The 57,671-nt window shown below is 33.1% G+C and carries 48 protein-coding genes and 4 tRNA genes; 9 read left to right on the forward strand and 43 right to left on the reverse strand.

The genetic code is table 11. The features are described from left to right. The first annotated feature begins 250 nt into the window (after nucleotides 1–250). Complete coding sequence (locus HNP99_RS00005) at nucleotides 251–1,222, forward strand: tetratricopeptide repeat protein (RefSeq protein WP_173850127.1); 972 nt, start codon at nucleotides 251–253, stop codon at nucleotides 1,220–1,222. Nucleotides 1,223–1,302: 80 nt separating this feature from the next. On the opposite strand, the gene HNP99_RS00010 is transcribed toward HNP99_RS00005, so the two are convergent. From HNP99_RS00010 to HNP99_RS00020, 3 genes are all read right to left on the reverse strand, one after another. Then, on the reverse strand, nucleotides 1,303–1,530 hold the full coding sequence (locus HNP99_RS00010) for a CDGSH iron-sulfur domain-containing protein (protein WP_173850128.1): 228 nt from the start codon (nucleotides 1,528–1,530) through the stop codon (nucleotides 1,303–1,305). A 127-nt stretch (nucleotides 1,531–1,657) separates the two neighbouring features. Continuing rightward, nucleotides 1,658–2,071, reverse strand: coding sequence for a hypothetical protein (locus tag HNP99_RS00015; RefSeq protein WP_173850129.1), 414 nt, complete (start codon nucleotides 2,069–2,071; stop codon nucleotides 1,658–1,660). Beyond that, on the reverse strand, nucleotides 2,052–2,642 hold the full coding sequence (locus HNP99_RS00020; protein ID WP_173850130.1) for an RNA polymerase sigma factor: 591 nt from the start codon (nucleotides 2,640–2,642) through the stop codon (nucleotides 2,052–2,054). Before HNP99_RS00020 ends, HNP99_RS00015 begins: the two co-directional genes overlap by 20 nt. A 146-nt stretch (nucleotides 2,643–2,788) precedes the next feature. On the opposite strand from HNP99_RS00020, the gene HNP99_RS00025 reads away from it, so the two are divergent. The 4 genes from HNP99_RS00025 (at nucleotide 2,789) to HNP99_RS00040 (ending at nucleotide 5,471) form a co-directional block, all read left to right on the forward strand. After that, a complete protein-coding gene (locus HNP99_RS00025; RefSeq protein ID WP_173850131.1) occupies nucleotides 2,789–3,136 on the forward strand; it encodes a DUF6249 domain-containing protein in 348 nt (115 codons plus the stop codon). 373 nt (nucleotides 3,137–3,509) lie between these two features. Continuing rightward, complete coding sequence (locus HNP99_RS00030) at nucleotides 3,510–4,370, forward strand: NAD(P)-dependent oxidoreductase (protein ID WP_173850132.1); 861 nt, start codon at nucleotides 3,510–3,512, stop codon at nucleotides 4,368–4,370. Nucleotides 4,371–4,393: 23 nt separating this feature from the next. Beyond that, nucleotides 4,394–4,774 (forward strand): PH domain-containing protein, encoded by a 381-nt coding sequence (locus tag HNP99_RS00035; protein WP_173850133.1) that lies wholly within the window; start codon nucleotides 4,394–4,396, stop codon nucleotides 4,772–4,774. A 241-nt stretch (nucleotides 4,775–5,015) separates the two neighbouring features. Further along, the gene (locus HNP99_RS00040; RefSeq protein WP_173850134.1) at nucleotides 5,016–5,471 is read left to right on the forward strand and encodes a ferritin-like domain-containing protein; all 456 of its coding nucleotides are present in this window, start codon (nucleotides 5,016–5,018) and stop codon (nucleotides 5,469–5,471) included. Between the two features lie 178 nt (nucleotides 5,472–5,649). Here HNP99_RS00040 and HNP99_RS00045 read toward each other — a convergent pair whose 3' ends face one another. The 6 genes from HNP99_RS00045 to HNP99_RS00070 all read right to left on the reverse strand — a co-directional run bounded on the left by HNP99_RS00045 (nucleotide 5,650) and on the right by HNP99_RS00070 (nucleotide 16,290). Then, nucleotides 5,650–7,005 (reverse strand): C40 family peptidase, encoded by a 1,356-nt coding sequence (locus HNP99_RS00045; protein ID WP_173850135.1) that lies wholly within the window; start codon nucleotides 7,003–7,005, stop codon nucleotides 5,650–5,652. A 364-nt stretch (nucleotides 7,006–7,369) separates the two neighbouring features. Then, nucleotides 7,370–8,002 (reverse strand): PAQR family membrane homeostasis protein TrhA, encoded by a 633-nt coding sequence (gene trhA / locus HNP99_RS00050; protein ID WP_173850136.1) that lies wholly within the window; start codon nucleotides 8,000–8,002, stop codon nucleotides 7,370–7,372. Between the two features lie 276 nt (nucleotides 8,003–8,278). Further along, complete coding sequence (locus tag HNP99_RS00055) at nucleotides 8,279–10,540, reverse strand: aconitate hydratase (RefSeq protein WP_173850137.1); 2,262 nt, start codon at nucleotides 10,538–10,540, stop codon at nucleotides 8,279–8,281. A 108-nt stretch (nucleotides 10,541–10,648) separates the two neighbouring features. Next, nucleotides 10,649–13,420: a bifunctional aconitate hydratase 2/2-methylisocitrate dehydratase gene (locus HNP99_RS00060; RefSeq protein ID WP_173850138.1), complete on the reverse strand. Its 2,772-nt coding sequence runs from the start codon at nucleotides 13,418–13,420 to the stop codon at nucleotides 10,649–10,651. A 404-nt stretch (nucleotides 13,421–13,824) separates the two neighbouring features. Next, nucleotides 13,825–14,778 carry an AAA family ATPase gene (locus tag HNP99_RS00065; RefSeq protein ID WP_173850139.1) on the reverse strand — a complete coding sequence of 318 codons (954 nt, stop codon included), beginning with the start codon at nucleotides 14,776–14,778 and terminating at the stop codon, nucleotides 13,825–13,827. Nucleotides 14,779–14,856: 78 nt separating this feature from the next. Further along, a complete protein-coding gene (locus HNP99_RS00070; protein ID WP_173850140.1) occupies nucleotides 14,857–16,290 on the reverse strand; it encodes a peptidylprolyl isomerase in 1,434 nt (477 codons plus the stop codon). A gap of 373 nt (nucleotides 16,291–16,663) precedes the next feature. On the opposite strand from HNP99_RS00070, the gene HNP99_RS00075 reads away from it, so the two are divergent. Further along, entirely contained in the window at nucleotides 16,664–18,253 is a 1,590-nt protein-coding gene (locus HNP99_RS00075) for a peptide chain release factor 3 (protein WP_173850141.1), read from the forward strand. Between the two features lie 72 nt (nucleotides 18,254–18,325). Here HNP99_RS00075 and HNP99_RS00080 read toward each other — a convergent pair whose 3' ends face one another. From HNP99_RS00080 to HNP99_RS00175, 20 genes are all read right to left on the reverse strand, one after another. Further along, nucleotides 18,326–18,682, reverse strand: coding sequence for a hypothetical protein (locus HNP99_RS00080; protein WP_173850142.1), 357 nt, complete (start codon nucleotides 18,680–18,682; stop codon nucleotides 18,326–18,328). A 352-nt stretch (nucleotides 18,683–19,034) separates the two neighbouring features. Continuing rightward, complete coding sequence (locus tag HNP99_RS00085) at nucleotides 19,035–19,337, reverse strand: DUF3467 domain-containing protein (RefSeq protein WP_173850143.1); 303 nt, start codon at nucleotides 19,335–19,337, stop codon at nucleotides 19,035–19,037. 179 nt (nucleotides 19,338–19,516) lie between these two features. Further along, the gene (gene rpoC / locus HNP99_RS00090) at nucleotides 19,517–23,833 is read right to left on the reverse strand and encodes a DNA-directed RNA polymerase subunit beta' (protein WP_173850144.1); all 4,317 of its coding nucleotides are present in this window, start codon (nucleotides 23,831–23,833) and stop codon (nucleotides 19,517–19,519) included. A gap of 240 nt (nucleotides 23,834–24,073) precedes the next feature. Then, the gene (gene rpoB / locus HNP99_RS00095) at nucleotides 24,074–27,886 is read right to left on the reverse strand and encodes a DNA-directed RNA polymerase subunit beta (protein ID WP_173850145.1); all 3,813 of its coding nucleotides are present in this window, start codon (nucleotides 27,884–27,886) and stop codon (nucleotides 24,074–24,076) included. 277 nt (nucleotides 27,887–28,163) lie between these two features. Beyond that, nucleotides 28,164–28,532 (reverse strand): 50S ribosomal protein L7/L12, encoded by a 369-nt coding sequence (gene rplL / locus HNP99_RS00100; protein ID WP_026708579.1) that lies wholly within the window; start codon nucleotides 28,530–28,532, stop codon nucleotides 28,164–28,166. Nucleotides 28,533–28,621: 89 nt separating this feature from the next. After that, nucleotides 28,622–29,131 carry a 50S ribosomal protein L10 gene (rplJ, locus tag HNP99_RS00105; RefSeq protein ID WP_173850146.1) on the reverse strand — a complete coding sequence of 170 codons (510 nt, stop codon included), beginning with the start codon at nucleotides 29,129–29,131 and terminating at the stop codon, nucleotides 28,622–28,624. Nucleotides 29,132–29,153: 22 nt separating this feature from the next. Next, nucleotides 29,154–29,843 (reverse strand): 50S ribosomal protein L1, encoded by a 690-nt coding sequence (rplA, locus tag HNP99_RS00110; protein WP_173850147.1) that lies wholly within the window; start codon nucleotides 29,841–29,843, stop codon nucleotides 29,154–29,156. A gap of 13 nt (nucleotides 29,844–29,856) precedes the next feature. Next, complete coding sequence (rplK, locus tag HNP99_RS00115; RefSeq protein WP_173850148.1) at nucleotides 29,857–30,294, reverse strand: 50S ribosomal protein L11; 438 nt, start codon at nucleotides 30,292–30,294, stop codon at nucleotides 29,857–29,859. 68 nt (nucleotides 30,295–30,362) lie between these two features. Beyond that, on the reverse strand, nucleotides 30,363–30,914 hold the full coding sequence (nusG, locus tag HNP99_RS00120) for a transcription termination/antitermination protein NusG (protein WP_173850994.1): 552 nt from the start codon (nucleotides 30,912–30,914) through the stop codon (nucleotides 30,363–30,365). 8 nt (nucleotides 30,915–30,922) lie between these two features. Further along, nucleotides 30,923–31,120 (reverse strand): preprotein translocase subunit SecE, encoded by a 198-nt coding sequence (gene secE, locus HNP99_RS00125; protein WP_173850149.1) that lies wholly within the window; start codon nucleotides 31,118–31,120, stop codon nucleotides 30,923–30,925. Between the two features lie 20 nt (nucleotides 31,121–31,140). After that, nucleotides 31,141–31,211 (reverse strand) — tRNA-Trp (locus tag HNP99_RS00130). A gap of 57 nt (nucleotides 31,212–31,268) precedes the next feature. Continuing rightward, complete coding sequence (gene tuf / locus HNP99_RS00135; protein ID WP_173850150.1) at nucleotides 31,269–32,453, reverse strand: elongation factor Tu; 1,185 nt, start codon at nucleotides 32,451–32,453, stop codon at nucleotides 31,269–31,271. Nucleotides 32,454–32,512: 59 nt separating this feature from the next. Then, nucleotides 32,513–32,584: transfer RNA gene (locus HNP99_RS00140), tRNA-Thr, on the reverse strand. Nucleotides 32,585–32,618: 34 nt separating this feature from the next. Then, nucleotides 32,619–32,699: transfer RNA gene (locus HNP99_RS00145), tRNA-Tyr, on the reverse strand. Nucleotides 32,700–32,755: 56 nt separating this feature from the next. Continuing rightward, nucleotides 32,756–32,829 (reverse strand) — tRNA-Thr (locus tag HNP99_RS00150). A 91-nt stretch (nucleotides 32,830–32,920) separates the two neighbouring features. Further along, entirely contained in the window at nucleotides 32,921–33,223 is a 303-nt protein-coding gene (hpf, locus tag HNP99_RS00155; RefSeq protein ID WP_173850151.1) for a ribosome hibernation-promoting factor, HPF/YfiA family, read from the reverse strand. A gap of 42 nt (nucleotides 33,224–33,265) precedes the next feature. Then, complete coding sequence (locus HNP99_RS00160; protein WP_173850152.1) at nucleotides 33,266–34,159, reverse strand: tyrosine-type recombinase/integrase; 894 nt, start codon at nucleotides 34,157–34,159, stop codon at nucleotides 33,266–33,268. 77 nt (nucleotides 34,160–34,236) lie between these two features. Further along, the gene (gene rpsU, locus HNP99_RS00165) at nucleotides 34,237–34,431 is read right to left on the reverse strand and encodes a 30S ribosomal protein S21 (protein WP_007137807.1); all 195 of its coding nucleotides are present in this window, start codon (nucleotides 34,429–34,431) and stop codon (nucleotides 34,237–34,239) included. Nucleotides 34,432–34,684: 253 nt separating this feature from the next. Next, complete coding sequence (locus tag HNP99_RS00170) at nucleotides 34,685–35,854, reverse strand: acyl-CoA dehydrogenase family protein (protein WP_173850153.1); 1,170 nt, start codon at nucleotides 35,852–35,854, stop codon at nucleotides 34,685–34,687. A gap of 177 nt (nucleotides 35,855–36,031) precedes the next feature. Beyond that, on the reverse strand, nucleotides 36,032–36,916 hold the full coding sequence (locus HNP99_RS00175; protein WP_173850154.1) for a ComEA family DNA-binding protein: 885 nt from the start codon (nucleotides 36,914–36,916) through the stop codon (nucleotides 36,032–36,034). A gap of 307 nt (nucleotides 36,917–37,223) precedes the next feature. Here HNP99_RS00175 and HNP99_RS00180 point away from each other — a divergent pair, with 307 nt between their 5' ends. Beyond that, nucleotides 37,224–38,705 carry an amino acid permease gene (locus HNP99_RS00180; RefSeq protein WP_173850155.1) on the forward strand — a complete coding sequence of 494 codons (1,482 nt, stop codon included), beginning with the start codon at nucleotides 37,224–37,226 and terminating at the stop codon, nucleotides 38,703–38,705. Nucleotides 38,706–38,777: 72 nt separating this feature from the next. Here HNP99_RS00180 and HNP99_RS00185 read toward each other — a convergent pair whose 3' ends face one another. The 7 genes from HNP99_RS00185 to HNP99_RS00215 all read right to left on the reverse strand — a co-directional run bounded on the left by HNP99_RS00185 (nucleotide 38,778) and on the right by HNP99_RS00215 (nucleotide 49,513). Continuing rightward, a complete protein-coding gene (locus tag HNP99_RS00185; protein ID WP_217424373.1) occupies nucleotides 38,778–39,017 on the reverse strand; it encodes a PspC domain-containing protein in 240 nt (79 codons plus the stop codon). A 64-nt stretch (nucleotides 39,018–39,081) separates the two neighbouring features. Continuing rightward, nucleotides 39,082–40,359: a DUF2851 family protein gene (locus tag HNP99_RS00190; RefSeq protein WP_173850156.1), complete on the reverse strand. Its 1,278-nt coding sequence runs from the start codon at nucleotides 40,357–40,359 to the stop codon at nucleotides 39,082–39,084. Nucleotides 40,360–40,420: 61 nt separating this feature from the next. Beyond that, complete coding sequence (locus HNP99_RS00195; protein ID WP_173850157.1) at nucleotides 40,421–40,903, reverse strand: 3'-5' exonuclease; 483 nt, start codon at nucleotides 40,901–40,903, stop codon at nucleotides 40,421–40,423. 123 nt (nucleotides 40,904–41,026) lie between these two features. After that, a complete protein-coding gene (locus tag HNP99_RS00200; RefSeq protein WP_173850158.1) occupies nucleotides 41,027–42,388 on the reverse strand; it encodes a pyridoxal-phosphate dependent enzyme in 1,362 nt (453 codons plus the stop codon). A 338-nt stretch (nucleotides 42,389–42,726) separates the two neighbouring features. Further along, a complete protein-coding gene (locus HNP99_RS00205) occupies nucleotides 42,727–44,676 on the reverse strand; it encodes a putative porin (protein ID WP_173850159.1) in 1,950 nt (649 codons plus the stop codon). A gap of 191 nt (nucleotides 44,677–44,867) precedes the next feature. Next, a complete protein-coding gene (locus HNP99_RS00210; RefSeq protein WP_173850160.1) occupies nucleotides 44,868–46,310 on the reverse strand; it encodes a SusD/RagB family nutrient-binding outer membrane lipoprotein in 1,443 nt (480 codons plus the stop codon). Nucleotides 46,311–46,327: 17 nt separating this feature from the next. Continuing rightward, the gene (locus tag HNP99_RS00215) at nucleotides 46,328–49,513 is read right to left on the reverse strand and encodes a SusC/RagA family TonB-linked outer membrane protein (RefSeq protein ID WP_173850161.1); all 3,186 of its coding nucleotides are present in this window, start codon (nucleotides 49,511–49,513) and stop codon (nucleotides 46,328–46,330) included. Nucleotides 49,514–49,689: 176 nt separating this feature from the next. On the opposite strand from HNP99_RS00215, the gene HNP99_RS00220 reads away from it, so the two are divergent. Next, the gene (locus HNP99_RS00220; protein ID WP_173850162.1) at nucleotides 49,690–50,361 is read left to right on the forward strand and encodes a ribonuclease HII; all 672 of its coding nucleotides are present in this window, start codon (nucleotides 49,690–49,692) and stop codon (nucleotides 50,359–50,361) included. A 57-nt stretch (nucleotides 50,362–50,418) separates the two neighbouring features. Here the strand turns inward: HNP99_RS00220 and HNP99_RS00225 are convergent, their stop codons facing one another. The 4 genes from HNP99_RS00225 to HNP99_RS00240 all read right to left on the reverse strand — a co-directional run bounded on the left by HNP99_RS00225 (nucleotide 50,419) and on the right by HNP99_RS00240 (nucleotide 53,821). Next, nucleotides 50,419–51,390: a transporter gene (locus HNP99_RS00225; protein WP_173850163.1), complete on the reverse strand. Its 972-nt coding sequence runs from the start codon at nucleotides 51,388–51,390 to the stop codon at nucleotides 50,419–50,421. A gap of 5 nt (nucleotides 51,391–51,395) precedes the next feature. Next, nucleotides 51,396–52,433 (reverse strand): cytochrome-c peroxidase, encoded by a 1,038-nt coding sequence (locus tag HNP99_RS00230; RefSeq protein ID WP_173850164.1) that lies wholly within the window; start codon nucleotides 52,431–52,433, stop codon nucleotides 51,396–51,398. Between the two features lie 143 nt (nucleotides 52,434–52,576). Beyond that, on the reverse strand, nucleotides 52,577–53,377 hold the full coding sequence (locus HNP99_RS00235) for an MbnP family protein (protein WP_173850165.1): 801 nt from the start codon (nucleotides 53,375–53,377) through the stop codon (nucleotides 52,577–52,579). 102 nt (nucleotides 53,378–53,479) lie between these two features. Continuing rightward, complete coding sequence (locus HNP99_RS00240) at nucleotides 53,480–53,821, reverse strand: hypothetical protein (RefSeq protein WP_173850166.1); 342 nt, start codon at nucleotides 53,819–53,821, stop codon at nucleotides 53,480–53,482. A gap of 159 nt (nucleotides 53,822–53,980) precedes the next feature. Between HNP99_RS00240 and HNP99_RS00245 the strand changes: the two genes are divergently transcribed. Beyond that, nucleotides 53,981–54,445, forward strand: coding sequence for a hypothetical protein (locus HNP99_RS00245; protein WP_173850167.1), 465 nt, complete (start codon nucleotides 53,981–53,983; stop codon nucleotides 54,443–54,445). A gap of 40 nt (nucleotides 54,446–54,485) precedes the next feature. Here HNP99_RS00245 and hemL read toward each other — a convergent pair whose 3' ends face one another. Genes hemL through HNP99_RS00260 form a run of 3 tightly spaced genes read right to left on the reverse strand, consistent with a single transcriptional unit; the run spans nucleotide 54,486 to nucleotide 57,605 of the window. Then, nucleotides 54,486–55,772 (reverse strand): glutamate-1-semialdehyde 2,1-aminomutase, encoded by a 1,287-nt coding sequence (gene hemL, locus HNP99_RS00250; RefSeq protein WP_173850168.1) that lies wholly within the window; start codon nucleotides 55,770–55,772, stop codon nucleotides 54,486–54,488. A 47-nt stretch (nucleotides 55,773–55,819) separates the two neighbouring features. Continuing rightward, nucleotides 55,820–56,716, reverse strand: coding sequence for a glucosaminidase domain-containing protein (locus HNP99_RS00255; protein WP_173850169.1), 897 nt, complete (start codon nucleotides 56,714–56,716; stop codon nucleotides 55,820–55,822). After that, nucleotides 56,709–57,605: a 1-aminocyclopropane-1-carboxylate deaminase/D-cysteine desulfhydrase gene (locus tag HNP99_RS00260; RefSeq protein WP_173850170.1), complete on the reverse strand. Its 897-nt coding sequence runs from the start codon at nucleotides 57,603–57,605 to the stop codon at nucleotides 56,709–56,711. The genes HNP99_RS00255 and HNP99_RS00260 overlap by 8 nt, the downstream gene beginning before the upstream one ends. Nucleotides 57,606–57,671: the final 66 nt, after the last annotated feature.

The raw sequence follows: 57,671 nt of genomic DNA on the forward strand, positions 1-57,671 counted from the left end.
ATGAACGTAGAAAATCGAAAATAAGACAATCAGGAAAATATAAATCCGTAAATAACTATAAAAGAGTGATCTAATCCTTAACTTAATGACATTGGCTACTATCCCTTACGCAATTAAAACATTTAGACAACCTCAACTTTAAGATTTAATAAATCATTTAAAATAACAAGAAATAAGCCATTACTTTACTACATAACAAAACTCTTTATTATTATATTTGGATAACTAACTCTTGAAAAAGTTCAAACCAATGAAAAAAATAATAACCCTATTTGCAATCTTTTCTTTTTTCACACAAGGAAACGCACAAGAAAACAACACTAAAAACCCAGACAACCTTTTAAAAGAATTAGCCGAAAACGGCTGCAAGTGCATCGACTCAATCAATGCATACAATAAAAACAATAAGGAAGTTTCGCTAGAAATTAGTGCGTGCCTAAACAAGCAAGCAGGAGACTTACAAATAAGAAGAAAGCTTTTGAACATTCCTGATTTAGACAAAATATCAAAACAAACTGATGAAAAAAAGCAAATTGACATCGCGATCAATTTAGATGAGAATTCTAAAGAATACAAAACATCCTATTACGAATTAGAAAGATACCTCATGAGCAATTGTCCATCCATGAAAGACAAGGCTTCTAGCAATGAAAAAGTAAATGAAAATTCGGTTTCAAATAACAAAAAAGCACGTGAATATTATTCATTAGGACAAAAAGAGTCCGAAAAAGAAAACTTCAAAAAAGCAGTTGATTATTTTGAAAAAGCAGTAAAAGAAGATCCTAAATTTGCTTTTGCTTGGGATAACTTGGGAATTAATTATCGCTATTTAAATGAATTTGACAAAGCTATCGAAGCGTATAAAAAATCAATTGAAATTGACCCAAACGGCTTAATGCCATTACAAAACATTGCCGTTGCTTACTTGCATAAAAAGGATTACGATAATGTAATTAAATCCTATGAAAAGTTAGCTAAAGTTGACAGTAACAACCCTGAAGTATATTACGGTTTAGGTAATGTTTACGCAACAAATTTAAAAGATTATGAAAAAGGATTAAACAATATGTGCAAAGCATACAATTTATATGTTGAACACAAATCTCCATATCGCACTGATGCCGAAACATTAATCAGCATGATTTATACTGAAATGAAAAAAGAAGGGAAAGAAGAACAGTTCGACCAAATATTAAAAGACAATCATATTTCTCAAGACTAATAAAATATAAAGTATAAAACCAAAAAAACTACATTTAAAAAATGCAGCTTTTTTTATGATTCAACTAGAAAAAAGATGAATTACTTTGTTTTCATAGGTGGCAAATCAAATGCCGTTGATTCATGTTCAAAACCATTGCGGTGTGAACCATCACAAAAAGGTTTATTAGCAGATAATCCGCATCTACAAAGACCCAAAGCCGTTCTACCTTCAAGTCCGTAAACTTGACCTTGACTGTCTGTTATTTCAAAATCTCCTTCTATTTTTATAGAACCGTTCTTGTTGATTGTTAATTTTGTCTTGCTCATAATGCACTTTGTTATTTTGACTTCAAAGATTGTAAAATATATTTTGAACGTTATTAACTCTAGTACTTTTTTTATGATTTAAAACCCTATTTACATTAATTCTATTTTAAAAAAGCTAATGAATTAATTAATTCTCAAATCTCTTATTGAAGAACATACTTAAAAAAAACACTTGCACGAGCACCATTACCGACAAAAAAGCTAAAGAATACAGCATAACATTCGAAAATAAGAAACGATGCAATGCAATGGAAAAAGCATCATTTATAAAAATGTTTAAATCTAAAAAATGATCCCAGCTAGTGGGTTGTTGTTGTGTTCCTAATAAAACATATCCCATCAAAGCTACTAAGCCCGTGCAAATAAAAAACCAAGCTTTTCTTGAAATCAAAGGTTCATAAATGGTTACTTTGGATTGTTGCAATGAATTAACTTGTTCCATTATTTGAGCAGTAAAATCAAATGAAGGCGACTCTAAAGTAGCTTTCTTCATCATTTTATTCACTAAGTTGTCTATTTCCTTATTTTCTTTCGCGTTCATAATGCTCAATTATTTCTGGTTCTAAGCTATCCTTTAATAGATAAGCCAACTTTTTTCTACTTCTAAACAGCTTGACTTTAACGTTATTCGTCGTTAAACCTACAATTTTAGCAATTTCATCTATGGATTGCTCTTCAAAATAATACAAAGTCAATAAAAAACCATCTTCTTCAGGCAATTTTTGCAAACACGTTTCAATGGTCTGTCGTTGTTCTTTATCGGCCAATGCGTCAAAAGCATTTTCAAAAGTAACTAACTGCCGTTCGGTATATTCGTCAATAGGATCTAGTTTATATTCTTGCTTGTATTTTTTTAAAACATCTAAACAACTGTTATATGTTATCCTGTAGATCCAGGTAGAAAACTTAGAATCACCTTTGAACTTATTTATTGATTTGAATACCTTTATAAAGGTGTCTTGTGCAACCTCCTCTGCTTCTTCCCTATTTTTAAGCATTCGCAATGCTAATGTAAACACCAAATCTTTGTACCGATCGACCAAAACAGCAAATGCTTTTGTGTCGCCAGTTATTATTTTGGTAATATAATATGTATCTTCGATTTGAGTCATGTACATGGTAAGACTGCTACTATTGAATTTTGGTTACAACTAATTTTAAAAAAATAAAAAAATGACAAAACTTGTAACCAAAGTAAAACTTCTATCGTCCTAAGCTAGGAACACATTAAAAGTAATCAATTAAAAAACAAACAATCATGGGACCAGAAGTTTTTATTGTAATGACCATTTTCGGAGCAGTCTTTGGCGTATTTTATTTATTTTTTTCAACGAGAAACAAAGAGCGCTTAGCACTTATTGAAAAAGGAGCTGACGCTAGTATTTTTATGTCCAAAAGACAAAAAAACGCACCAATGTGGAGAATGTTTATCTTAAATCTAGCCGTATTATTAATGGGTATTGGAGCGGGAATATTACTCGCTATAATTATTCAAACCATTTTTAACGTTACCAGCGAAGCATTATTTCCAGGAATCATCTTCCTGACTGCGGGTACTGGATTACTAATTGGATTTAAAATGACTAAGAATTTAGAAAATAACTAAATACCGTTTCAAACATCAATCAACTTAAACTGCTATTTCATCAATAGCAGTTTTTTTGTGCAAAAAAAAATAAATTTCAAAACCACATGTATTAGCCCTGATGGGAGTGAAATTCTTGTGAAATTAATTTTTATTTTTTATTGAACTAAAAGAGCGACTAAAAGAAGCTCCTTTTAGGGCATTATAAAAAAGGAAATTAATGAAATAAGAATGTAACGACAGCAGGAAATAGCTCTATAAAAACTCAAGATGAAATTAAAAATATCCTAACAATTCTTTATTCTTTTTTTATAAAATAAACGGTAATTTAGTACTCGCTTTCTGAGGTAGCTCAATCTCAACATTTCTAATAAAACAACAATACATTATAAAAATGAATAGATTAAAAATAGGATGGATAGGCCTTGGAAATATGGGAAATCCAATGGCGAAAAATTTATTAAAAGCAGGTTTAGAGGTAACTATTTTTAATAGAACCAAGGACAAAGAACAAGATTTAATATCAGCCGGAGCAACATCAGCTGCTACTCCAGAAGCTTTATTACAAGCTTGTGATGTTGTTATCACGATGTTATCTAATGATGAGGCGGTAAAAGAAGTTTTTGAAAGTGAGCAAGGTTTACTCTCGAAAGATAACCACGGAAAAATCATCATTAACATGAGTACCGTTTCTCCTGAAACGTCTCGTTATCTTGCCACTATTTGTAGCAAAAAACAGGTTCATTTTATAGATGCTCCAGTTTCTGGAAGTGTAAAACCAGCACAAGAAGGCTCACTTGTAATTCTTGTAGGCGCTAACAATGCCGATTACGAAATAGTAAAACCTATTTTTGAAATTTTAGGAAAAGTGGCTATTCACGTAGGTGAAGCTGGTGTAGCAAGTGCCGCCAAATTAGCAATTAATTATCTTCTAGGTCTTAATTTACAAGGTTTAGCTGAAACTGTTTTATTTGCCGATAAAAATGGTGTTAGCAAGGAAGACATGTTGAATATTATTAACCAAGGTGCCTGTGGTAACGGAATCACCGCTATTAAAGCTCCTGCAATTTTAAACGACTCCTATCCCGCTGCTTTTGCACTAAAACATCTTGTTAAAGACTTAAGATTAGCCAAAGAGGCTGGACTAGACTCTCCTTTAATTCACCCCCTTTATGATACCTTTGTACTTGCTCAGGAAGAAGGATTAGGAGATCAAGACGTTATGGCTATTATAAGTAGTTTAAAAAACAAATAATATTTAATAAAAAACAGCGAATTATGGGATTATTTTCAGCACTATTAGGCAATGCCGGAGCAGTGAGTCAAGAACAATTAACTAAGGATTATGGCCAACTTTTAACTGAAGGAGAAGAAATTGAAATGGGGTTTAAGTTAATTCGTGACACCTTTATTTTCACTACTAAACGATTGATATTAGTTGACAAACAAGGACTAACCGGTAGTAAAACCGAATACAAATCGATTTCTTACAAAAGTATTTCGAGATTTAGTATTGAAACTGCGGGTACATTTGACCTTGATGCCGAATTAAAAATTTGGGTTTCTAGCGAATTACAACCTAGCATTAGAAAACAGTTTAACAAATCAGTGAATGTCTATGAAGTACAGAAAGTTCTTGCTCACCATGTACTAAAATAGTCCTGATACAATTTTCATAACATTTACTAATACAATCAAACTGCTATTGAATCTATAGCAGTTTTTTTTATGCTTTTGCAAAAAATACACTGTTTTACTAAGTCTATTTATTCATAAATCATATCGAAAAGTTAAAGTGAAAATGGCATAAACTTTAGAAAAAATTCTGTAAATAGTTTTTCGTGTGTTTGTTGGATATTTGTTCTATAACGAAACAATGATACAACTAAAAAACATATTCATGGACGATATAAAAACTATAGGATTATTAAATAATCTGATTCAAATAAACAATGACCGAATAGAAGGTTACGAGACAGCTAGTAACGAAACGGAAGAGAATGATTTAAAAATTTTATTCGCACAATTTATAACAACGAGTAAAAAATGCAAAGAAGCACTTTTATCAGAAGTGTTAAAACTAGGTGGAGAACCAGTAAAAAGTACTCGCTTTACTGGCAAGTTTTTTAGAATATGGATGGATGTTAAAGCCGCACTTACAAATAAAGACCGAAAATTTATTTTAGAATCTTGTGAATACGGTGAAGATGTAGTTAAAAAAAACTATGAAGATGCTATAAGAGAACATGGGACTGATTTGTCATTTGAAGTGCTTGACATTCTAAAATTTCAATATTTAGACCTCAAAACTGACCACGATAGAGTTCAAGCTATGTGTCATTCTCATTTTATATAAATCAGCGGGTAATGATAACAAAAAGCGATTCACGTTGCTTTGACAACACTAAAACATAATGCTTTTATAGAAAATATTAAAAAAAAACACTTGCAAAAACTTTTACAAGTGTTTAATTAAATATTTTACCTAATGATCTGTATTAGTTATCTATGACGTGACTGATTTTTATTTTCAGTTATAGCACACGGTTGATTTGCGTTACTCTTTTACTATAGTATTTTTCTTTTACTGAGGAAATAATTACGCCTTCACTAACAGATGCGTGAATGAATTTTATATCTCCATCATTTACATCTACAACCATCCCTACATGGTTTATACGATTTCTTCTGCTTGTTTTAAAGAAAATCAAATCTCCTTTTTTAGCTTCTTCATTGTTAACTACAACACCGTATTGCGATTGTTCGATTGAAGTTCGTGGCAACTGAATGTCAAATGCACTAAAAGTATTACACATTAAAGCAGAGCAATCAATACCGTTTTTAGTTGTACCACCATAGCGATAACGAGTCCCTAAATTTTCAGAAGCTGTAGACACTAATTGGTCTAAAAAATCATCATCCTTAGTACTTTTAAAACCTTTAGAACCTTCATGCTCTTTAGAATCATTAGCAACTATTGCCTCATTAGATATAGTAGAAGCAATTTCATTTTTACTAGTTATATTTAATTTATATCCTACTGGAAGTCCGTTTACAATATTAGGATTTTGATTTTCCAATTCCTTTACTGTGATTCCGTATTCTTTAGCGATTCCGTATTTAGTTTCTTTAGGAAGTACCTCGCGAGTTATAGTAGTTTCAGCAATTGCGGTTACTGTTTCAATTTTTGGAGTTACTTTGGCTATAGCCAAAACATTACTACTATTATCATCTTTTATTGGAATAATAATTTTTTGCCCAATTTTTAGTGCTTCAGTTTCAAGAATAGGATTTGCACTATCAATGTCCGCTACTGAAATTCCGTATTCCTTTGCAATGGCGTACTTAGTTTCATTAGGTAAAATTTCACGAACAATAGTTCCTGTAGTGTTATGAGTTGGAGTAATTTCTTGGGGAACCGAATTTTCAACAGAAACCAGTTCTGGTGCTTGTTGTGTTTTCTCGTTTGAGATTAAAGCTGTATTTGAAGTAGTAACTGGAATTTGTATTTTTTGACCGTTCTTTAATCCTGATTTTTTTAAACTTGGATTAACGGCGTATAATTCATCAACGGTAATGCTATATTTTTTTGCAATACTATACAACGTTTCTTTAGGATAAGCAGTATGTATTTTAGTATTAGAAACAGTTGCAACAGTACTTTTTGATTTTCCAGCCTTAATAGGAATTAGCAAAATACCTTTGTACTTTATTCCTTTTCTCGACTCAGGATTAAGCGCATAGATAGCACTAGATTTGACTTTATACTGCTGCGCAATTTTACTGATTGTCTCTCCTTTTGCAACGGTGTGTTCAGTATATTTCTCTTGAGAAAATGCACTAAAACCACTTAAAAAAACCATTCCTAAAATCCAACTAGTATACTTCATAAACACTTTTTTAATTCTATATGCTATTAAACTTAAAAGATCTAAGCTTATCGATTTTCTTTGGTACTGTAACGTAAATATTCACGATAAAGTATTAAAAAAAGCTAATTTAACCTATAAAAGGAAATATCGCAATTTTTAACATCCATTTATATTCTTTTTAACAAAACTATGTAAAACATAAAAACATTCTGTTAACACAGAATGCTTTACTATATATTGAATTTTAAGTTAAAAGGTTCATTCTAATTAATTTGTTATTCATTATAATTGAGAAATAGAAAACCCTTTCAAAATATAATATATTGAAAAGCAAGTATCTTACAAATTACAAATCTCATCTATGAACTATTTAATAAATGTTTTACAAACTTTTTAATACTGCAACATAATGGAAAACCGTACCTAATAGGACCCAAACATGCCAAATTGTGTGATAATAACTTTTTAGTCCCTTTACATAAAAATAAACCCCAATAGTATAGCTTAATCCTCCGGCAAGAATCCACAAAAAAACTGAAAGAGGCACAACTCCCCACAGTGGTTTAACTACAAATATTATCATCCAACCCATTAATAAATACAATACTGTAGAAAGTATTTTGAAACGGTTAGTATAAAAAATCTTAAAAAAAGTCCCTAACAAAACTATTGACCACATTATGCTTAGAAAAATTATTGCGTTTTTTTTATCTAAATAAACAACCATTAACGGCGTATAAGTTCCTGCAATGAGATAATAGATACTAATATGATCTGCAATATTAAGCACATGCTTTATTTTCTCTTTTACCACTAAATGATACAGAGTCGAAAAAGAATATACTAATAACATCCCTATTCCAAACGCTAGAACAGACAAAACTGTAACCAAATCATGTTCTTGATAAGCTATTACAACTAGAAACGGTATTGCAATTAAGCAAAAAATCACTCCTAAAAAATGTGAAATTCCGTTAGCCAATTCTTCTTTTCTAGTTTGATCTCTTTCTTCCATATTGTATGTATTCTATTGAGGATTATGAATAATTGCACAATTAAAACCTACATTAAAGATACAAATATAACGTCGGATTTAACTTATTGATTGAGAGAAAAATTCAATTTTAATTCAAAATACCATCTTTAGAATATTAAAGCAACCTAACTACTTTGTTATCAAATAAAAAAAGGGAATCACTTTCTTTCCATAAATTCCTAGCTAGAAAAAAACTTTAAACAAAAAAAACGCTCTGTTTACACAGAGCGTTTAAATATATAATAAATGATAATATTAAGCTTCGGCAGCAATTAAATTTAATGCTGAACCAGCTACATACCAGCCTATTTGTCCTTCGTTGTACGTATGATTTGCTAAGATTAAATCTTTACTTCCATCAGCGTGAACAAACTCTACCGTTAATTGTTTTCCTGGTGCAAAATCAACTAAATCTATAAAATTAATTGTATCATCCTCTTGGATCTTATCATAATCCGCTTCATTAGCGAATGTCAACCCAAGAAGTCCTTGTTTTTTAAGATTCGTTTCGTGTATACGAGCAAAAGATTTCACTAATACCGCCTTAACACCTAAGAAACGAGGCTCCATTGCAGCATGCTCACGAGAAGAACCTTCCCCGTAATTGTGATCTCCAACAACAACAGAAGGAACACCAGCTGCTTTGTACGCTCGCGCTACAGCAGGAACCGCACCATATTCACCAGTTAATTGATTTTTAACCGAATTTGTTTTTTGAGTGTAAGCATTTACAGCACCAATCAACATATTGTTTGAAATATTATCTAGATGTCCACGGAAACGCAACCACGGTCCAGCCATAGAAATATGATCCGTAGTACATTTACCAAATGCTTTAATTAGCAATTTAGCTCCTGTAATATTTTTACCATCCCAAGCGTCAAATGGTGCTAATAGTTGTAATCTATCTGAAGTTTCACTAACCACAATTTGAACAGCTGATCCATCAGCTGCAGGAGCTTGAAAACCATTATCATCTACTTCAAATCCTTTTTTAGGTAATTCATCACCATAAGGCGCGGTCAATTTAACTTCTTCTCCTTTGTCATTTAACAATGTATCCGTAAGTGGGTTAAAATCTAATCTTCCTGCAATTGCTAATGCCGCAACCATTTCTGGAGAAGTTACAAAAGCATGCGTATTTGGATTACCATCTGCTCTTTTAGAAAAGTTACGGTTGAACGAATGAACGATTGTATTTTTCTCTTGTTTATCTGCACCAGCTCTATCCCATTGACCAATACATGGTCCACAAGCATTTGTAAATACTTTAGTCCCCATTTTTTCAAATGCAGCAATCATACCGTCTCTTTCAATAGTGTAACGAATTTGCTCAGAACCTGGATTAACACCAAACTCGGCTTTAGGAGTAATACCATGTTCTACGGCTTGGTTCACAATTGATACCGCACGAGCCATATCTTCATAAGAAGAGTTCGTACAAGAACCAATTAATCCCCATTCCACTTTTATTGGCCATCCATTAGCTTTCGCTTCCGCTTTCATTTCAGAAACAGGAGTACCTCTATCTGGAGTAAATGGTCCATTGATATGTGGCTCTAATTCTGAAAGGTTAATTTCAATAACTTGATCAAAATACTTGTCTGGGTTTGCATAAACCTCAGGGTCACCAGTTAAATAATCAGCTACCTTATCTGCAGCATCAACTACGTCTTGACGACCAGTAGCAGTTAAATACCTGCGCATAGAATCATCGTAACCAAATGTAGAAGTTGTAGCACCAATTTCGGCACCCATATTACAAATTGTACCTTTACCAGTACAAGACATATTAGTCGCCCCTTCACCAAAATATTCAACAATTGCTCCAGTTCCTCCTTTTACAGTAAGAATGTCAGCAACTTTTAAAATCACATCTTTTGGAGCAGTCCAACCCGATAATTTTCCGGTCAACTTCACTCCTATTAATTTAGGAAATTTCAATTCCCATCCCATTCCTGACATTACATCTACAGCATCAGCTCCACCAACACCAATAGCAAGCATTCCTAAACCACCTGCATTTACAGTATGTGAATCGGTACCAATCATCATCCCACCTGGAAAAGCATAATTTTCCAAAACAATTTGATGAATAATTCCCGATCCTGGTTTCCAGAAACCAATACCGTATTTATCTGAAACTGATGATAAAAAATCAAAAACTTCGCTTGATTGTTCTTTTGCAACAGCTAAATCCTTCTCTGCTCCTACTTTTGCTAAAATCAAGTGGTCACAATGAACTGTTGTTGGAACAGCAACTGTTTTCTTACCTGCATGCATAAATTGCAACAAAGCCATTTGTGCAGTTGCATCTTGACACGCTACTCTATCTGGAGCAAAATCAACATAATCAACACCTCGTCCATAGGCCTGCTTCGCTTTTCCATCCCATAAGTGGCTATATAAAATTTTCTCGGTTAAAGTAAGTGGACGATCAACTACTTTTCGTGCAGCATCAACACGACTTGTCATGTTGTCATACACTTTTTTAATCATTTCAATATCAAATGCCATATATAATTGTTTTAAGTATTGTATTTTAGATACCACAAGGTACGAAAAATAAAAAAAGCCTGAGTCATTGACTCAGGCTTTTTGATATAATTAACAAATCTTAATTTATTATTGAACTAATAACTTATGAGATGGTGCAAATTGCGTTAGATTAATTCCTTTCACTGCTGCTTTATATTCCTCCATAGTAGGCGTTCTACCTAAGATTGTAGACAACACAACAACTGGCGTTGAAGAAAGTAATGACTCTCCTTTTTTACCTTCAGCATCCTCAACAACTCTTCCTTGAAAAAGGCGTGTAGAAGTTGCCATTACAGTATCTCCTTTTGCTGCTTTTTCTTGGTTACCCATACAAAGATTACAACCTGGACGTTCTAAGTAAAGAATATTTTCATATCCTGTACGTGCTACTCCTTTTGGCGCATTATCATCAAATTCGAAACCAGAGTATTTTTGCAACACTTCCCAGTCACCTTCTGCTTTCAACTCATCAACAATGTTGTACGTTGGCGGCGCAACAACAAGTGGTGCCTTAAATTCTACTTTACCAAATTGTGCATCAATATTTTTAAGCATTTGCGAAAGGATTTTTAAGTCTCCTTTGTGAACCATACATGATCCAACAAATCCTAAATCAACTTTTTTAGTTCCACCATAAAATGATAATGGTCTAATAGTGTCGTGTGTATATCTTTTAGAAACATCTGCATTATTAACGTCTGGATCTGCAATCATTGGCTCTTGTACAATGTCAAGATCAATAACAACTTCTGCATAATATTTTGCATTTGCATCGGGAGTCAAAGCTGGTTTTGCACCAGATCTGATGTCAGCGATTCTTTGATCAGCGATAGCGATCAAACCTTTAAGAACTTGTTTCGCATTATCCATTCCTTTATCAATCATGATCTGGATTCTTTTCTTAGCGATCAACAATGATTCAATCAAAGTTTCATCCTCAGAAATACAGATAGAAGCTTTCGCTTTCATCTCTGCAGTCCAGTCTGTAAAAGTAAAGGCCTGATCTGCGGTAAGTGTACCTAAGTGTACTTCGATAATTCTACCTTGGAATACATTTTCTCCTCCAAATTGTTTCAACATTTGAGATTGAGTAGCGTGAACCACATCACGGAAATCCATGTACGTTTTCATATTTCCTTTGAAAGTCACTTTTACCGATTCTGGAATTGGCATAGAAGCTTCACCCGTAGCCAATGCAAGCGCAACTGTACCTGAATCGGCACCAAAAGCAACACCTTTTGACATTCTTGTATGAGAGTCACCACCGATAATGATAGCCCACTCATCAACAGTAATATCATTCAATACTTTATGAATAACATCTGTCATTGCAAGGTATTTATCTTTAGGATCACGAGCAGTAATCAAACCAAAGTCATTCATGAATTTCATCAATCTAGGAATATTTGCTTTCGACTTATTATCCCAAACCGATGCAGTATGACAACCTGATTGGTAAGCACCATCAACAATAGGAGAAATAACAGTAGCAGCCATAGACTCTAATTCTTGAGAGGTCATCAAACCTGTAGTATCTTGAGATCCCACAATGTTCACCTCTACACGTACATCTGATCCTGCGTGTAACACTTTACCAGGTGTAGTTCCAACTGCATTTTTATTGAAAATTTTCTCTACAGCAGTAAGTCCTTGTCCTTCAACAGAAACTTCTTTTGATGCAGCAAAAACTGGAACGATATCAATACCTAAAGTTTTTGAAGCAAAAGTTTGTAACTTTTTACCAAAAACAATAGCGTAAGAACCACCCGCTTTTATGAATTCCATTTTTTGAGGTGTAAAAGCTTTAGAAATATCTTTTAGCTCTTTGTCCCCATTGTATAATTTTTTCGTTTTAGTATTGATAGTAAGCACAGTACCTGTAGCGACAGAATATGCCTCTTCTAGAACAACATCTCCGTTTTCATTACGTACAGCATTCCCTTTCTCATCAACTACTTTTACCCAGTTTTGAAGGTCTAACCCAATTCCACCAGTAACATCAACCGTAGTTAAGAAAATTGGCGAAATTCCGTTTGTACCCGCTACAATTGGAGCAATGTTTATAAAAGGAACATAAGGACTTGCTTTTCTACCTGTCCATAATGCTACGTTATTCACACCTGACATTCTTGATGATCCAACACCCATTGTTCCTTTTTCAGCAATCAACATCACACTTTTGTCCGGATGTTGCGCTTGCAAAGCTTGAATTTCATCTTGTGCTTCAGGAGAAATTAAACATTTCCCATGCAATTCACGATCTGAACGAGAGTGAGCTTGGTTTCCTGGAGAAAGTAAATCAGTTGAGATATCTCCTTCACCAGCAACATAAGTAACTACTTTAATTTCTTCTGCAACCTCAGGAAGTTTTGTAAAAAATTCTGCATTAGCATAACTTACTAAAATCTCCTTAGCAATTTCACTGCCACTTTTAAATGCAGCCTCTAGACGTGCTGTATCAGCTTCGTAAAGAAAAAATTGTGTTTTTAATACTTTTGCAGCTTCTTTTGCAATAGCAACATTATTACCTAAAGCTAAATCTAGTAATACTTCAATCGAAGGACCACCTTTCATGTGTGATAATAATTCAAAAGCAAAAGCAGGAGTAATTTCATTCACAACAGATTGCCCTAGAATAATTTCCTTTAGAAATACCGCTTTGACCGCTGCAGCTGGAGTAGTTCCAGGAACAACATTGTACGTGAAAAATTTAAGCGATTCGTCGCGATCTGCGTTATCTGAATCTTTTATTTGTGTAATGATTGTACTTAATAAGTCAGCACCATCAATAGGTTTTGGGTTAAGCCCTTGCCCTTTTCGTTCTTCGATTTCTTGTAGATAATCGTTATAAATGTTCATAGTAGAATTCTTTTCAATGTTAAAGGCTATTTGTCTTGATTATATCAAAAATAAACAACCAAACTATCTTGGTATTTTTTTGTTTTTTCGTGATGCAAATTAACGAATTTAAGGTGAGATTTAAAAAAAATTTAATAAAAGTGGCCTTTTAGAAAATTATTATTGCTAAAAACGTCGTTATTTTACTTTTTATTAAACAATTGACAAAATACCGTAACAATATTAAACAATTAGCAAAATAACATTTATTTTTTATCAATATCGAAATCAATAGAATTAAAAAAAGGCTCTTTATTCTGATTTGAATAAAGAACCTTTCTAAATTAAACTTATCAGGCATTACTAAACTATAGTTAAACACAGCCCACAATGATTATAATTTAAATCTATTAAAAAACAACTAATTAAATCAACTTAGAAATAATCATTTCCTCAGTAATTCCTTCAGCATCTGCTTTGTAATTTTTAATAATACGATGTCTCAAAATACCAACCGCCACTGCTTTTACATCTTCAATATCTGGAGAAAACTTTCCTTTGAAAGCAGCATGGGCCTTAGCAGCCAAAATTAAATTTTGAGAAGCTCTAGGTCCTGCTCCCCAATCTAAATAATTCTTTACAAAGTCATTTGTCAAAACACTATCAGGACGTGTTTTACTTACAAGTGTAACTGCATATTCAATTACATTATCAGCCACAGGAATGCGGCGAATTAATTGTTGAAAGTCTATAATTTGTTGTGCTGTAAATAAAGCGTTAACCGTTTCTTTAACATCCGAAGTTGTTCTTTTCACCACTTGCACTTCTTCTTCATAGGAAGGATACTCTAATTTAATAGCAAACATAAAACGGTCCAATTGTGCTTCAGGCAAAGGATAAGTTCCCTCTTGTTCAATTGGGTTTTGCGTAGCCAAAACAAAATAAGGTAATGACAGCTTGTAGTTTTCCCCAGCTATAGTCACAGACCTTTCTTGCATAGCTTCCAATAAAGCAGCTTGTGTTTTAGGTGGCGTTCTATTGATTTCGTCAGCTAAAATAATATTTGAAAAAACAGGCCCTTTTATAAATTTAAACTGACGATTTTCATCTAATATCTCACTTCCTAAAATATCCGAAGGCATTAAGTCAGGTGTAAACTGAATTCTTTTAAAATCTAATCCTAAAGCTTGCGCCAAAGTATTAACTAATAATGTTTTTGCCAATCCTGGGACACCAACTAATAAAGCATGCCCACCAGAAAAAATACAGAGTAAGATTTGATCAACTACAGCATCTTGACCTACAATTATTTTGGCGATTTCATTTTTAAGTTCATTTCGTTTTTGAACTAAATCGTGTATTGCTGCAACATCAGACATTTTGAAAAGTATTTAAATTAAAAAAGAGCTAGCTTATGATTTCATAAAACTAACTCTTTTTATTTATTATAAAAAATATTATTTTTTCAACCAGTTATTGGTAAACTCGCAGTCTCTATATTCACCAAGAACCTTAATATATGTTTCTTTTATTTTTTCATCAAACCATTTTCCAATTGCTTTGATTTGCTTTTCTTTTAAAGCTAAATCTTTAATCTTAATATAATCCGTAGCATAGTTAGCAATATGCTCGTTAATTCTATTTGTTACCGTAATTAACTTAAAGCTTTTCTTTCCATTCTCATCAGTATCTAAAATAGGTTGCGAGATCGCATCATCCTTTAAATTAGAAACTTGGCTATAAAGACTTGGGTCCATTTTAGTTAATTCAAAACGCGTATCTTGAGTTTTTGGATTAATTAAAACACCACCATTAGCTCTAGTTTCTTTTTGATCAGATTCTGTTCTGGCAGCATCTGCAAAAGAAAGTTTTTTATCAATAATCTTATTTCTAATAAGTGTAATTTTATCTTTTGCAGACTGAATCTCATCCTCAGAAACAGAAGGAGTCAATAATATGTGTCTCAATTCAACTTCTTGTCCCTTAATTTTATCAATCATAATAATATGAAATCCAAAAGTTGTTTCAAATGGTGCTGAAATCTCCCCTTCTTGCAAACTAAATGCAACATCTTTAAACTCTTTTACAAAAGGAGTTTTTCTATTCATTTTATAAAAACCACCATTACTAGCTGATCCTGGATCTTTAGAATATAAAACTGCTTTAGTTGCAAAACTAGAACCGGCTAGAATATCTTTTTTAAATTCATTCAACTTATCAATTACTTTTTGCTTTTCAGCATCAGAAATCTTGGGTTCAATAACAATTTGAGCTACTTCCATTTCGGCTCCAAACTGCGGCAATTCATCTTTAGGGATAGATTTAAAAAAATTACGAACTTCCTCTGGAGTGATCTCAACTTCTTCAACAATTTTCTTTTGCATTTCAGAACTAAGCTTTTGCTCCTTTAAAAGGTCAAAGAAATAACTCTTAAAATCTTCTTCTGAATCTTTTTTATAGTATTGTACTACCTTATCAATACTTCCTATTTGGCTAACCATATAGCTCAAACGTTCTTCCATCATGCTCTTCACTTCAGCGTCAGTAACTTTAACACTATCTTGAACTGCCTGGTGTGCATATAATTTATCTTCCATTAGTTTTCCTAACATCTGACATCTTGTAATATCTTTTATAGAACCACCTTGACTTGAAATTTCTAAATAAGATTTATCAATATCGGAATCCAAAATAATATAATCCCCAACCGTTGCAATAATTCCGTCAATTTTTTGTCTTTGATTCGTTTGAACTTTCTTTACAGGAGCAACTGCAACTGCAACACTGTCCGTAATAATTTCTTGAGCCTTTGTTATCGTTGTAGAAAACAGAAAAAGCACAAGTGCAACTGTAATAGTAATGGACTTCATTTGTATTGTTTTTAATAGCATTATTTGAAATTTATATTTTTATAGTTAGAAACTTATTAATCAAAAGAAATCTAGGTACTCGGCACCAAATATACGCCATTACAGTTAAGAAAGAAAAATGTTCCTACAAACAATTCTCTAAAATAAAGGCGAACAAAAATAACAATTCGATTACATAATACAAGTTTACACCTTACTATTAACAAAATTTTATACAGCCATGAGTTAAACAAAACAATCTCGATACCAATCTACTAAATATCAATACTTAAAATCCATAATACTAATTGTATCCCTTATTAGCTTTCTATCTTCAATATTAAGTTAATGCAATTCTTATTTATTTTTAATTAGCATTTATAAATAGTACTTTTGCAAACTATTTACAGTAAATATGAGCTTTTTAAAAGAAATACAAAGAAGAAGAACTTTCGGAATTATATCGCATCCTGATGCCGGTAAAACAACACTTACAGAAAAACTCCTACTTTTTGGAGGAGCTATTCAAGAGGCTGGTGCGGTTAAGAATAATAAAATTAAAAAAGGAGCAACGAGTGATTTTATGGAAATCGAACGTCAAAGAGGAATTTCGGTTTCTACTTCGGTTTTAGCATTTAATTACCAAGACAAAAAAATCAACATTCTCGATACTCCTGGACATAAGGATTTTGCTGAAGACACTTTTAGAACCTTAACTGCTGTAGACAGCGTTATTGTTGTAATTGATGTTGCAAAAGGAGTTGAGGAACAAACAGAGAAATTAGTATCTGTATGTAGAATGAGAAAAATACCTATAATTGTTTTCATCAATAAGATGGACCGTGAAGGAAAAGACGCTTTTGATCTTATGGACGAAGTGGAGCAAAAATTAGGTTTAACTGTTACTCCACTTAGTTTCCCTATTGGAATGGGTTATGATTTTCAAGGAATCTATAATTTATGGGAGCAAAACATTAATTTATTTAGTGGAGACAATCGTAAAAACATAGAAGAAACTATTGCTTTTTCGGATGTTCAAAATCCCGAATTAGAAAAAATAATTGGACAAAAACCTGCTGATACTTTACGCGAAGAATTAGAGTTGATTGATGAAGTTTATCCAAAATTTGATCGTCAAGACTATTTAGACGGAAAATTACAACCTGTATTCTTTGGTTCAGCACTGAATAATTTTGGAGTAAGAGAGCTTTTAGATTGTTTTGTCACCATCGCTCCATCACCTAGACCTAAAGAATCAGAAACAAGGTTAGTGGATCCAACTGAAGAAAAAATGTCTGGATTTGTTTTTAAAATTCATGCGAACATGGATCCTAAACATAGAGACAGATTGGCTTTTATCAAAATTGTATCTGGAACATTTGAAAGAAACAAACCTTACTATCACGTTAGACTTAAAAAGAATTTAAAATTCTCTAGTCCAAACGCTTTTTTTGCTGAAAAGAAAGAAATTGTAGATATTTCCTACCCTGGAGATATTGTAGGATTACACGATACTGGAAATTTTAAAATTGGAGATACTTTAACCGAAGGTGAAATAATGAGTTTCAAAGGAATTCCTAGCTTCTCTCCAGAACACTTTAGATACATAAACAATGCTGACCCTCTTAAAGCAAAACAACTTGATAAAGGTGTCGATCAATTAATGGATGAAGGTGTTGCTCAATTATTTACTCTTGAAATGAACAACAGAAAAATTATTGGAACTGTAGGAGCATTGCAATATGAAGTAATTCAGTACCGTTTAGAGCATGAATATGGTGCTAAATGTACTTATGAAAACTTTCCTGTACATAAGGCTTGCTGGGTTAAACCCAATGACCCAAAGAATGAAGAGTTCAAGGAATTCAAACGTATCAAACAAAAGTTTTTAGCAAAAGACAAATACGGTCAATTAGTATTTCTCGCCGATTCAGACTTTACAATTCAAATGACACAGAATAAATACCCGAGTGTTAAACTATTTTTCACTTCGGAGTTTGAATAGAAAATTATCATAAAAAAAGCGCTAATTTTAAATTAGCGCTTTTTTATATCTGTAAAAAATTAAGTCATTTCTTTATGCTAAAGACGTTTCATAATTGACTGCTTTTTTTAAGAAAGCTTTTAATAATGTACGATTTGGAGCAATTCCTGAAGTCATTATTTGTTTTTTAGTATTAATACCTTCAGTTGAAATTGTGGTGTTGGGTTTTTGTTTCGAACCCATGAACCACAAAACAAATTCCATATTTGTGTTTGCTTTATTATTTTCTGCTTTTATCTCATTTATAACAGTGATTTCATTTTCACTAGAAAAATTTTCATTTTTTACTGATGATTGACTAAAAACTGAGAAACTTGATAAAAAAATCAAAACAAAAGTTAAAATAGTAAGAGTACTTTTAGCTTTGTTTTGTTTAGAAAAATTGGTCATATTAAAATTTGTTTTTTGATAGAGATAAATTCATAACTCTAATTCTAGTACAAAAGTACAGCAGGAATATCCTTCTCAAAAATATTTCCGATGAACAACATTAATACTCGTTTAGCTACCAAAGAAAACTGTAACAATGCACATTTATAAGCTTTTAAGTCTAAAAACCCCCTTTTAACAAGACAGTAATAGACTTACCAATACTATATAATATCCAAAAAATCACATTACAACTAAATCCATTTTTTGTTATGTTAATGATTATTGGTGCTCTACTCCGCTTGAACATACAGTAGAATTGTTTGTATTGATATAAAAAAAGGCTCCAAAAAAATGGAGCCTTTAATATAAACTATGCTTGTCCAGCAGGACCAAAGTTAAGAGGAATTGGAGGTTGTTCAGTATCTTTAATTTCGCCATGAGCGATTTCAAAACGGTGAATATTTTCTCCTATTGCCTTCAACAATCTTTTAGCATGTTGTGGCGTCAAGACAATTCTTGATTTTACTTTAGCCTTTGGAATACCAGGCATGATACTTACAAAATCTAGAACAAATTCTGACGAAGAATGATTTATAATTGCCAAATTAGAGTAAATCCCTTCAGCAGTTTTCTCATCTAATTCTATATTAATTTGATCTTGTTGGTCTTTCATATGTTGAATTTCATTGTTATTTATCGGTGGTATGCAATTTGCGGATTTTCATTAGTTTTAACAACCAAATCCCATTTTGCTCTTGCTTACCTTCAATTAAAAGTAAATCTATTTTAAACTAAAATAGAAAGACTACACGAGGTAATCTTTCTATCTTTTAGCTTAAAACATATTATTTATTAATAAATATATTCTTCTTTGTTTGCCATCATGTCATTGTAATCTTCTTTAGAACCTACAATAGCATTATCATATTCTCTCATACCAGTTCCTGCAGGAATTCTATGTCCTACAATTACATTTTCTTTCAATCCTTCTAAGTAGTCAATCTTACCTGCAACAGCAGCCTCGTTTAACACTTTAGTAGTCTCTTGGAAAGAAGCCGCAGAGATAAATGATTTTGTTTGTAGCGATGCTCTAGTAATACCTTGTAAAACAGGAGTACCAGTTGCAGTGATTACATCACGAGCTACAACAATATTTTGATCGTTACGTTTCAATAATGAATTTTCATCACGTAATTCACGTGGAGAAACAATTTGACCTTCTTTAAGGTTGCTTGAATCACCAGCATCTTCAATTACTTTCATACCATATAATTTATCATTTTGAACGATAAAATCTTTAGTATGAATCAATTGATCTTCTAAGAACAATGTATCTCCTGGATCTTGAACTCTAACTTTACGCATCATTTGACGTATAACTACCTCAAAGTGCTTGTCGTTAATTTTCACCCCTTGAAGACGGTATACTTCTTGAATTTCATTAACCAAGTACTGTTGAACAGCAGCTGGTCCTTTAATTCTTAAAATGTCCTCAGGAGTAATAGCTCCATCTGATAAAGGCACACCAGCTCTTACAAAGTCATTTTCTTGAACAAGAATTTGACTTGAAAGTTTAACTAGGTACTTTCTGATATCTCCAAATTTAGATTCAATTACAATCTCACGGTTACCTCTTTTGATTTTTCCAAAAGAAACAACACCATCAATTTCTGAAACTACAGCTGGATTAGAAGGATTACGCGCTTCTAAAAGCTCAGTAATTCTAGGTAAACCTCCAGTAATATCTCCTGATTTAGAAGAACGACGAGGAATTTTTACTAATACTTTACCTGCTTTAATTTTCTCACCATTTTCAACCATTAAGTGGGCTCCAACTGGTAAGTTGTAAGAACGAATCAACTCATCATCTTTACCATAAACTAATAAAGTTGGAATTAATTTTTTAGCTCTTGCTTCAGAGATTACTTTTTCCTGGAAACCTGTTTGCTCATCAATTTCTACCATGAACGATTGTCCTTGCTCTAAATCTTCGTAAGCAATTTTTCCTGTAAACTCAGAAACAATAACTCCATTATATGGATCCCATTTACAAATCACGTCACCTTTTGCAGCTGACTGACCGTCTTTTACAAAAATACTTGATCCGTAAGGAATGTTATGCGTATTTAATACAATACCAGTTTTTTCATCAACTAATTTTAATTCAGTTGAACGTGAAACAACAATATCTACTGCATTACCATCATTATCTTCTCCTTTAACAGTTTTTAAATCTTCGATTTCTAGTTTACCATTAAATTTAGTAACAATACTAGACTCTTCAGAAATACCACCCGCAACCCCTCCAACGTGGAAAGTACGTAATGTTAACTGTGTACCAGGTTCTCCAATAGATTGTGCTGCAATTACACCAACTGCTTCACCTCTTTGTGTCATTTTACCTGTAGCTAAGTTACGACCGTAACATTTAGCACAAATACCTTTTGGCGCTTCACAAACAAGAGGAGAACGAACTTCCACTTTCTCGATAGGAGAAGCTTCAATAATTTTCATTATCGCCTCAGTAATTTGTTGTCCAGATTGGATTAACACTTCATTAGTTAAAGGATTAATTACGTCTTGTAATGCAACACGTCCTAAAATTCTTTCTCCTAATGACTCAACAATTTCTTCATTCTTTTTCAATGCTGATACTTCAACACCTCTTAATGTTCCACAGTCTTCAATGTTAACAATAACATCTTGAGAAACATCATGCAATCTTCTTGTTAAATATCCTGCATCCGCCGTTTTCAAGGCAGTATCCGCAAGACCTTTACGCGCACCGTGAGTAGAAATGAAATACTCAAGAATTGAAAGACCTTCCTTAAAGTTAGAAAGAATTGGATTCTCAATAATCTCTCCACCACCAGCAGTCGATTTCTTAGGCTTAGCCATCAATCCACGCATACCAGTTAACTGACGAATTTGCTCCTTAGAACCCCTCGCCCCAGAGTCAAGCATCATATACACCGAGTTGAAACCTTGTTGGTCTTCTCTAATGTTTTTCATTGCTAACTCAGTTAATTGCGCATTTGCAGAAGTCCATACATCAATAACTTGGTTATAACGTTCGTTATTTGTAATAAGACCCATGTTGTAATTTGCAGAGATACCTTCAACTTGCTCTCTAGCATCTGCAATTAATTTTGGTTTTTGATCTGGAATTCTAATATCACCTAATGAGAATGACAATCCACCTCTAAAGGCAAATTTGTACCCCATATCTTTCATATTATCCAAGAAGGCAGCCGTTTCCGGTACACTTGTTGAATTCAATACGTGACCGATAATATCTCTAAGGTTTTTCTTAGTTAATACATCATTGATATATCCAGCTGCTTCTGGTACTACTTCATTAAATAATACACGTCCAGCAGTAGTTTCAATAATTTTGTACACTAATTCTCCAGCATCATTAAAATCTTTTGCTCTAATTTTCACTCTAGCATTCAATTCTAATCTTCCTTCGTTTAATGCAATATTTGTTTCTTCTGCAGAATAAAAAACTAGATCTTGACCTAAAATTTTCTTTTCTGGAGTAGACAATCTCTCTTTGGTCATATAATATAGACCCAAAACCATATCCTGAGATGGTACCGTAATTGGAGCTCCATTTGCAGGGTTTAAGATATTGTGTGAAGCCAACATTAATAATTGTGCTTCAAGAATAGCTTCTGGTCCTAATGGTAAGTGAACTGCCATTTGATCCCCATCAAAATCCGCATTAAATGCCGTACAAACTAAAGGGTGCAATTGGATTGCTTTTCCTTCAATTAATTTTGGTTGGAATGCTTGAATACCAAGTCTGTGCAAAGTAGGGGCTCTATTCAGTAATATAGGGTGACCTTTAATTACGTTTTCAAGTATATCCCAAACTACAGGTTCTTTCTTGTCTATTATTTTCTTAGCTGATTTTACCGTTTTTACAATTCCTCTTTCGATCAATTTACGGATCACAAAAGGCTTGTATAATTCGGCTGCCATATCTTTAGGGATACCACATTCGAACAATTTCAATTCAGGTCCAACAACAATTACCGAACGAGCAGAGTAATCCACACGTTTTCCAAGTAAGTTTTGACGGAAACGTCCTTGCTTACCTTTAAGGGAATCAGATAATGATTTTAATGGTCTGTTTGATTCTGTTTTAACAGCAGATGCTTTTCTTGTATTATCAAATAATGAATCTACAGATTCTTGCAACATACGTTTCTCGTTTCTTAAGATAACTTCTGGAGCTTTGATCTCCATTAATCTTTTCAAACGGTTGTTACGGATGATTACTCGACGGTATAAATCATTTAAATCTGAAGTTGCAAAACGACCTCCATCAAGTGGCACAAGCGGACGTAATTCTGGTGGGATAACAGGAACCACTTTCATAATCATCCATTCCGGACGGTTTTCACGGTTCAAGTTAGATTCACGGAAAGATTCAACTACTTGTAATCTTTTTAAAGCTTCCGTTTTACGTTGTTTAGACGTTTCGTTATTAGCACTATGTCTTAATTGGTAAGATAACTCATCAAGATCAATACGTGCTAATAAGTCCATAATACATTCTGCTCCCATTTTGGCAACAAATTTATTTGGATCAAAATCATCAAGATATTGATTATCTGCTGGAAGAGTATCTAAAATATTCAAGTACTCTTCTTCAGTTAAGAAATCAAGTCTTTTAACAGATTCACCTTCAGCATTTTTAGCGATACCTGCTTGAATTACTACATATCTCTCGTAGTAAATGATCATATCTAATTTCTTAGATGGAAGACCAAGGATATAACCAATTTTATTAGGAAGAGAACGGAAATACCAGATGTGAGCAATTGGCACAACAAGGTTGATGTGACCTACTCTATCTCTACGTACTTTTTTCTCAGTAACTTCTACACCACAACGGTCACAGATGATCCCTTTGTAACGTATTCTTTTATATTTCCCACAAGCACATTCGAAATCCTTTACAGGTCCAAATATTCTTTCACAAAAAAGACCGTCACGCTCTGGCTTGTGCGTACGGTAGTTAATTGTTTCTGGTTTTAAAACCTCACCTCTTGACTCTTTCAAGATAGATTCAGGAGAAGCAAGTCCTATTGAGATTTTACTAAATCTTTTTATAGGATTCTTATCTTTATTATTGTTGTTATTTCTATTATTCATCATAGTTTTTACTACTGATTTAATTGCAATTAAAAAATTGATTTTGGCACATATATAGATTACTATACTTCTACCTCCCTCGGATTACTTCTCTAAACTTTAAACTTTTATTAAAGTGCTAATTATAAAAAATTAAATTTTATATAAAAAATCGGAACGGTTTACGGGTCTAAATCTAAAAAACTCTTATAAATGAGTAATCAGCCCCGAAAAAAATCGGGACTGACAACTACAAACTTTTATTTATTCTTCTAATCTAATATCTAATCCAAGACCTTTCAATTCATGCATCAATACATTGAATGATTCAGGTAATCCTGGTTCTGGCATAGATTCTCCTTTTACGATAGCTTCGTAAGTTTTAGCTCTACCAATAACATCATCAGACTTCACAGTCAAGATTTCTCTAAGTGTACTTGATGCTCCATAAGCCTCAAGTGCCCAAACTTCCATCTCTCCAAAACGTTGTCCACCAAATTGCGCTTTACCACCAAGTGGTTGTTGCGTAATTAATGAGTATGGCCCTATTGAACGTGCGTGCATCTTATCATCAACCATGTGTCCTAATTTTAACATATAGATCACACCAACAGTTGCCGCTTGATGGAAACGCTCTCCAGTACCACCATCATAAAGGTGTGTATGTCCAAAACGTGGTATTCCAGCTTCATCAGTTAATTCATTGATTTGATCAAGAGAAGCACCATCAAAAATTGGAGTAGCAAATTTTCTACCCAAGTTCATTCCAGCCCATCCTAATACCGTCTCATAAATTTGACCAATGTTCATACGTGAAGGTACCCCAAGTGGGTTCAACACAATATCAACTGGTGTTCCGTCTTCAAGGAAAGGCATATCTTCATGACGAACAATACGAGCAACAATACCTTTGTTACCGTGACGTCCCGCCATTTTATCCCCTACTTTTAACTTACGTTTCTTAGCGATATAAACTTTTGCTAATTTTAAAATCCCTGCTGGTAATTCGTCTCCAACAGTAATTGTAAATTTCTCTCTACGTAAAGAACCTTGTAGGTCATTCAACTTAATTTTATAGTTATGAATTAATTCATTCACCATTTTATTAGTTGCATCATCAGCTACCCATTGTCCTTTGCTTAAGTGAGCAAAATCCTCTACAGCATAAAGCATTTTTTGAGTGTATTTTTTACCTTTTGGTAAAACCTCTTCACCCAAATCATTCATTACCCCTTGAGATGTTTTTCCGTTAACGATCAAGAAAAGTTTTTCTACTAATTTGTCTTTTAATTCAACAAATTTAGTTTCAAACTCCATTTCTAAAGCACCTAAAGCATCTTTATCTTGTGTACGTTTGCGTTTATCTTTTACCGCTCTCGCGAATAATTTTTTGTCAAGAACTACACCATGTAAAGAAGGAGAAGCTTTTAATGAAGCATCTTTCACATCACCTGCTTTATCCCCGAAGATTGCACGAAGCAATTTCTCTTCAGGAGTAGGATCTGATTCTCCTTTAGGAGTAATTTTTCCGATAAGAATGTCACCAGGTTTAACCTCGGCACCAATTCTAATCATTCCGTTTTCATCTAAGTCTTTAGTAGCCTCTTCAGAAACGTTAGGAATATCATTCGTTAACTCTTCATTACCTAATTTCGTATCTCTTACTTCTAATGAGTAATCATCTACGTGAATTGAAGTAAAGATGTCATCACGAACCACTTTTTCAGAAATCACAATCGCATCCTCAAAGTTGTACCCTTTCCATGGCATAAACGCTACTTTTAGATTACGACCTAAAGCAAGTTCACCATTTTGGGTAGCATATCCTTCTGATAATACTTGACCAAGAATAACTCTATCCCCTTTTCTTACGATAGGTTTCAAGTTAATACTTGTTCCTTGATTGGTTTTTCTAAATTTAATTAGATTATATGTTTTATCATCCGATTCAAAACTAACCATTCTTTCTTCTTCAGAACGATCGTATTTAATAGTAATGATATTTGCATCTACATATTCAACAGTTCCATCTCCTTCAGCATTAATTAATACTCTAGAGTCAGAAGCAACTTGACGCTCTAATCCAGTTCCAACGATAGGTGCTTCAGGACGAATTAATGGTACGGCCTGACGCATCATGTTAGACCCCATCAACGCTCTATTCGCATCATCATGTTCCAAGAAAGGAATTAAAGATGCAGAAATTGAAGCAATTTGATTTGGAGCAACATCAGCATAATCAACTTTTGTAGGGTCAATTACTGGAAAATCACCTTCTTGACGTGCAATTACGTTTTCAGCAAGAATTTTTCCAGAATCATCCATCTCAATATTTGCTTGAGAGATCAACATTCCTTCTTCTTCTTCTGCACTTAAGTAAATTGGAGTAGCCTCTAAATCTACAACTCCATTAGTTACTTTACGGTAAGGAGTCTCAATGAATCCCATTCCGTTCACTTTAGCATAAACTCCAAGAGATGAAATCAAACCAATGTTTGGTCCCTCTGGAGTTTCAATAGGACATAAACGTCCGTAGTGCGTATAGTGAACATCACGAACTTCAAATCCAGCTCTTTCTCTCGAAAGTCCACCTGGTCCTAGGGCAGATAATCTTCTCTTGTGCGTAATCTCAGCTAATGGATTCGTTTGATCCATAAATTGAGACAATTGGTTGGTACCAAAGAAAGAGTTGATAACTGATGATAATGTTTTAGCATTGATCAAATCAATTGGTGTAAACACCTCGTTATCTCTAACGTTCATTCTCTCACGAATAGTTCTCGCCATACGTGCTAAACCAACACCAAATTGTTGTGACAATTGTTCTCCAACTGTTCTAACACGACGGTTTGATAAGTGATCAATATCATCAATATCTGCTTTCGCATTAATCAACTCAATTAAATACTTCACGATAGTTATGATATCTTCTTTGGTAAGCACTTGCTTTTCCATTGGGATATCCAACTGTAACTTTTTGTTCATTCTATAACGACCTACTTCACCTAAGTTATAACGTTGGTCAGAAAAGAACAATTTATCAATAATACCACGAGCAGTTTCTTCATCAGGCGGTTCTGCGTTACGCAATTGTCTGTAGATATGCTCAACAGCTTCTTTTTCAGAGTTTGTTGGATCTTTTTGTAACGTATTATGAATGATGGCATAATCAGCTTGATTAGCATCTTCTTTATGTAACAAAATAGATTTAACGTTAGAATCAATGATTTCTTCTACATTATCTTTGTCGATAATAGTATCTCTATCAAGGATTATTTCGTTACGTTCGATAGAAACTACTTCACCAGTATCTTCATCTACGAAATCTTCGTGCCATGTATTTAATACACGAGCAGCCAATTTTCTACCGATATATTTTTTAAGTCCTGTTTTAGAAACTTTAATTTCTTCAGCAAGGTCAAAAATTTCAAGGATATCCTTATCTCTTTCAAAACCAATTGCACGGAATAAAGTAGTAACAGGTAACTTTTTCTTTCTATCAATGTAAGCGTACATTACGCTATTGATATCTGTAGAAAATTCAATCCAAGAACCTTTAAAAGGAATTACTCTGGCAGAATATAATTTTGTTCCATTAGCATGAAAAGATTGACCAAAGAAAACTCCTGGAGATCTATGTAGCTGAGAAACGACAACGCGCTCTGCTCCATTGATTACAAAAGTACCACTTGGCGTCATGTAAGGAATTGTACCAAGATATACATCTTGAACAATTGTTTCAAAATCTTCGTGTTCTGGATCTGTACAATATAGTTTTAACCTTGCTTTTAAAGGTACACTATGAGTTAGTCCTCTTTCTATACACTCTTGAATTGTATAGCGTGGTGGATCTACAAAATAGTCAAGGAATTCCAATACAAAGTTATTTCTTGTATCTGTAATTGGAAAATTCTCCATGAAGGTATTATAAAGTCCTTCATTGCCTCTTTCGTCAGATTTAGTTTCTAATTGAAAAAAATCTTGAAAAGATTTAACCTGAACATCTAGAAAATCTGGATATGCAGGAATATTTTTAGTAGAGGCAAAATTCAATCTTTCGGTCTGATTTGTAATCATCAATGGACAAAATTTTGATTATAAAAGTAATTTTTTTGTATAAATATTATTTAATTTATACCTGAATTTTACAACCATTACATCTTTAAAAACCAATTTAAGATAACTACTTTCTTATTATCTGTCAATTTTTTTTCCTCGTAATAGGTAAAATAACTTCGATTTGAAAAGTTATTATGTAGCGATACAATATAGACTTTTGTTATACGAAAAAATGGTTTAGGTCTTTGGGCGATTAAACCCAAGACCTAAACCTTATTCTTTAAACTAAGTTTAACTATTTAAGTTCAACTACAGCTCCAGCTTCTTCTAATGATTTTTTAAGACCTTCAGCCTCTTCTTTAGAAACACCTTCTTTAACATTTGATGGTGCGCTATCCACTACATCTTTAGCTTCTTTCAAACCTAAACCTGTAAGTTCTTTTACCATTTTCACAACTGCTAATTTAGAAGCACCAGCTTCTTTTAATACAACTGTAAATTCAGTTTGAGCCTCTTCAGCAGCTTCTCCACCACCTGCAGAAACTACTACAGCTGCAGCAGCTGGTTCGATTCCGTACTCATCTTTTAATATTGTTGCTAATTCGTTAACTTCTTTAACAGTTAAGTTAACTAATTGTTCTGCGAATTGTTTCAAATCTGCCATTTTTTCTATCGTTTAAAATGATTTGTAAAATATATTTTGTTTATTGTGCGCGTTGTTAGTAACAACATTTGAGCAAAGCTCGTATGTTATTATGCTTCTTCAGTTTCAGCTTGCTCTTCTCCAGCAAACTTGTTTTGAAGTGCAGCGATAATTCTTTGAGCTGGAGATTGAAGTAATCCAATAAGTTCTCCAAGAAGCTCTTCTTTAGATTTGATAGTAGATAACATATCTAACTGATCGTCTCCAATGTAAATTTCAGAATTAACATAAGCTCCTTTTAAAACTGGCTTATCTGATTTTTTACGAAAATCTTTGATAATTTTTCCTGGTGCATTTGCAACATCAGAAATAAAGATCGCACTATTTCCTGTTAAAACTGCAGGTAATTCACCATATTCATTTTCAGAAACTTCCATTGCTTTTACAAGCAAAGTATTTTTAACCACTTCTAATTTAATTCCAGCTTTATAACAAGCTCTTCTTAATTTTGAAGTTGTATCTGCATTCAGTCCAGATATATCTGCTACGTAAAGAATATTTGTACCAGCTAACTGTGCAGTTAAATTTTCAATCGCGATTGATTTTTCTTCTCTAGTCATACTAAAAATTATTAACTACCAATTATACTGCTTTTGGGTCTAATGCAATAGCAGGACTCATTGTACTTGTAAGGTAGATACTTTTAATGTATACTCCTTTAGCAGCAGTTGGTTTAAGTTTGATTAATGTTTGAATAATTTCGTGTGCATTGTCAAAAATTTGCTCAGCTCCAAAAGAAACTTTACCAATTCCTGCATGTACGATACCAGTTTTATCAACTTTGAAATCGATTTTACCAGCTTTAACCTCTGCAACAGCTTTTGCAACATCCATAGTTACAGTCCCTGTTTTAGGGTTAGGCATTAAACCTCTAGGTCCTAAAATACGACCTAATGGACCTAATTTACCCATAACAGAAGGCATCGTGATAATTACATCAACATCTGTCCAACCGTCTTTAATTTTTTGTAAATATTCGTCAAGACCTACATAGTCTGCTCCTGCCTCTTTAGCTTCCGCTTCTTTATCTGGAGTAACCAATGCTAATACTTTAACGTCTTTACCAGTACCGTGAGGTAATGTAACTACACCTCTTACCATTTGATTCGCTTTTCTTGGATCTACACCCAAACGTACTGCGATATCAACAGACTCATCAAATTTTGCAGAAGAAACTTCTTTTATTAATGCCGCAGCATCTTTTAAAGAATAAAATTTGTTCTTGTCAATTTTTGAATTAGCCTCTTTTTGCTTTTTTGTCAATTTTGCCATGTCTTTCTCTTAATTAAAAAGGAGCGTCTCCTGATACAGTTATACCCATAGATCTAGCTGTTCCAGCAACCATACTCATTGCAGCTTCCGTTGTGAAAGCATTTAAGTCAGGCATTTTGTCTTCAGCAATAGCTCTAATTTGTTCCCAAGTAACACTAGCTACTTTTTTACGATTAGGCTCACCAGAACCAGATTTAAGCTTCGCAGCTTCCAATAGCTGAACGGCTGCAGGAGGAGTTTTAATAACAAAATCAAATGATTTGTCTTTATACACAGTAATTTGTACTGGGCATATTTTGCCGGGTTTATCTTGTGTTCTAGCATTGAATTGCTTACAGAACTCCATGATGTTTACCCCAGCAGCTCCTAAAGCAGGTCCAACCGGTGGCGATGGATTCGCAGCACCTCCCTTAACTTGTAGTTTAACTACTTTACTAATTTCTTTAGCCATTTTTTTAAAATTTTACATTACAATCATTGGAAGCGATTGCAATGTTATTATAGGTAATGTAACAAATATTATACTTTTTCAACTTGCATAAAGCTTAATTCCAATGGTGTTTTTCTTCCGAAAATTTTAACCATAACTTCAAGTTTACGCTTTTCATCATTAATTTTTTCAACCGTACCGTTAAAACCATTAAAAGGTCCATCAATGACCTTAATTGTTTCTCCTAAGTTAAAAGGTATTGCGTGATTATCTGTATTAACAGCAAGTTCATCTACTTTACCTAGCATTCTATTCACTTCTGAAAGCCTAAGAGGAACAGGTTCCCCTCCTTTAGTCTCTCCTAAAAAACCAATAACACTTGTTATTGATTTAATGATATGAGGAACTTCCCCAACTAAATTAGCTTCCATCATTACATAACCAGGAAAATAAACTTTTTCCTTGATTAATTTTTTTCCGTCTTTAACAGAAACTACTTTTTCCGTAGGTACTAAAACTTGAGAAACATAGTCTTCCATCCCTAATCTAGAGATTTCAGTTTCTATATAAGCTTTCACTTTATTCTCTTGCCCACTTACCGCACGAACGACGTACCATTTTTTTACATTATTATCTGTCATCACAAAAATTAAGCTTTTACCCAAGTGAAAAATTTAGCTAATACTCCTGCAAAAAACTCATCTACACCCCAAGTTGACAGGGCAAATAATACTGAAAAAATAGCAACAATAATTGTTAGACGTTGCACCTCAGCCCACTCTGGCCAAGTCACATTTGACTTTAATTCCTCAAATGATTCTGTAATGTAATTAACTATTTTCGCCATTTTAGATATATTTTTTTTTGCACGGGCGGAGGGATTCGAACCCCCATCAACGGTTTTGGAGACCGCTATTCTACCCTTGAACTACGCCCGTATAAAAACCAGCAACCAACTCTTAAGCGGTTACTGGTTTAAAAATTATTTTATAGAATTATGCAATTTCAGTTACCTGACCTGCACCTACTGTTCTACCACCCTCACGGATTGCAAAACGTAAACCTACGTTTAATGCGATTGGGCTTAATAATTTAACATCAATTGTTAAGTTATCCCCAGGCATAACCATCTCTACACCTTCTGGTAAAGTAATAATACCAGTTACATCAGTTGTACGTACATAAAACTGTGGACGGTAATTATTATGGAATGGAGTATGACGTCCACCTTCTTCTTTTTTCAAGATATAAACCTCAGCTTTGAAAGTATCGTGTGGTTTAACAGAACCTGGCTTACAGATTACCATTCCTCTTTTGATGTCTTCTTTTTGAATACCTCTTAAAAGAATACCTACGTTATCTCCAGCTTCACCTCTATCAAGGATTTTACGGAACATCTCAACTCCAGTTACAGTAGAAGTTAATTTCTCAGCTCCCATACCAATGATTTCAACTGCATCTCCAGTATTAGCAACTCCAGTTTCGATACGACCTGTAGCAACAGTTCCACGACCTGTAATTGAGAATACATCTTCAACAGGCATTAAGAAAGGTTTCTCAACATCTCTTACTGGCTCTTCGATCCATGCATCAACAGCATCCATTAATTCAAGAATTTTAGGAACCCATGCAGCGTCATTATTCAATCCACCTAAAGCAGAACCTTGAACAACAGGACCATTATCTCCATCATATTCATAGAAAGACAATAAGTCTCTAATTTCCATTTCAACTAATTCAAGTAATTCCTCATCATCAACCATATCCACTTTATTCATGAATACAACAATTCTAGGAATACCTACCTGACGTCCTAAAAGGATATGCTCACGTGTTTGTGGCATAGGTCCATCTGTAGCAGCTACAACAAGGATAGCTCCATCCATTTGTGCAGCACCTGTAACCATGTTCTTTACGTAATCCGCGTGACCTGGACAGTCAACGTGAGCGTAATGACGATTAGCAGTTTCATATTCAACGTGAGATGTATTAATTGTAATACCTCTTTCTTTTTCTTCAGGAGCATTATCAATTTGATCAAATGATTTTGCTTGACAGTAACCTGCATCAGATAACACTTTAGTTATTGCAGCAGTTAATGTAGTTTTTCCGTGATCTACGTGTCCGATCGTACCTATATTTAAATGTGGTTTCGAACGGTTAAAGGTTTCTTTTGCCATTTTACTTCGTTTTTAATCTTTTTATTAATATTTATTAGTGTTCAAAATATACTTTGTTGAGCCAATGTCGGGAATTGAACCCGAGACCTCTTCCTTACCAAGGAAGCACTCTACCCCTGAGCTACACCGGCAGAGCCCTTTAACTAGACCTAAAATCTAATTTTGTGGGGAGAGCAGGATTCGAACCTGCGAAGTTTACACAGCAGATTTACAGTCTGCCCTCGTTGGCCGCTTGAGTATCTCCCCTCACTTTTTTATCTTAAATACTGCATTTAGCCAAATACAATACAATCACTATTTAGAGCCGGCGGAGGGACTCGAACCCACGACCTGCTGATTACAAATCAGCTGCTCTAGCCAACTGAGCTACGCTGGCAGTATTGTTAAAAAAGCCCGCTATTTCTAACGGACTGCAAATGTATAGATTTTATCTCTGAAACAAAACATTTTTTTAAAAAATTTTCATTTTAAATATGAGCTCTTATCTTTTCTTTCCTTTTTACCAGCATTCTCTCCAATGATTCCGCCGAAACCTCCACTGCTTCCTCAAAAGATTTACATTGTTTTTTAACAACAAAATCATCTCCAAGAACATTCATTTTAATCTCAACAATCTTATTTTCCTTATCACTGGTATTTTCAACTTTTAAATAAACATCCGAAGAAACAACCTTGTCATAATACTTCTCCAATTTATCCATTCTCTCTTGAATAAAACCCACCAACTTTGCATCTACTGCAAAATTAACCGCATGAACACTTACCTTCATAATCAATTTGTTTTATAGTTAAACCTCCCCATCAATAAATCACTATTCACTCCTTGGATGCGCCTCATTATACACCTTTTTCAATTCTAACAAACTGCTGTGCGTATAAATTTGAGTCGAAGCCAAACTAGAGTGACCTAATAATTCTTTAACAGAATTCAAATCAGCGCCGTTATTTAATAAATGAGTCGCAAATGTATGTCGCAAAACATGCGGACTCGTCTTCACCTTTTCTGACACCCTACTAAAGTAAGAATTAATTAAACGATACACAAAAGAATCACTCAACTTTAATCCTTTTTTAGACAAAAAAAAAGAATCCTCATCACCAATTAATTCTAAATGAGAACGTTCTTCAATATACCTTGAAAATTGACCCATTACAACTGGCAAAATAGGCAAAATGCGTTCTTTATTTCGTTTTCCCAGCACTTTAATAGTACTATTTGATAAATCAACATTTGCATAACGCAAACCAATCAATTCAGCCCGTCTCATACCTGTAGCATAAAATAAATCCACAATCAACTTATTTCTTACTATCTCAAAACTACCCGAGCCTATCTCGACATTCAAAGCATTAACAATTTCTTTTTCAGAAAAAGGGATTTGCAAAATTTTATTTGTTTTTAAAGCCTTGTGCTTTACTAAAGGAGAAACTGTAATTTGTTTACTTTTAAGAAGAAAACGATAAAAAGCTTTTAAAGAGGCAATCTTTCTATTTACTGAAGTATTCGACAAACCCCCATCAACCAGAAGCACAATCCAAGATCTAATTTGACCATAAGCCACACCCGCAATGTCATCATCATCAAATTCAGCAGTATTAAACACTTGAAATTCTAAAACATCACCACAATACGCTTTAACCGTATGCTGTGAATATTTTTTCTCTTTTTGTAAATAATCCTGAAAAGCTGCAATATTAGAATTCATAATAAATAAAAAAACCGTTAGCATCAAAGTTATAAAACTTTAATGACTAACGGTAATTATCATGTAAAAAGAGCTACTTAGTTTTCTAAGTTGTCTTTCATGTTTTGAATATAAGCTGCTTTTTGAACTTTAATTCTATTTTTTACAGAAGGCTTAATAAAAGCAGTACGTGCTCTTAACTGACGAACAGTTCCTGTTTTATCAAATTTTCTTTTATAGCGCTTTAATGCTCTATCGATATTTTCTCCGTCTTTAATTGGTATAATTAACATAATTTTGACACCCCCTTTCGTTAAGTGTGCAAAAGTAAACATTATTTTGGGTTAAAGACTATAAATCACCATTTATTTTGGGTGTGCCGGCAAAAACAACATTAGACTTCACAACAACTTCCGTTTGCCGTCAGGCTATTCGCTGCAATCTTTTACTCCGCAGGGCTCCATAAAAGGATTTCCACTACTATCCTTCACACAAAAAAAGAGTCAATAACTAAATTGACTCTTTTCTACTATTTTCAATAAAACATTACTTCACCGCCGGCTTGTAATTCTTATTATCTATAATCATTTTTGATAATATCTCTTTAAGTATTTCTGAAGTTCCTCCACCTATTGGCCCTAGACGACTATCTCTTAACAAACGCGCCAAAGGATACTCTTCCATATAACCATAACCACCTAGCATTTGCAAGCAACTGTAGATTGTTTCATCAGCTACTTTTGTAGACTTTAACTTAGCCATAGTTGCCTCCTTAACCACATACTCTCCTTTATTTAATCGCGCTACAGCAGCATAATTAAACACTTTACAATGTTCAACATCTGTCGCATGTTCTACCAATGTGTGTCTTAAAGCTTGAAATTTATCAATTGTTTTACCAAAAGCCTCTCGTTGCGACATGTACTCAATTGTATACTCAATTGCATATTCAGCTCTTGCATGACCGTTTATAGCCATAATCAAACGCTCTAAAGCAAAATGTTGCATGATATAAGGAAAACCTTTTCCTTCCTCACCCATTAAATTTGCAATAGGAATCTCAACGTTATCAAATGCAATCTCAGCAGTATCTGATGCTCTCCAACCTAATTTATCTAACTTAGTTGCAGAAATTCCGCTTGTATTTTTATCTACTAAAAAGATGCTTATTCCTTTATTACCCAGTTCAATATTGGTTTTGGCAGCGACAACATAATAATCAGCATAAACACCATTAGTTATAAACGTCTTAGAACCATTAATCACATATTTATCTCCATTTTTAATAGCAGTAGTACGCATACCCGCAACATCACTACCTCCAAAAGGTTCCGTTATACACAAAGCACCTATTTTATCACCGGATATACTTGGCGCTAAATATTCTTGTTTGATTCTTTCATCCCCTTCAGCATTTAAATGCGTCATTGCTAAATAAGAGTGCGCCCACATTGCAGCTGCAAAACCAGAAGACTTAATTTTTTGAAGTTCTTCTAAAAAAATAACAGTGTAAAATAAATCTAGATTCATTCCACCATAAACTTCTGGATAATTTATTCCAAAAAAGCCCATTTCACCAAACTTTTTCCAAATAAAACGCTCTATCGTTCCCGTTTTTTCCCATTTTTCAATATGAGGCACCACTTCTTTTTGCAAAAAATCTTGCAAACTCTTCCTGAATAATTGGTGCTCTTCTGTGAAATAAATTGATCCCATATAACTAAAGTTTTTTTAACAAATTAAGTAATTGAAATCGAAAGCAAATGCTTTGTGTTTCAAATTTAAGTTTTTTTTAAGTTATGTTAAAGGACCGTACTTTAAAGAAAAAAGCAATCTCCAAAACAATTATCCTGAAGATTATTTAAAAATAAAAAAGCCCTTATTTACAAACTTCTAATCAAAGTCCAAATATAAGGCAATTATTTTTGCTTTATCAACAGGAAAACCCTTAATTTTTATTAAATCCTCAATATTAACAAAATCACCATTCATACTTCGATACGTTATAATACTAGTAGCTTGCTTATAATTAAAATAGGGGAATCTCGAAATCTCCTTTAAAGATGCATTGTTTATATCTAATTTATTCAAATTAGGTGTGGCTCCTATTTTAAAATTATCTTTCAATCCTTGCACCGCTTCTGGAGAAAGTCCCCAAACATCCTCAATTTGATCCATCGAAACAAAACTACCTAAAGTGGCTTTATATTTTAATATTCTTTCTGAAAAAGCAGCCCCCACCCCATACACTTTTACCAAATCTTCTTGAGTAGCACTATTAATATCAATTTGCACCTTTTCTTTTTTGGCGAAAGCCTTAGTACTATAATCAACATACTTAGTTGTGCTTTTTTTATTTGTAACCCAATCAGGAAATTTAAAATTGGATGACATTGTTTGCAACAATGAGTCTGAGACTTTAGTCACTGATTGAAATTCAGCAGCCGAATTAACATATTTATTCTTTTTTCTAAAATCATGCAGTCTATCTATTTCAGCAATTGACATTCCGAGTTTGTAGCCTTTATAATCACTTATAAAATTTGGGTTATAAGGATACACTTTATAAGCTAAACTATCTTTTTGAATTTTTAATGAATCAATTCCCTGCTGAAGGGAAAGCCACTGTTGTTCTTCGGGATCATTTTCTTTCTGCGAATCAAAATCAACAAAAAAATAAATTATTTGAGAAGTTATAATAATACCGAATAACAATAAAACAGCTTTACTCTGTTCTTTTGAATATTTAAAATGGTTTCTGATTTTTTTAAAGTTCATTTATAAAGCTTAGTAATTTAACCATAATTAAGCACTAACAGTATCAATTATAGTCATTTAAGAATATTTCAAACACAACGTTTTTATAGTAAAAAACAGCAATTTACAAAAACAAAAATTAACAACACTACAGACAAACACTTAATAAACAAACAAATCCTCAATTAGCAAGAGTAGAATATTAGGTATTCTGAATTAAAACCATATATATCTGCTGATTTTATTTTAAACTTATATTGAAATATTGTTTTTATATTTTATAAAAAATAATACATTTGGGCACTAATAACAATAAACCTAAAAATATATGTCAATTTGGAAAACAAAACCACTTTCGGTTTTATTAAATGAGGCGTCTGACGATGAGAAAGGTCTAAAGAGGACTTTATCTGCACGCTCATTAGTCGCACTTGGTGTTGGAGCTATTATTGGTGCTGGATTATTTTCTTTAACAGGAATAGCAGCCGCAGATAATGCAGGACCAGCAGTAACCTTATCTTTCATATTAGCAGCCTTTGGTTGCGCCTTTGCAGGACTATGTTACGCTGAATTTGCTTCTATGATTCCAGTTGCAGGTAGTGCTTACACCTACTCTTATGCCACAATGGGAGAGTTTGTAGCATGGATTATTGGATGGGATTTAGTTCTAGAATATGCCCTTGGAGCTGCTACCGTGGCGGTGAGTTGGTCACAATATGTCGACAAATTCTTAGCCAATTACGGCCTCCATATTCCGCAAGAAATACTACATGGACCATGGGACAGTAGCCCTGGATTTATCAATTTACCAGCCATACTTATAATTTTTGCACTATCACTTTTATTAATTAGAGGTACAAAAGAATCTGCTTTACTAAATAATATTTTAGTTATTTTGAAAGTAACTGTTGTTATTGTGTTCATCGCTTTAGGCTGGGGATTCATAGATGGCGCTAACCACACCCCATTTATCCCTGTAAATGAAGGAGAAGCACTTTTAAGCTCAGGTAAAATGACATTCTTAAACTTCTTTAGCAGCGACTACTTTGGTCATTATGGATGGAGTGGTATCTTAAGAGGTGCAGGAGTTGTTTTCTTTGCATTTATTGGTTTTGACGCTGTATCTACAGCTGCACAAGAAGCAAAAGACCCACAAAAAGGAATGCCAATAGGTATCTTAGGATCTTTAATTATATGTACAATTTTATACGTTCTTTTTGCTTTTGTATTAACAGGTTTAGAAAATTACTTAAACTTTAAGGGTGATGCTAGTCCAGTTACTACCGCATTTGCTAAAACAGGATATACTTTCTTAAATTCTGCGCTTACAATCGCTATTATTGCAGGATATACATCAGTAATGTTAGTAATGTTAATGGGACAAAGTAGGGTATTCTACAGTATGAGTGTTGATGGTTTATTACCTAAATTTTTTAGTACACTGCATGCAAAAAACAGAACACCATATAAAACAAACTTACTTTTCATGATTTTTGTAAGTGTATTTGCTGGTTTTGTTCCAGTATCAGACTTAGGCCATATGGTAAGTATTGGTACATTATTCGCATTTGCTCTTGTATGTATTGGAGTTATTGTAATGAGAAAAACAAATCCAGATGCAGAAAGAGGTTTTAGAGTACCTTTTGTACCCGTTTTCCCTATCATAGGTGTTATCATTTGCCTAATTTTAATGGCTGGATTACCTATTGTAAGTTGGGAAAGACTTGCAATTTGGATGGTTATTGGTGTGGTGATTTATTTCATATACGGAAAGAAAAACAGTATATTAAATAACCCGGACAAAAAATAACAGTTCATACTAAACATAAAAAGGGATTATAAAGTACCAACTTTATAATCCCTTTTTCTATTTAAAGCGTATTTACAAATCAAATACTGAGGTTCTTTTTGCACGAATTAAATCTTTTAACTTAAGCCAAAAAGCTATTGTTAAATACACTCCAAACCACAATCCCGCAGTTACAAAAGAAATATAAATAAAAAACAAACGCACACTCGTCACACGCATACCCAATTTATCGGCTAAACGCGAAGATACATGGAAGCCATATTTTTCAAAAAAATACTTTATTTTTATTACTCTTGCTATTTTTTCAGGCATATCTAGTATAGATGAAATTAATTGCCATCAAAAGTACATTATTATTTTAGTTAAATCATAATATTCACGAAGATGCTCCTTTTAATAAATAAGTCCCTATCACACAATCTAAGCATTTACTTTTAGCACAATACTCATTTTTTAATTGCAATAAAGATTGTGAATCAAAAGCACTATTTGACTTAATCCCGAAGGATGAAAACTTATCAATAATAGCATTCTTTTCGGGTGCTACTTCGTGCATTAAGCGAATAATTTCTTCTGATGGGTTTTGCCCTTGACTTTTGGCGTAAGCAAATTGTAATGGAATTATCGTATTAATAACGATTAAATCAATAAATGACTTTGAAACCTTTTTATGCTTAAAGCTACTCTCCTTATCAAATAAATAATGCGTTTTCCAATAGGTAGATACAGTTAATTTAAAGGCATCGTAGATGGAATCCAATTTAGTTAAACCAATAATTTTTGAGAACAAATTATGTTGTTCTCCATATAAATTAGCAAATTGAGACAATCGAATAGTAGGGAAATTATCTGGTCTGTGTTTAAAAAATTGAACAGGCTCAAATACTGGTGCTTCTAATTGGTATTTGTGAAGTAAATAATAGTAGCGGAATTTCAAATCTTTAAAATAAACATCTTCTTTATCAGTTTCCAATAAATTAGCGAAACCAAACAATAAAGCTTCTAGATTTTCAGTTTCAAAGCCTTCTTTCCTGATAATACTAAATGGAATCGCTTGTGCTATTTCGTTAAAAATAGCCCCATTAGTATTCAGCCCAAAATTCTTAGCCAACATACAAAACAAGACCGCCTCCCAATCATTATTTGTTTTTAAGAGCAAGTCATCTATAGGTTGTGATTTTCGCTCTAAGCGCTCAAAAAAGAGTCTTTCTTGCCAGTTATTTATAGTAAAAGATGGAACATCCCTCAAATCCCTTTCGCAAAAAATCCAAGACTTGGGAGTTATTAAAGCTTGATAATTAGCAATTGTCTCTTTGTCAACATAGCTTTTCAGTTCTAAAACAGGAATTATTGAATTATCCTTTCTAAATATCTCGGCATCGTGTTCCCATACAACATGCAAAATAACGTTATCATAATTAGCATCACGTTCATGATTGTGAACATACCAGTCAGATGACTTAAGGTGAATCTCAACATTACCAGCCCATTTTTGACTTCCCACTGTTATTTGAGCATTAAAAAAATCAGGCCCCGCTAACTCTAAGTATTGGCCAACATTAGCAATAATTATTGGTTCTTTGCTCACCGAAAACAAATTTAAGGTATCAAATTTTTTAAATTTCCAGAGGTAATGTAAAAAGGCTTCTTTCATAATACAAACAATAGCTAAACCACTAAAGTAATGAAAATAAACACCTTAACCAATTTTGTGTTTATCGTAGCAAATATAATTTGGCGCAAGCCCTAGCATCCGAAAGTGCTTCGTGGTGATTCAAGGCAATATTCATTGCATTACAACAATCACTAAGCTTAGTTGGCTTCAGACCTTTGGCCTTATAAATTTTCACTGTGCACTCCCATTTACTAGCAATATTCAAGCTTTCATAATCTAAATTATAAAGCGCCATTGATTTGCTCAATACATTTCTATCAAAACTTTCGTTGTGTGCTACAACAACTCGGTTTTGAAGACGTTTTTGAATTTCAGGGTAAACTTGCGAAAATGTTTTTGCATTAACAGTGTCTCGAGGGTAAATACCGTGGACCTGGATAGTATAAGGAGAGTAGAGATTATTAGGTGGCTTAATTAAACTCACAAACTCATCTATAATCACACCATTTTCTACAGTAACAATCCCTACTGAGCAAGGATGGTGCGCAATGGCAGTTTCAAAATCTATTGCAACAAAAGTCATATATTAACTTAATTAAAGTGATTTAGACAACCGTCTAAAATTTGAAAATAAAAAACCACGAATTTCATAATTTCACACCTAAATGCAAAAAGTAGAAACTCGTGGTAAAAAAAATAGTTAGTATTATTTAATAGACCCAATAATATCATATTTAGTGATGATATGGTGTTTACCATTCCCTAAATCGATTAATACTGCCGGATTTTCTCTAGTAAATAATTTTGAAACTTCTTCAATTGTTGTTCCTAGTGGCACAATAGGAAAAGCTTTTCCCATAACCTCTCTAATAGGTCTATCAGCAGTGTTTTTATCATTAACAAAGCTTTGAAACAAATCAGACTCATCTAATGAACCTACAAATCCAGTAATATCTATAACCGGAATTTGTGATATTTTATATTTACGCATTCTCTCTATTGCATGTGATACTAATTCCTCAGTACGGGCAACAATTAATGGTTTATCAATATGATCTTTAATAACATCTTCAGCCTTTGTGATTGTTTCCTCTAAGAAACCTCTTTCACGCATCCAGTCATCATTAAACATTTTACCTACATAACGGCTTCCTGAATCGTGAAATAAAACCACTACAACATCTTCTGGTTTGAAATGTTCTTTCAGTTGTAATAGACCTTTAACAGCAGCTCCAGCAGAATTCCCTACAAATATACCTTCTTCAAGAGCTATTTTTCGAGTATAAACAGCCGCATCTTTATCAGTTACTTTTGTAAACCCATCAATTAAAGAAAAGTCTACATTCTTTGGTAAAATATCCTCTCCAATCCCTTCGGTAATATAAGAGTAGATTTCGTTTTCATCAAAAATACCTGTTTCGTGGTACTTTTTAAAAACAGAACCATAGGTATCTATTCCCCAAATTTTAATATTTGGATTTTTCTCTTTCAAGTATTTAGCACAACCTGAAATTGTCCCACCTGTACCTACTCCTACAACAAAATGAGTAATCTTACCTTCTGTTTGTTCCCAAATTTCAGGACCAGTTTGCTCATAGTGTGCTAACGCGTTTGAAGGATTATCATATTGATTTACATACCAAGAATTTGGAGTTTCGGTCGCTAATCTTTTAGAAACTGAATAATATGATCTTGGATCAGATGGCTCTACATCAGTAGGACAAACCACAACCTTAGCACCTACAGCTCTAAGGATATCCATTTTTTCTTTAGATTGTTTATCAGAAATCACACAAATCAATTTGTAACCTCTAATGATAGCTACAAGAGCCAATCCCATTCCTGTATTTCCAGAAGTACCTTCAATAATAGTACCTCCTGGTTGTAAACGCCCATCAGCTTCGGCATCATCAACCATTTTGACAGCCATACGGTCTTTTACAGAGTTTCCTGGGTTAAAAGTCTCAACTTTTGCAAGTACTAAAGCGTCAACTTCTTTAGTTACTTTATTCAATTTCACTAATGGAGTTCCTCCAATAGTACCTAATATATTTTCTGCGTATTGCATTCAGTTATACGTTTAAGATTCTAATTTTGTTATAAATACTTTTGCAAAGATAGTATTTTGTTATAAACATTTTGGCTTAAGCCAAATTGCATTTGACATTTCATTACCAGCTGATTCTCTAAATGTGGCTTTCGTATATTTTGACAACAATTACTATGCTATAATTTCAAATAAAAAAACATTGTAATCACGTCCAAATTATAGCAAAAAAAACTCATGATAACAATACTATTTGTAAAACAGTCTAATCATCAATTAGTACAGACTATTACTATCTATATACCCTGCTCGACTTGACAAAAATTAATTTGAACTATATAATTGAAATAATTTTGGCATTAATTAAAGAAATTCCAGATCAATCCAAAACGTATCATAAAGTCACGATAGGGATTATTAGGAGCTGCATAAAAATCATTTCCTGTCAAAGAGGAATTAAAATGTTCTGCTTTAAAGTAAATTCGGGTTCTTTGAATTTTAGCATTAAAAAAGAAATCAATATTAGGATAGTTTCCTATTTCCTTTTTTTCTTGAACAAAAAACTCTCCAATAACTGGATTATAATCATTTGCAAAATACTTAGTGAAGTAATTTAAAGTAAATCCTGTTTGAAAAAATAAAGCTTTCTTAAAAAGGTGGTCTGTATAATATATTGTGTTTCTTGTAACTAATTCAGGAACATTTAAAATAGCGTTTTTTTGATCCACTTTTTGATACAAAACAGTATTATCTAAAGCAAATTTGCCAAATTTAAATTCTCTGCTCGCCTTCACCGAAACATAATTAATTGAACCACCATATTGCTGTGGTGTCACAATTTGCTGACTATCACTTGTAGCAGTATTTTCAAAATACAAATGATCATTTAAAGTCATTAATTGAAGCGAAGCATTAATCCAAGGTGTCGCAGCATTCGCTGAAATTATGTTTATTTTTTCGTTTTGTAAATTCTTTGACCAGTTGTAACCTACATAACTACTTTGATGTAAGAGATAATTATCATTAGGAAGCTTATTGAGGTTTTGATACCCAAAAGAAAACTGATAATCATCATTCAACTCGTATTCCATCTTAGCATCTAAATTAGACAAAGACTGATTTGTAATTGACGTAGAATATAAAAATGTTCCCCTCCATTTATTTTTTTTATAATCATACTGTCCACCAATATTATTAATATTACGTGTTAATGAAGCTGGAATAGTTTCATCCGCTCGAATCAATATTTGGTAATAATAATAATTACTTCTAAAGTCATCTGCAAAGAACTGAAACTTTCCTAAAGTTAAATTCTCATAAGTCAATCCAACCTTATTATACATCTTATTATAATGCGTTTGATCATTGATGCTACTATCTTTATAAGAATCACCAAATCTATAGACCGTTTCAATACCTACTGTAGACTCTATAGTAGGCTGGTTGAATTCAAAAAATTTATTCTCGTAATTAAATTGGTGTGAAACATAAAGATTATTTTCTCCTTTACTAGGATTGATTCTAAAAAATTGATCCACAAATATTCTTTTCCCCTTTAAGAATGATTTAGCATCATTAAAATACACCTGAAGCCTCTCTCTATTATTATAATCAGCATTCCCACTTTCAAAATCTGAAAGAGTTGTTATTCCCCCATTTTCTTCATTAGAAATATCTTGATATGTATAATGTGCGTTAACAAAATAGCGTTTATTTAAAGTATTATAACTAGTAGTAAATCTAAAATTCCCCGTACTTGAAAGTTGGTTTATATATTTCCCTTCAGATCGTAATCCTTTGTAAGCAATCGAAAAATTAAGTCTCGGAGTGATATTTAATGTAAAAAAAGCATCTAATGATTGTCCTTTTTGCATCACCGATTTAAAATATAATTCGGTTACAGGAGTAGCAACAGAACTGTATTTAATATCATTAGCTTCAAGAAAATTAAAATGTTTAGCTTTAAAACCAAATTCAGGATAAGGAGAAAATTTACCCATACCATACTGTAAAGTATTATAGGTTTGCCCCTCATTAGGAAAAGCTAATAGTCCAAAATTATCTTTTCTTAAATAATTGAAAGTATATTCTTTTTTAATAGTAAGCGAAGTATCTAAGTAAGTCGTATCACGTTCAATATTGATAAATCGATATTGATCAATGGTAGCTACTTCTTGAATTTTTTTAGTTTTAGTAGAATCTAAAACACCGTTTTCACTAGAGTTCAATTCTGGTTTTTTATCAGGCCTTGCTTGTGAAAAAGCAACTACTGAAAATAGTAATATATAGATATAAAGAAGAATTCTCATTTAGATAAAGATATAATTATGATGTATTTTAATTCAGAATAATTATCGCAAAGGTAAATGATATAAACGTATAAAAAAACACAATAAATGGAGTGATTTGAGGTTCGTTAAAAAATAAAAATCCCTGATTACATAAAAGTAATCAGGGATTTTAAAATTGATATAATTGTTATTTCATTTAAGATAGAATATTATCTAGTCCCTCCTGCCCACCAAACATCTTCAGAATAAACGTAACTACCGTCTCCGAAAGCAGCTTTAATCTTAGGATTTGCTGAAACATCTGAATTACCATAACCAAATCTTTTAGGGAATAATTCAGGTTTTGGATGAACTAAAGGAAGTAAATCTCCATTACCCATTGCTTTTAAACGACGTATGTCATTATACGCTTCAATTCCTTCATTTTCATAAAAAGAAATTTGCTTTTCAACCATGATTTTTTTCAATAAATCATTTCCAGTTAAAACAGGAAGAGTCGCGATATAAGCATCAGCTTGAGCACTTGTAAACTTCACAACTTGCTCTTTAGTATAAGCTGCTTTTATTGCTAACTTTAAAGTTGCTAGCGCATTTACATCTTGATTTAACCTTGCTTGTGCCTCAGCTTTCAAAAACAACAACTCATGATAACTCAATAAATAAATTGGATTTTTCTCACTCATTAAAGCAGATATAGAATAAAAATTTTGTGCATTCACCTCATTAGCGATAGCATTATTAAATGTTTTAACTACACCACTTTTTTTAGTAAAAAAACCTTCAGTACGTGCATCAGCAGGTCCATTTGCAACCATTCTTTCATAGAAACTTTTAGATACTGATAAATAACCTCTATCTAATTCAAAACGTGCATAAGGATTAGGAACTAATGAATTTGAGAATCTTAATTCTTCAGAAGAATTAGCAAAAGAAGCATCTACAAAACTAATTACATTTAAATAATTTGGGTTTCTTAAAGATAATCTCATAGTATATCTAGCTAATAAACCGTTTGCTGCTTTCTTCCATTTAGCTGCATTTCCAGCATATATTAAATCCTGAACACCTAAACTAGCATAAGTAGTCGTTTTATTTAAATTAGCAATTCCATCATTTAACTTTTGGAAAATTTCTACATAAACATCTTCTTGCTTATCTAATTTAGGTTGCAAAATTTCTTTTGGTCTTAAAGCTTCACTATTTGGAATATCACCAAAAAGATCTGTTAAGATAGCAAGGTTATATGCATATAAAACCTGAGCTATTCCTAAAGTGGTATAATTCCCAGACTCAGCACCACCCTCAGAACATTTTTCGATAACAACTTTCAAAGATCTCAATTGAGCATAAGCAGTATTCCAAGAGTTATTATATGTTGAAGCCAGTTGAGGCTCACCATCTCTATTTTGAGCATTATACATCTGCCCAAAATTACCTGCGTTTAATTCAGAATACACACTGGCATAAAAAGACAAATCAGAACCAGTAACACTAAAAGCACTTGCCGTCATTACATCTGTCATTACTAATCGTGTAGGCACGTCAATTGGGTCATTTAAATTGGTGTTAATTTCATCCAATTTATCTTCAGAGCAAGACTGAAACAAAAACAAAGCCATCAAACTTGCTAGAGTTATTTTTATATTTTTCATAAGAAATATTTTATAAATTAAAATGTAAGATTTAAAGAGAATCCTATACTTTTAGCTTGAGGGATTGATAAACGCTCAAAACCACCTCCAATATTATTATTACCTTGAGAAGCTTCTGGATCTATATTAGGTAATTTTGACCATAACAATATATTTCTAGCAAAAACACTTGTTGATAATTCTACTGTTTGATTCATTAATTTTGGAAAAGTATACCCTAAAGTAATTTCTCTCATCTTTACAAAACTTGCGTCATACACACTTCCTTCAGTAATACTAGATAAACGGCTATATAAATTTTGATACCCATTTGGATTAGTAGTACCTCCCAACACTTTATCATTTGGAGTACCATCAGCTTTAACTCCTGGATAAATATATTCCTGATCTCTATTTCCTGTTAATGCATCAACTCCGTAAAGTAACATTAAGTTATTAGAACCACTATACATACTACCACCATTTTTCCAGTCAAAAGTAGCTCCAAGAGAAACTCTTTTATAAGTAAATTGAGTAGAACCTCCAAGATTAAACTTAGGCGCAACTTCACCTAATGCTTTCGCTTCACCAATAACTGGAAGCCCATTAGCATCAACAAAAACATCTCCATTATCATTTCTCTTAAAGCTTTCACCATAAATTACTGGGAATCTACTACCAACACTCGCTCTAATTTGTGGAGTTGTAAATCCACCTAAAAATATACTCTCTACACCTGGTGCTAATTCATCTACATAAGAATCAATTTTTGAAAAATTCACATTCAAATTCCAATTAAAATCTTTTGTTTTTATTGGATTAGTAAATAAAATAGCTTCATGAGCATTTGTATGTATTTTTCCTCCATTAGTCATATAAGAACTTGAACCTGTCGATCCTGATAAAGGAACAGCAAATATTTGATCTTTTACATCTTGTCTTGAGTAAGTATACTCTAATCCTATACGATTATGTAAAAATTTAAGATCAAATCCTAACTCATAAGAACGTGTGTTTTGAGCTTTTAAATTTGGATCATATAAAACTGAATTTGGTATAAATGAACTCACATCTCCTAAAGGATATTGAACAGGAGTTCCTGACCAAAAACCTCCATCATAAGTTGGTTTCGTATAAAAATCATCTAAATAAGTCCCTGCTTGACCAACTTCAGCAATAGATCCACGAATTTTAGCAAAAGATAAAAAATCACTATCCTTTATAAAATCTAACTCACTTAAAACTAATGACAATGAAGCTGATGGATATAAAAAGTCTCTATTCCCTCTTGGCATTGTTGAAACAAAATCTTCACGAACAGTTGCATTGAAATAAATTAAACTTTTATAAGAAAGCTCTGTGCTACCAAAAAAACCTACATTTCTTTGTTGAGCTCTATTTTCTTCAGAAGTAACAACTCTAGCATTTGCAATAGTTGCATAACCTCCAAAATTTAAACCAGAACCATAATCATTATAACTTTTATTATTTTTATGATTATACTCATTACCAACAAGAACATTTAAACTAAAGTCTTTCCAAAAATCCATATTATAATTAACTGTAAATAATGAATTTATTACATCAGATGTGATTCCGTATAAACTTACATTACTACTATTACCCGTCAAGTCATGCTTACTACCATATTCAAAAATATCTCTATAATTTGTAGTATATGAATCTAAACCAACTTGATATTTAAATGAAAGTTTTTTACTTCCATCTTCACTAATTATAGGGGAGAATTGAACATTAGCATTCCCATAAAAACGATTTGTTTTTTCACTAAATTCATTATATTTAGCTGCCCAATATGGATTATTAAAAGTACTCGTTCTATAATAAACTTGGTCATATGGATTTGTAGCTGACTCAAAACCAATTCCTTTAATATCATAACTTCTAGGACCACCAAAAATACCTGCTAAAACAGCATCGTTTGCAGATGGACTTTTATTGATTTTTGTTTGAACATAATTAAAAGACACACCTGTCTTCCATTCCTCGTTTAACTTAGTCTCAACAACACCTTTAATATTATAACGTTTCATCCCTGTACCAGGCATCATTCCGTCTTGATTTGCTGTACCTACACCAAATGAATAATTTGTTTTCTCAGTGGCTTGACTAATATTGATAGAATTATTTACTGTAACTCCAGTCATAAAATAATCATTTATATTATCATAAGCTTTAGGTAAAACCCATGGATCTAGTCCAGCTTTAGCTCTTTGAGGCACATAATACATTCCTGGTTTTAAAACACCTCCATTTAAAGTATTAGCAACGTTACCTCCATAAGTAGGGTCATTTGGTAATTCAGAAATTTTTGGTCCCCAACCTAAAGAAGTTGTTGGATTGTATTTTCCTTGAGATCCTTGAGCATACTCATTTTGAGTAACAGGCTTTTTAGAAATAGTTTCAAAACTAGTTGACGTATTTAACGATATTACAGGCTTACCATCTTTAGCCAACCCTCTACCACTTTTAGTAGTAATGATCACAACACCGTTAGATGCTCTAATTCCATAAATTGCTGCAGCAGCTTGTCCTTTTAATATAGAGATTGTCTCAATATCAGATGGATCAATATCTACAGCACGATTTGCTGAATCTGTTCCAGTAACACTATTCCCTGTAGAATAATCCGCTGTAGATGCAACTGGCATTCCATCTATAACATATAAAGGAGTATTGTTTCCCGTAAATGATCTCGCTCCTCTAATGATAATTTGAGATGAGGCTCCAGGAGCTCCACTTGAAGGAGTAATTTGAACTCCTGCTAATTTTCCTTGTAAAGCACCTGCCAAACTATTATTTGACGCTTTATTAAGATCAGCTGCCTTAAGTTCTTGTACTGCATAACCAACAGCTTTTGAACTTCTTTTAATTCCAAGTGCAGTAACTACCACTTCTTGAAGTTCATTACCATCTGATGACATGTTAGCATTTACCACACCTGTTGAACCTACAGTCATTTTTGTATCTTTAAGTCCAATAAAAGAAAATATCAAAATATCACCTTGTTTTGCCTTAATAATAAATTTACCGTCAAAATCTGTTTGTACACCTTTATTAGTACCTTTTACAACAACGTTTGCCCCTGGAATAGGTCCATTAGCATCCGAAACTACACCAGAAACAGTTCTCTCTTGCGCAAAAGAAAACTGCATAGATAACGCCAAGATTAGCGCATAAATCCATTTAAATTTTAATCTCATATAAAATTTTGTATTTGTTAGTTAATACTGCAAAAATCTTAATAATTTTTTAACAAAACAATTGAACTATTTAACAAAATCACTATCATAATAAAAAAGATTTCTATATACAAAAACACCTTTTTTTAATAATTCTGCCAAATTTCCTTTTTTATAATACTTTTGTAAAAAAACAAATGCTAAAAAACAACTATTCCTCTATTATATTAGAAGCAGGTACTGATGAAGCCGGCCGCGGTTGTCTTGCTGGACCCGTGACTTCGGCAGCAGTAATTTTAGCATTTAACTTTAAAAACGATATTCTAAATGACAGTAAGCAACTTTCAGAAAAAGTAAGAGAACAATTGCGTCCTATTATTGAAGAGCAAGCAGTAACTTTTGCTGTAGCCCATCTAGAGCCTCTAGAAATTGACCAAATCAATATTCTTAATGCCTCTATAAAGGGAATGCAAGAATGTGTCTTGAAACTAAATCCCGCTCCCGAATATGTTATTGTGGATGGTAATAGTGCTTTTATTCAAAAAAAATGGGCTCAGAATAAAACTGGGAAAATTTTCACTTTAGAAGAAAAAGAACTTCTTACCTCAATCCCGCATCAAAGTATTGTAAAAGGGGATTCTAAGTTTTTAAGCATTGCTGCAGCATCAATTCTTGCAAAAACTTATCGGGATGAATACATGAATCGCATTCACGAAGAATACCCCATGTACAATTGGAAAAAAAATAAAGGCTACCCTACTAAAGAACATCGTGAAGCAATTAGAAAATATGGCGTAACAAAATACCACCGGATGACTTTTAGACTTCTCCCTGAACAAATAAAACTTGATTTTGATATTACAAAATAAAAAATCCCTCAAAACTAAACTAGTTTTTGAGGGACTTTTTATTTTATTTAACTGTTATTACAAGGTATAATTCAAATTTACACTCCAACGGTAATTGGCTTCAATAGCACCGTTAGATAAATTTTGATTTATAGGCAACATAGCATTTACCCCCAATGATAATTTATCTTTACCAATTTCAAAACCAAATTTACTAAATAAAATATCTCCTGACGTATTAAGGACTTTTTCACCATATTGCTTATTGGTTTCATAAACTTCTCCTGCTAAACCTATTTGAGGCACTAACTGGATACTTTTTAAATCTAAAAGATAAAACAACGTACTTCCGTAATTAAATTGATTCCCAAACTGGTATTTTTTAGAATTCTCAGTTTTTATGTTGTAATTCAACATATTGTTCAAACCTAAATTTTTCTTTTTAATCACATATTCAGTAATCAAAAGATAATCCCAACTTCCAGTTCCTAGTTGAAAACTCTGGTTTACTGTTCCTAAATTGTTTGCTTCTTCAAACTTACCTGTTGGCATTTTCACTCCACCTCCAATTTGTAAGTTGTGCGTAAAAACAGTACTATCTTTTTGAGTTTGATAAACAGAATAGGTTGCCATAAGTGTTACATCACCTAAACCACTAATGCCTTCATTTCCAGTAATCAATTCTCTATTGTGAAAATGATACGGAATCAATGCAGTAATTTGCACCTTCTCTGTTATGGGGATTTTTGCCCAAACTTGCGCAGTATTAAAGTTTTCATCAACCCAAGGAGAGTTAGCAAAAATCCCATCTCTACTAGAATAACTTTGGTTGAAATAACGAATACCCACAAAGTTACTATTTAGCATAGAACTAAATCCCATACTTCCTCCACTGGCAGAACATCCGCAAGCATCACAATCAAAACCCATTACTGCATCCAATTGCATTTTTTGAAAAGTAAATCCTGAAATACTATCTTTTACGGGGGCAGCACCAACTAATTGTAAGGATAAAAAAGCTAACAGGCTTATTATTAATGTATTTTTCATTGTAATTAATTTTCTGAAAATCGTTTATCCGTTAGATATTGATTATCTGTTAATGTTTTTAGGAAAGCTACTAACTGTATTTTTTCAGTTTCTGAAAGTGTGATTCCAAGTTTTGCATTTTGTTTTAAAATAGGATCTAATGTTGGCGAATCAACAATTCCAGAACTGTAATGATTAAGCACTGCCTCGAGTGTGCCAAAACGACCATCGTGCATGTACGGCGCAGTTACTTCTACATTGCGCAAACTAGGCACTTTAAATTTGTAATAATCTTGAGCAAGTTCAGTAACACGGTAACGCCCAACATCATTAATTAAGGGGTTTATGGCAAGTCCGTTGTTTCTAAAAGCATCATCAGTCATTAGATCTGTTGCATGACAAGAAGCACATTTGTTTTTAAATACAGTATAACCCGCACTTTCATCACTTGTTAACGTTCCTCCTGCTTCGTTGCGCCTGTAATGATCGAATGTTGAATTAGATGAAGTCAACATAACCATAAATTGCGAAAGTGCTTTAAGCATGTTCTCGATAGAAACAGTTCCATCATCAAAAGAGGCTTTAAACAATTCACGATAGGTTTTATCAGCCTTCATCATTGCAAGAATCGTATTTAAATTACCATTCATTTCAATTTCACTAACTAACGGAATGAGCGGTTGCAAGTCTAAATGTGATGCAGCTCCATCGTACATAAAAATACTTTGAAAAGCCATGTTTTGAATAGCTGGTGCATTTCTTGTTCCTTGAGCATCATTCACGCCATGACTCACGGTATGTCCATGGTGCGTAAAGGCATTTTCTTGTAGGTGACAAAACCCACAAGAAACAAGTCCATCAGACGCTAAGCGACCATCATAAAACAATTTTTTACCCAGTTCAAATCCTTTTTCTGTAGGTGGATTTAAAGTAATATCATATTGTAAATCTGGAAAATTTGAAGGCACTGTAAAATCCAATGGTGCGTTTACATAGTCGTCATCTTGATCAGAGCAGCTAGTTAATAAAGGAAGGAGTAGCCAAAGAAAATATTTTATTTTCATGGTTATATATTTTAAAAGAAGTACAAAAGGCATCATTTAGCCCCGGTTGCAGCGGCATCCTTTTTTTATTTTAAAAAAAAGATATAGCGAAAAACGGGACTACACTTGATTAAACTTTTACTCTTGTGCTTCTAATGATGAAATTAATCGTTATGAACGTGGTCTACAGTAAACATTGTAGCAACATTTGCAGTAATTAATGGTAAATTAGTTCCACCCATAATCATTGCTCCCGTTCCTGTAGCATTATTATCAGAAAGTTTGATCGTATTGGTACTGTTTAATATTTTAGACAAATCTGTGATAATATGAACATCAGGTGTAATAGTAGTTCTTACCAAAGCATTAGTTGGCAAATCTAGCGTTACAGTTGTGTAGTTATAATCAGTACCTGTTTGTCCAGTATGAACCATAAAAGGTAAGGCTGTAGTAACTGTAGGAGAGGTAAAAGTACCTTCGAAAGCCACAAATTTATATCCTGCAGACCAGTTCCACATCATTTTTGCATCTTGTGCAGTAGCATAGAAATCTCCTTGGCCAGTTATCCCTAAATCCCATTGCGCTTTGTCTACACCGATACCAAAAGTAACCTTAGTATAATTAGCCGCAGGTACATTTTTCAAGTCAAGAACATGGCTATCAGCATTTGCTTCATCAACAATAAAATAACTTTCGCTTTTAGGATAAGTAAATGTAGTTCCGTCCTCTTTTGTCAAAACAACATTACTAATAATGTATTTTATTGAGCTAATTTTAAGGACTTCATTGCTAGCAGTTGTATTCGCTTGTGTATCTAGGATTAAATCGTTTCCGTTGAAAGAATTATCAAATTCTAAACCCAGTGAACCTGTTCCTGAAATTGCTTCATTATCATCATTAGAACATGCAGTAAAAGTAGCGCTCAAAGCTAGTACAGCTAAGGCTTTATATAGTAAATTTTTCATTTCGTTAAGTATAATTTCTTTTTATAATTTTTAAATAAATTGCGTCACTAAAAATCCCACTAGGCTTTCGCCAAAGGAAATTAGATACAAAAAAACGGTATATTAAGAAATGAAAATTGGCGGACGAAAAACAACGTCACTATCTAAATGTGAATAGTGATTAGTGTAGTAAGCAGGAGATTGTTGTGCAGCTGTTTTTTGAAAAACTAAAAAATCATAAGAAGCTACTTCTGCAACAAAAAGATCTACAAATGGATTAGTACTTTGTTTTTTTTCAGAAGAAGCTGTCCTATCATCATCAGATGCTTTTGCCAATTCTTTCATCAAATGACACTTACCATTACATTTTAATTCTGGTTTTGCTTTATTGATACAAAGTACTTGTGATATATACTCATAATTAACAGCATAGTCTATAACCGGAAGAATTGGTTTTAGAAACAAGAGTAACAAAATTATGACTGCATATTTTTTCACGCTTCAAAGATACATTACAAAATTTAATCTTAAATGATAAAAATCATCTTTTGCTAAACTTTTGTTAAGCATTAAACCTATTAAACAAATCATGGTCTTATTATTATAACCTTAAAAACAGTTAAAATGAAAAAATTATTTATTGCTGCTTTATTAGCAGTTAGTATAGCCAACTTTGCACAAGCTAAAAAAGACACGCCAAAAGGAGCTGAAACTGAAAAATTTACTCCAACGCAACAAAATGAGTTGATGCTAAAAAAGATGACATTACAACTTGATTTAAATGCAAAACAACAAGAGCAAATGAAACCTATCATAGCGGATAAAACTGCAAAAAGAGATGCTATGATGAAAGATAGAGAGCAAAACAAAGACAGTAAAGTAAAACCAACAAAGGATGAACGTTTTGCAATGAAAACTAAAATGCTTGACGAGCAAATTGCTATGAAAGCAAAAATGAAAACAATCTTATCTGCTGAGCAATTTACTAAATGGGATGCCATGAAAGGAAAGCATCACAAACGTGGAGGTCACAAAAAGCATAAAAAAGCTGGTGACAAAATGGACCACAAGAATCAAGAACAGAAATAAAAAAAAACTTCCGGTGAAAGCCGGAAGTTTTTTATTTAGTCTAAAATGTTTTACTCACTTTATCTATAGCCTGAATTGTGAAATCTAAATCTTCATAACTAAGTGCATCAGTTATAAACCAAGTTTCATAAGCTGAAGGTGCAATATAAATCCCTTCTTGCAACAAGCCATGAAAGAACTTTTTAAAAGTTTCGTTATCTCCATTAGCAGCCGATTTAAAATCAATAACTGGTCGTGCATCAAAATGTACCGATATCATAGACCCAATTCTATTGATGGTAAAAACCACATTATTAGCAGTTAACACTTTCTCAATTCCAGCATGTAAATAGGCCGTTTTCTCTGCTAGTCTGTCAAAAATAATTTTGTCTTCATTCAGTGTTTGTAACATTGCTAATCCAGCAGCCATAGCTAGTGGATTTCCTGACAACGTTCCTGCTTGATAAACAGGCCCTAGAGGAGCAAGAAAATTCATTATTTCATTACGAGCTGCAAAAGCACCTACTGGCAATCCGCCTCCAATTACTTTTCCAAAACAAACGATATCAGCTTTGATATTAAATAACTCTTGTACACCACCTTTAGCTAATCTAAAACCAGTCATAACCTCATCAAAAATTAATAAGATTCCGTTAGCCGTACACATTGCTCTTAAACCTTCAAGAAAACCTTTATTAGGTGGGATACATCCCATATTTCCTGCAACAGGTTCAATAATAATTGCTGCAATTTCGTTTTTATTTGCTTCGATTAAGGTTTTTACATTCTCTAAATCGTTATAGGTAGCTAGTAAAGTATCTTTAGCCGTTCCTTCAGTCACCCCTGGACTATTAGGAGAACCAAAAGTTACTGCTCCACTTCCTGCCTGAATTAAAAAAGAATCAGAATGGCCGTGATAACAGCCTGCAAATTTTATTATCTTGTCTCTTTTAGTAAATCCACGAGCCAAACGTACGGCACTCATACAAGCTTCAGTTCCTGAATTCACAAAACGTATTTTATCTATATTTGGAACCATATCTACAGCCAATGCAGCGATTTGAGTCTCTAATTCTGTTGGCATTCCAAATGAAGTTCCCAGTTTTGCTTTCTCAATAACTGCTTGCACAACGGGTTCAAATGCATGACCTAAAATCATAGGACCCCATGAATTAATATAATCAATTAAACGATTTCCATCAACATCATACAGGTAAGCTCCTTTTGCGCGTTCTACAAAAATAGGGGTTCCTCCTACTGCTTTAAAAGCTCTTACAGGCGAGTTAACTCCGCCTGGTATTACTTTTTCTGCTTCAGCAAAAAGCTGACTACTTCTTTTATATAGCATTATAATTAGTATTTATTATAGTAAAATTATAGATCGTGAGTAAAAAATTAATTTACAATTAGTTTTTGACCAATAGAAATCGTGTTTTCTGAGAGATTATTTTTTAGTTTTAAATCATTAACTTGAACATTGTATTTTTTTGATATAGAGTATAACGTATCTCCTTTTAACACTTCATGATACGTTCTATTAGGATCGTAAGCTAAAGCATTACTTACTGTCCTTACAACAGTTCTGTTTTCTGTAGGAACAAATTTATTTCCTAATACTAAGGCATCATATTGCCCTAAATCATAACGTTCAATATAGGTTATCAACTTTTCAGGATACCTAGGATCAGTAGCATAGCCTGCTTTTCTTAACCCCTTAGCCCATGCCTTATAGTCGTCTTTATCAAGTTCAAATAATGTAGAGTAACGGCCTCTTCCAGTTAAAAATAGGGCATGATCTTTAAACGATTCTCCTGGATCATCATATTTTCTAAAACATTCTTGACTCGCATCATCATCATGACGTACACTTTCGCCTGTCCATCCTGCATGGCATTTAATTCCAAAATGATTATTTGCAGTTTGCGCTAAGTCACCTCTACCCGCTCCTGATTCTAAAATACCTTGCGCAAGAATAATACTAGCAGGAATTCCATAAACCTTCATATTATTCATGGCTATATTTTTGTACAAATAAATATAATCACCTATAACATCATTAGAAACTACGGTTCTTGAAGTCGATTCAATCACTTCATTTTGATTATTTCTCGTTGTTGACCTTTGCGCAACCGCTGGTCTCGTTGCCTTTACATCAGTCCTTGTTCTCACGTTTCTTACCACTGGTTTCCTAACACTTGATGGCGCCGATTTGGTGGTTCTAATAGGTGTTTTTGTAGCATTACAACTTACTAAACACACTAATACTAAAACAAAAAATATTTTTTTAAACATGGCTATCTATTATTGGTAAATGTTTGTTTCTTAATTTATTATTCATTCCTTGAATCCCCTGAAGTCCTCCTGTATGAATTAACATTATTTTTGACTGAGGCGGAAAATAGTTATTTTCGATCATATTCATAACGCCAAAAAATAGCTTTCCAGTATAAATAGGATCTAAAGGAATTTTCGTTTCCTTAAAAAAATCATTTATAAAAGCAATTAAGACTTCATTCACTTTTCCGTAACCGCCAAAATGATAGTCGGTTATTAGCTCCCAATTTTGATTCTGGACAAAAATACGAATTTCATCTTGTAAAAAGTCCCCTTTTAAAGCAGGAAAACCTAAAACTTTTTGATGAGGCAAGGCACTATTTATAAGTCCTGATATCGTACCACCAGTTCCCACAGCACAACAGATATAATCAAACGCAGCGTCTTCGTTAGTTAAAATTTCCTCACAACCTTTAATAGCTAAGTCGTTTGTACCTCCTTCAGGCACTAGGTAAAAATCTCCAAATTGTTTTTGTAGTTCCACTATAAAAGTTGGCTCGTTTTTTTCTCGATACGCCTCTCTAGTTATAAATTCAAGTTGCATGCCACAATCTTGAGCAAATTGCAAAGTAGGGTTTTGAATGATTTTATCGCGAAGTTCATCTCCTCTAATGATTCCAATACTTTGCAAACCATTCTCTTTTGCTGCATAAGCGACTGCTGCAATATGGTTCGAAAAAGCTCCTCCAAAAGTCAATAGCGTTTGCTTATTTTCTTTTTTTGCTTCAAGCAAATTGTACTTAAGTTTCCTGAATTTATTTCCCGAAACAAACGGATGTATCAAATCGTCGCGTTTGACAGTAACAGAAACAGAAGAGGGAAGATGGAAAGTAATTAGCTGATTCAACTTTTTTTTTACAAAGGTAAAAACTTATAGACAAAAAAAATGCAATCGGTTTAAGGATTGCATTTT

Origin of the sequence: Flavobacterium gelidicaeli, from assembly GCF_013294005.1 — a bacterium.
Classification (GTDB): Bacteria; Bacteroidota; Bacteroidia; order Flavobacteriales; family Flavobacteriaceae; genus Flavobacterium.

Excerpts from the sequence above, each read along its gene's own strand:
- HNP99_RS00005 (WP_173850127.1), top strand. The coding sequence starts at position 251 with ATGAAAAAAATAATAACCCTATTTGCAATCTTTTCTTTTTTCACACAA.
- HNP99_RS00010 (WP_173850128.1), bottom strand. The coding sequence starts at position 1,530 with ATGAGCAAGACAAAATTAACAATCAACAAGAACGGTTCTATAAAAATA.
- HNP99_RS00015 (WP_173850129.1), bottom strand. The coding sequence starts at position 2,071 with ATGAACGCGAAAGAAAATAAGGAAATAGACAACTTAGTGAATAAAATG.
- HNP99_RS00020 (WP_173850130.1), bottom strand. The coding sequence starts at position 2,642 with ATGACTCAAATCGAAGATACATATTATATTACCAAAATAATAACTGGC.
- HNP99_RS00025 (WP_173850131.1), top strand. The coding sequence starts at position 2,789 with ATGGGACCAGAAGTTTTTATTGTAATGACCATTTTCGGAGCAGTCTTT.
- HNP99_RS00030 (WP_173850132.1), top strand. The coding sequence starts at position 3,510 with ATGAATAGATTAAAAATAGGATGGATAGGCCTTGGAAATATGGGAAAT.
- HNP99_RS00035 (WP_173850133.1), top strand. The coding sequence starts at position 4,394 with ATGGGATTATTTTCAGCACTATTAGGCAATGCCGGAGCAGTGAGTCAA.
- HNP99_RS00040 (WP_173850134.1), top strand. The coding sequence starts at position 5,016 with ATGGACGATATAAAAACTATAGGATTATTAAATAATCTGATTCAAATA.
- HNP99_RS00045 (WP_173850135.1), bottom strand. The coding sequence starts at position 7,005 with ATGAAGTATACTAGTTGGATTTTAGGAATGGTTTTTTTAAGTGGTTTT.
- trhA (WP_173850136.1), bottom strand. The coding sequence starts at position 8,002 with ATGGAAGAAAGAGATCAAACTAGAAAAGAAGAATTGGCTAACGGAATT.
- HNP99_RS00055 (WP_173850137.1), bottom strand. The coding sequence starts at position 10,540 with ATGGCATTTGATATTGAAATGATTAAAAAAGTGTATGACAACATGACA.
- HNP99_RS00060 (WP_173850138.1), bottom strand. The coding sequence starts at position 13,420 with ATGAACATTTATAACGATTATCTACAAGAAATCGAAGAACGAAAAGGG.
- HNP99_RS00065 (WP_173850139.1), bottom strand. The coding sequence starts at position 14,778 with ATGTCTGATGTTGCAGCAATACACGATTTAGTTCAAAAACGAAATGAA.
- HNP99_RS00070 (WP_173850140.1), bottom strand. The coding sequence starts at position 16,290 with ATGCTATTAAAAACAATACAAATGAAGTCCATTACTATTACAGTTGCA.
- HNP99_RS00075 (WP_173850141.1), top strand. The coding sequence starts at position 16,664 with ATGAGCTTTTTAAAAGAAATACAAAGAAGAAGAACTTTCGGAATTATA.
- HNP99_RS00080 (WP_173850142.1), bottom strand. The coding sequence starts at position 18,682 with ATGACCAATTTTTCTAAACAAAACAAAGCTAAAAGTACTCTTACTATT.
- HNP99_RS00085 (WP_173850143.1), bottom strand. The coding sequence starts at position 19,337 with ATGAAAGACCAACAAGATCAAATTAATATAGAATTAGATGAGAAAACT.
- rpoC (WP_173850144.1), bottom strand. The coding sequence starts at position 23,833 with ATGATGAATAATAGAAATAACAACAATAATAAAGATAAGAATCCTATA.
- rpoB (WP_173850145.1), bottom strand. The coding sequence starts at position 27,886 with ATGATTACAAATCAGACCGAAAGATTGAATTTTGCCTCTACTAAAAAT.
- rplL (WP_026708579.1), bottom strand. The coding sequence starts at position 28,532 with ATGGCAGATTTGAAACAATTCGCAGAACAATTAGTTAACTTAACTGTT.
- rplJ (WP_173850146.1), bottom strand. The coding sequence starts at position 29,131 with ATGACTAGAGAAGAAAAATCAATCGCGATTGAAAATTTAACTGCACAG.
- rplA (WP_173850147.1), bottom strand. The coding sequence starts at position 29,843 with ATGGCAAAATTGACAAAAAAGCAAAAAGAGGCTAATTCAAAAATTGAC.
- rplK (WP_173850148.1), bottom strand. The coding sequence starts at position 30,294 with ATGGCTAAAGAAATTAGTAAAGTAGTTAAACTACAAGTTAAGGGAGGT.
- nusG (WP_173850994.1), bottom strand. The coding sequence starts at position 30,914 with ATGACAGATAATAATGTAAAAAAATGGTACGTCGTTCGTGCGGTAAGT.
- secE (WP_173850149.1), bottom strand. The coding sequence starts at position 31,120 with ATGGCGAAAATAGTTAATTACATTACAGAATCATTTGAGGAATTAAAG.
- tuf (WP_173850150.1), bottom strand. The coding sequence starts at position 32,453 with ATGGCAAAAGAAACCTTTAACCGTTCGAAACCACATTTAAATATAGGT.
- hpf (WP_173850151.1), bottom strand. The coding sequence starts at position 33,223 with ATGAAGGTAAGTGTTCATGCGGTTAATTTTGCAGTAGATGCAAAGTTG.
- HNP99_RS00160 (WP_173850152.1), bottom strand. The coding sequence starts at position 34,159 with ATGAATTCTAATATTGCAGCTTTTCAGGATTATTTACAAAAAGAGAAA.
- rpsU (WP_007137807.1), bottom strand. The coding sequence starts at position 34,431 with ATGTTAATTATACCAATTAAAGACGGAGAAAATATCGATAGAGCATTA.
- HNP99_RS00170 (WP_173850153.1), bottom strand. The coding sequence starts at position 35,854 with ATGGGATCAATTTATTTCACAGAAGAGCACCAATTATTCAGGAAGAGT.
- HNP99_RS00175 (WP_173850154.1), bottom strand. The coding sequence starts at position 36,916 with ATGAACTTTAAAAAAATCAGAAACCATTTTAAATATTCAAAAGAACAG.
- HNP99_RS00180 (WP_173850155.1), top strand. The coding sequence starts at position 37,224 with ATGTCAATTTGGAAAACAAAACCACTTTCGGTTTTATTAAATGAGGCG.
- HNP99_RS00185 (WP_217424373.1), bottom strand. The coding sequence starts at position 39,017 with ATGCCTGAAAAAATAGCAAGAGTAATAAAAATAAAGTATTTTTTTGAA.
- HNP99_RS00190 (WP_173850156.1), bottom strand. The coding sequence starts at position 40,359 with ATGAAAGAAGCCTTTTTACATTACCTCTGGAAATTTAAAAAATTTGAT.
- HNP99_RS00195 (WP_173850157.1), bottom strand. The coding sequence starts at position 40,903 with ATGACTTTTGTTGCAATAGATTTTGAAACTGCCATTGCGCACCATCCT.
- HNP99_RS00200 (WP_173850158.1), bottom strand. The coding sequence starts at position 42,388 with ATGCAATACGCAGAAAATATATTAGGTACTATTGGAGGAACTCCATTA.
- HNP99_RS00205 (WP_173850159.1), bottom strand. The coding sequence starts at position 44,676 with ATGAGAATTCTTCTTTATATCTATATATTACTATTTTCAGTAGTTGCT.
- HNP99_RS00210 (WP_173850160.1), bottom strand. The coding sequence starts at position 46,310 with ATGAAAAATATAAAAATAACTCTAGCAAGTTTGATGGCTTTGTTTTTG.
- HNP99_RS00215 (WP_173850161.1), bottom strand. The coding sequence starts at position 49,513 with ATGAGATTAAAATTTAAATGGATTTATGCGCTAATCTTGGCGTTATCT.
- HNP99_RS00220 (WP_173850162.1), top strand. The coding sequence starts at position 49,690 with ATGCTAAAAAACAACTATTCCTCTATTATATTAGAAGCAGGTACTGAT.
- HNP99_RS00225 (WP_173850163.1), bottom strand. The coding sequence starts at position 51,390 with ATGAAAAATACATTAATAATAAGCCTGTTAGCTTTTTTATCCTTACAA.
- HNP99_RS00230 (WP_173850164.1), bottom strand. The coding sequence starts at position 52,433 with ATGAAAATAAAATATTTTCTTTGGCTACTCCTTCCTTTATTAACTAGC.
- HNP99_RS00235 (WP_173850165.1), bottom strand. The coding sequence starts at position 53,377 with ATGAAAAATTTACTATATAAAGCCTTAGCTGTACTAGCTTTGAGCGCT.
- HNP99_RS00245 (WP_173850167.1), top strand. The coding sequence starts at position 53,981 with ATGAAAAAATTATTTATTGCTGCTTTATTAGCAGTTAGTATAGCCAAC.
- hemL (WP_173850168.1), bottom strand. The coding sequence starts at position 55,772 with ATGCTATATAAAAGAAGTAGTCAGCTTTTTGCTGAAGCAGAAAAAGTA.
- HNP99_RS00255 (WP_173850169.1), bottom strand. The coding sequence starts at position 56,716 with ATGTTTAAAAAAATATTTTTTGTTTTAGTATTAGTGTGTTTAGTAAGT.